The following is a 43,358-nucleotide window of genomic DNA, read 5'->3' on the forward strand; positions in this document are numbered from 1 at the left end:
GCGCAGGCCGTTCCAGGCGTCAAGCATCTGATCGCGGTCGCCTCCGGCAAGGGCGGCGTCGGCAAATCGACGACCGCTGTCAATCTCGCGCTCGGCCTCAAGGCCCTCGGCCTCAAGACCGGCGTGCTCGATGCCGACATCTTCGGCCCGTCTCAGCCGCGCCTGCTCGGTCTCAAAGGCAAGCCCGAGGTCACGACCGGCAACAAGCTGAAGCCGATGCTCGCTCATGGTCTCAAGGCCATGTCGATGGGTTTCATGGTCGACGAAGGCACGCCGGTCGTTTGGCGCGGACCGATGGTCGTGCAGGCCCTGGCGCAGATGTTGCGCGAGGTCGAGTGGGCGGATGCCTCGGGCGGGCTCGACGTGCTGGTGATCGACATGCCGCCCGGCACGGGCGATGTGCAGTTGACCATGGCCCAGCAGGCGCCGCTCGCGGGCGCGGTCATCGTCTCGACGCCGCAGGACCTCGCCCTGATCGACGCCCGCAAGGGCCTCGCCATGTTCCAGCGCGTGCAGGTGCCCGTGCTCGGCATCGTCGAGAACATGAGCTATTTCCAGTGCCCGCAGTGCGGCACGCGGTCGGATATTTTCGGTCATGGCGGGGCGCGTCATGAGGCGGAAAAGCTCGGGGTTCCCTTCCTCGGCGAGATTCCCCTGCACATGTCCATTCGAGCGACGTCCGATGCCGGCACGCCCGTGGTGGACAGCGAGCCCGACGGTCCGTACGCGGCGATCTACCGCGCCATCGGCGCCAAGGTCCGCGAGCAGCTTCAGGACGTTATCGCGGCCGCCTGAAGCCACCGTTCAACTTTGGTTTAATCAGTGCAGTCATGCCTTTGTCGCGTTTCCGCGCGTTTGACTTCCGTGTTAAAGCGCGCCCGCCAGAGCGCTCCCGGCCATGTGCAGTACCCCGCCGGTTCGCCCGCTCGAAGGAAATCCCGGGAATATCCCACCAAGGAGAGACTTGAATGAAGCGTCGTGATTTTTTGAAGGTTTCAGCGGCCGGTGCTGCTGCAACGGCCGTTGCCTCGCCGGCAATTGCGCAGTCGTCGCCTGAGATCAAATGGCGCCTGACTTCGAGCTTCCCGAAGTCGCTTGACACGATCTATGGCGGCGCCGAGCAGGTCGCCAAGTACGTCGCCGAAATGACCGATAACAAGTTCCAGATCCAGGTGTTCGGGGCGGGCGAGGTGGTTCCCGGCCTGCAGGCGCTGGATGCGACCACCAACGGCACCGTCGAGATGAGCCACACGGTGGCCTATTACTATGTCGGCAAGGATCCGACCTTTGCGATTTTCTCGGCGGTCCCGTTCGGACTCAATGCGCGCCAGCAGAACTCCTGGTGGTACCAGGGCGGCGGCCAGGAGCTCGGCAACGAGTTCTTCAAGAAGAGCGGTGTGATCGGCTTCGCCACGGGCAATACCGGCACGCAGATGGGCGGCTGGTTCCGCAAGGAGATCAAGACGGTCGCCGATCTCTCCGGCCTCAAGATGCGCATTGGCGGTATCGCCGGCCAGGTGTTGCAGAAGGTCGGCGTGGTGCCGCAGCAGATCGCCGGTGGCGACATCTATCCGGCGCTGGAAAAGGGCACCATCGACGCGGCCGAGTGGGTCGGTCCCTACGACGACGAGAAGCTCGGCTTCCAGAAGGTGGCCAAGTTCTACTATTACCCGGGCTTCTGGGAAGGCGGCCCGATGGTGCACACCTTCTGCAACCTCGAGAAGTGGAATTCGCTGCCGAAATCCTACCAGGCGGTCCTCACCAACGCGACGGCGAACGCCAACGCCTGGATGAACTCGCGCTACGACATGCTCAATCCGGCTGCGCTGAAGCGCCTGGTCGCCGGCGGCACGCAACTGCGGCCCTTCAGCAATGAAGTGCTCGAAGCCAGCCTGAAGGCCACCAACGAGCTGTGGGCGGAACTGTCGGGTAAGAACGCCGATTTCAAGAAGGTGATCGACGCGATGCAGGCCTACCGATCCGACCAGTATCTGTGGTGGCAGGTCGCCGAATATACCTTCGACAGCTTCATGATCCGCTCGCGCACCCGCGGGTAATCTTAACCTTTAGTCGAAATAGCGAGCCCGGTCCCATTGAGGGGCCGGGCTTTTTTGCGCTTCGCGCCCGTATCGGGATGGAAATCGGCGGCGGGATGTTCCATGGTCGGGGGGCAGGCCTCCCAAGAAGGCCGAAAGCGTTTCCCAAGGAAGGCCTTAGCGGCCCTCTTGGCGCGAACGCCTCAGTACAACGAATCAATCGCCAACAAACCCAAGGGTCAGAATTCATGAAGCGAAGAGACTTTCTCAAGGTCACCGGTATTGGCGCTGCTGGCGCTGCAACGCTGGCGGCCCCCGCAATCGCCCAATCGATGCCGGAACTGAAATGGCGCATGGCGGCAAGCTGGCCGAAATCGCTGGACACCCTGTGGGGTGGCGCCGAGCTGCTCACCAAATACATTGCAGAAGCCACCGACAACAAATTCCAGGTTCAGCCGTTCGCCGGCGGTGAAATCGTACCCGGGCTTCAGGTGCTCGACGCCGTGCAAACCGGCACCGTCGAGATGGGCCACACCGCCTCGTATTACTACTTCGGCAAGGATCCGACCTTCGCCTTAGCCACGGCGGTGCCGTTCGGCCCCAACCAGCGGCTGAACCAGGCCTGGTACATGTTGGGCGGCGGCCGAGAGCTCATGAACGACTTCATGAAGAGCTACAACGTCGTCTCGTTTCTCGGGGGAAATACCGGCGCCCAGATGGGCGGCTGGTTCCGCAAGGAGATCAAGACGGCCAACGACCTGAAGGGCCTCAAGATGCGGATCGGCGGCTTCGCCGGGAAAGTGATGCAGAGGCTCGGCGTTGTGCCGCAGCAGCTCGCCGGCGGCGACATCTATCCGGCGCTTGAAAAGGGCACCATCGACGCCGCCGAATGGGTCGGGCCATACGACGACGAAAAGCTCGGCTTCAACAAGGTCGCGCCGCATTACTATTATCCGGGATGGTGGGAAGGCGGGCCGATGCTGATGGGCCTCGTCAACCTGGAGAAGTGGAATGCGCTGCCCAAGGCTTACAAGAGCGTCATCGAGCAGGCCGGGCAGGCCGCCAACAGCTGGATGATGGCGAGGTACGACCAGGCCAATCCGTTGGCGCTGAAGAAGCTGCTCGTCGGCGGCACCAAGCTGCACGCGTTCTCACCCGAGATCATGCAGGCCTGCCTCAAGTCGACCAAGGAATTGTACGCCGAGACTTCGGCGGGCAACGCGAACTTCAAGAAGGTCCTGGATTCGATGAACTCGTTCACGGCCAACGGGTACCAGTGGCTGCAGGTCGCCGAACTCGGCTACGACAGCTTCATGGCGCGCAACCCGCAAGGCTGATCGCCGCAAGTACGGGCAGAAAAAAACAAGACCCCGGAGCCGAAGGCTCCGGGGTTTTTTGTTTTCGCTTGAGGCGGGCTGCCGGCCTGAAATCAGTTCTTGGGCTGCCCGAAATCCAGCGGCGGCAACTCGATCTGCGGCACTTCGATTTTCACCGTACTCGGATCGATCGTGGATGCCGTACCCTTGTAGTGCATCACCATGGAGGGGAACAGGATCACCAGCACCACCATGATGACCTGGATCACGACGAACGGTATCGCACCCCAATAGATCTGGCCCGTGGTGACGGGATCCATGCGCTTGCCGGTAACCCGGTCGAGATAGGACTCCTTCGGGGCCACCGAGCGCAGGTAGAACAGCGCGAAGCCGAACGGCGGATGCATGAAGGAGGTCTGCATGTTGACGCCGAGGATGACGCCGAACCAGATCAGGTCGATGCCGAGCTTTTCCGCGACAGGCCCGAGCAGCGGGATGATGATGAAGGCGAGCTCGAAGAAATCGAGGAAGAAGGCGAGGATGAAGACCAGCGCGTTGACGAAGAGCAGGAAGCCGAGCTGCCCGCCGGGCAGCGACGTCAGCAGATGCTCGACCCAGACGTGGCCGTTCACGCCGTAGAAGGTCAGCGAGAATACGCGGGCGCCGATCAGGATGAAGACGACGAACGCGGACAGCTTGGCCGTCGACTCGATCGCCTGACGGATAAGGTCGAAGCTCAACCGGCGCTTGAGGGCGCCGAGGATGAGCGCGCCGGACGCCCCCATCGCGCCGCCCTCGGTCGGCGTTGCGACGCCGATGAAGATGGTGCCCAGCACCAGGAAGATCAGGAACAGCGGCGGCACCATCACGAACGTGGTCTGCTGCGCCATCGCCGACAGAAAACGGTAACCCGTCAGTTTGTCGAGCACCCAGTTCACCACGGCAATGCAGAACGCGAACACGATACCGAACATCATGCTGATCACGACGAAGTCGGCGCCGCGCGTTTCCGAGTTTCGGGTCATGAACCAGGCGAAGGCTACGCTGGCAAGGCTCAGCACGCCGAGCGACCACAGGCCGCGGCTTCCGTCCTTCTCCCGAAAGCCGATGGCATCGAGCGGAAGCCCCGGGGCCGCCTTGGGAAAGACGAGCGTGACGAGGAACACGTATCCCGCATAGAGGCCTGCGAGCACGATTCCGGGTATGAACGCGCCTTCGTACATGTCGCCGACCGATTTACCGAGCTGGTCGGCCATCACGATGAGAACGAGCGAAGGCGGGATGATCTGGGCCAGCGTTCCGGAGGCGGCAATGACGCCGGTGGCCACGCGTCGGTCATAGCCATAGCGCAGCATGATCGGCAGCGAGATCAGGCCCATCGAGATGACCGACGCGGCGACCACGCCGGTGGTCGCGGCAAGCAAGGCGCCGACGAACACCACCGCATAGGCCAGACCGCCGCGGATGGTGCCGAACAGCTGGCCGATGGTGTCCAGCAGGTCCTCCGCCATGCCGGATCTTTCCAGCACGAGCCCCATGAATGTGAAGAATGGAATCGCCAGCAGCGTATCGTTGTTCATGACGCCGTAGACACGTTCGGGCAGCGCCTGCAGGAAGTCGGGCCTGAATTCTCCGAGCTCGATTCCTACGACGGCAAACAACAGCCCGACTGCGCCCAGCGAAAACGCTGCCGGATAGCCGAGCAGCAGCATGATCACCAACGACACGAACATGATCGGCGCCATGTTCTCGATGAGAAATGCGGTCATCTAATTCCCCTGGGATCGCGGCTTGGCCGGCGATCAGCGTTTTTCGATTGCCTCGACGATGTGCTCCACCTCGGCTTCGAGGGCGTGCATCTGGCTGGCGTGCGGATCCGGTATCAAGCCGCGCATGACGGCGATGCGCTTAATCAGCTCGGAGATTGCCTGGATAATCAGCAGGGTGAATCCAATGATGATAAGCGACTTGGCCGGCCACTGGGGAAGGCCGCCGGCGTTGCCCGATTGCTCGTTGAGCTCATAGGAGCGCCAGAAGAACGGGCCGCCGGTCACGATCATGACGATGCACAACGGAATCAGGAAGAAGACATGCCCGATGACATCGATCGTGTCCCGCGCCCGCTTGGACATCAGATTGCTGACGATGTCGATCCGGATGTGCTCGTTGTCGAGCAGGGTCCATGAGGAGCACAGCAGAAAGACGGTGCTGAAGAGAACCCACTGGAGCTCCAGCCAGGAATTGGAGGAGATGTCGAGCGTCTTGCGAACGATGGCGTTGACCGACGCGATCACCACCGCCAGCAGGATCAGCCACGCCAGCCGCTTCCCGATCCACCGGGTAAAGCTGTCGATCACACCACTCAAGTTCAGAAGCGCCTGCACCAAATACCTCCCTCGCGTGTCTCCGCCGTCTTGGATGCCCACCGGGCACAGGCTCATTGCGAGCCAAGGCAGCTTGAGACCGCCGCACCAAATCAGCGAGCAGGCGCTCCGTCAATCGGAAGTTTGTTGATAATCAAAAGGAATATCCGTCGGGGCCCGACGGCAACGCCGTCGCCTGCGGTCGCCGGCGTCGCCGCCCGCAACCGGCCGTAGCGCCACTGCGCCGGCGAGCATCGAGGCGCGATTCGAAGCCGGACTTACCACTGCGACGGAGGCGAGAAGTTTCTGCGCGGCCGGCGCGGCCGAGGCGTGTTCAGCCGCCGGTCACGCTCATGTGGCGGCTGACGCTCGGGCGATTGTGGCGGCGATCGATGATGAAATCGTGCCCCTTGGGCTTCAGCCCGATGGCGCGATCGATCGCGGCGGAAAGCAGTGCGTTCTCAGGCGAGGCGCGCAGCGGCTTGCGCAAATCGGAGGCATCCTCGTGTCCCAGGCAGGTGTGCAGCGTGCCGGTGCAGGTGATGCGCACCCGGTTGCAGGATTCGCAGAAGTTGTGCGTCATCGGCGTGATGAAGCCGAGCTTGCCGCCGGTCTCGGCGACGCGCACATAGCGGGCGGGGCCGCCGCTGGTCTCGTCGAGATCGGTCAGCGTGAACTGCTGGGCGAGCCGCGCCCGCAACAGCGACAGCGGCACGTACTGGTCGATGCGACCCTCGCCGACATCGCCCATCGGCATCACCTCGATCAGCGTCAGCGCCATGCCCTTGCCGTGCGCCCACTGCATCAGCGCGGGAATCTCGTCCTCGTTGAGGTTCTTCAGCGCCACCGCATTGATCTTCACCGCAAGACCCGCCGCGCGCGCCGCTTCGATCCCGGCGAGCACCTTTTCGATGTCACCCCAGCGGGTGATGGCGCGGAACTTGTCGGCATCCAGCGTGTCCAGCGACACGTTGATGCGGCGGACGCCGCAATCGGCGAGTTCGCTGGCGAAGCGCGCCAGTTGCGAGGCGTTGGTCGTCAGCGTCAGCTCATCGAGCGCGCCGGTGTTCAGGTGGCGCGACAGCGAGCGCACCAGCGACATCACGTTGCGCCGGACCAGGGGCTCGCCGCCGGTGAGGCGCAGCTTGCGCACGCCCTTGGCGATGAAGGCCGAGCAGAGCCGGTCGAGCTCTTCCAGAGTCAGCAGGTCGGCCTTCGGCAGGAAGGTCATGTCTTCCGACATGCAATAGAAGCAGCGCAGGTCGCAACGGTCGGTGACCGAAACGCGCAAATAGCGGATGGTCCGGCCGAACGGATCGACCATCGGTCCAAGCGATGCCTGTTCGCAACTAGCCAATCCGCTCATTCGATCCGTGCCGTTCTTCGCGTGTGCGAGGCGCTGCCTCGGGGACCGGCACAATGTAAGCAAGTTGCGGCGCACCCACAATCTCCGCTTGGTACCGTAGATCCCTCAGCGCGTCGGAGGCGGCGGATTGGGGAAGGGCGAGGGCGGAGGGGCCGCCGCGGCCGTCGCCGGCTTCGGTTTCGGCCGCTTGGGTTTGGCGCGGATCGGCTTGGGTGGCGGACCGGCGGGCTTCAGTTCCGCGATCACCGGATTGGGGTCGACAGTGGTGGAGGCCGGGGTGGTGAAATCGCCGGGATGGTAGATGACCTGCACCGGCACGGTGGCCGGCTCGAACTTGTTCAGGGCGAAGGTCACGGAGAAGCCCGGCTCACCGGCGGGGGCGTTGACCGTGCAGGGCGTCTTGCAGGTCTGCCCGTTCGAGGTGCGCGCCTCGGCGCCGGAGGGCACCGATTCCAGGGCCACCTGCACCGGGGGCGGTGTGGACTTGAAGGAGTCGAGCGAAAACGAGGAACAGCCGGCCAGGCCCATTCCCGCCACGGCAACCACCAGGACACGACGCATGACCGTCACTCTAGCTGCGGCGAGCTGCCGCAGTCCCCGGCGCCGACCATAGGAGTGACGGAAATGGGGCGCAACGGTGCACACGCCTATAGTTAATTGATGGTTAACGGCGGGTGTTCGGAAAGCGCGTGGATAAATCAATATATCACATTGATTTCATGAGACTTTCAACCGCTTCAGGCAGGTCGTTCATGTGCCCGATCAGCCGGTCCGGTTTCAGATCCGCCAGGGGCACGTCGGTATAGCCAAAGGATACGCCGACGACGGAAATGCCGGCCCGGCGCGCCGCGCCGATGTCGGTCCCGGAGTCCCCGACCATGACGGAGGCCGCCGACCGCCCGCCGGCCCGGGCGACGGTCTGGTGCAGGATAGCGGGATCGGGCTTGGCTACGCCAAAGGTGTCGGCACCGCAGATGGCGGCGAAGCGGCGGGTCAGGCCCAGCCGCTCGAGCAGGAGCTTGGACAGCCATTCGAGCTTGTTGGTGCAGACCGCAAAGCGGTATCCGCGGCCCTCGAGGTCGTCGAGCGCGGCCTCGAGACCTTCGAACGGGCGCGACTCGTCGGCGATGTGCTCGGCGTAATAGTCGATGAAATCGCGCATCATCCGGTCGAGCTCGCCGACCGTTACGGTGCCGCCTCCCGCCTCGAGACCGCGCTCGATCAGCTTGCGCGCGCCGGCGCCGATCAGGTTGCGGGCGGAAGCCAGCGGCAGCGGCGGCATCCCCTCGCGGTCGAGCACGAAGTTCAGCGCGTTGATCAGGTCCGGCGCGGTATCGACCAGCGTGCCGTCGAGATCGAATACGACGATGCGGGGAGGGGTCATTTGCCACCTTCGCTACCGGCAGCGGCGCGCCGGCGCAAGTGGAATGGCCGGAAATCGCGGTAAAACCCTGCCCGGACAGGCCAAAAATGCGCTTCCCGTGGCTGTTCCTGCACCGTAAACGACGCTAGATATCGCGGCGAACAGGGCGAGGGGAGTATCGTCACAGGTGGACATGGAAGCACTCAAGCGGCAGGCGGCCGCGCGCGCGCTGGAGCAGGTCGAAGGCGGCATGAAGCTCGGGCTCGGCACCGGCTCGACCGCGCGGCACTTCGTCGATCTCTTAGGGGAGAAGGTGCGCGGCGGCATGAACGTGATCGGCGTGCCGACGTCGGAAGCGACCCGCGCGCAAGCCGAGCAATGCGGCATTCCCTTGACGAGCCTCGACGAGGTCGACCGCCTCGACCTGACGGTAGACGGCGCCGACGAGGTCGATCCCGCGCTCGATCTGATCAAGGGCGGGGGCGGGGCGCTGCTGCGCGAGAAGATCGTCGCGGCCGCATCGGATCGCATGATCGTGATCGCGGACGAAACCAAATGGGTCGATGCGCTCGGCCGCTATCCCTTGCCCGTCGAGGTGGTCCCGTTCGGCCTCGGCGCAACGAGGCGGGCCATGGAAACGGCATTTGCGGCGGCCGGCGTTTCCGGGCAAATGGTGCTCCGGAAGGGCAAGGACGGCCACGTTTTTGTCACCGATGGCGGCCACTGGATCGTTGATGGCCATCTCGGCCGGATCGCGGACGCGCCGCGTCTGGCGGGCCTGTTGAATGCGATCCCGGGCGTGGTCGAGACCGGACTGTTCGTCGGCCTCGCCAGCACCGTGATCCTGGCGGGTGCAAGCGGAATTCGCGTTGTTGAACGGCGGTGACGCCGGAAATCGAGGAGAATTGGAATGAAGGGTTATTCGGCAATCTTGTCGGCGGCTGGTCTGGCGGCCATCCTCGCGCTGTCTGTCGTTCCGGCCATGGCACAGGCGCCGAAGCAGGCCGCGCCGGCCGCGCCTGCTGCAAAGAAGCCGCCGCCCTCGCCGGCGGCCATCTCGGCAGCCAGGGAGTTCCTCGTGTTGAAGAACGTCGGCGCCATGTTCGGAGGCGCCGTCCCCGGGGTCGTCGACCAGACCAGGAACGCGCTGACCCAGCAGCACCTCAATTACCAGAAGGACCTCAGCGAGGTCGCGGTCATCGTGGCCAGGAATTTCGCCGGCCGTGAGAACGAGATCGGCGAAGGCATGGCGCAGATATATGCGACCGAATTCTCCGAGCAGGAGCTGAGGGATCTCGTGACCTTCTACAAGACGCCGCTCGGCCAAAAGCTGCTGACCCACGAGCCGCGCGCCATCTCGGGGAGCATGGGCTGGATGAACCAGTGGGCGCAGGAGTTCGGCGTGAAGGTCAACGACGCCTTCAAGGACGAGATGAAGAAGCGCAACAAGCCGATCTGATCGCGCTGACGCGGAAGGGGCCGGACCGCCATGGCTGACTACGACGTCGATCTCTTCGTCATCGGAGGCGGCTCGGGCGGGGTTCGCGCCGCCCGTATCGCCGCCGGCCATGGCGCCAGGGTCATGGTCGCCGAAGAGTACCGGATGGGCGGCACCTGCGTGATCCGCGGCTGCGTGCCGAAGAAGCTCTTCGTGCTCGGCTCGCACGTGCATCAGGAGATCGAGGATGCCGCCGGCTTCGGCTGGACCATCCCGCAGGCGACCTTCGACTGGCCGACGCTGATCGCCAACAAGGACAAGGAGATCGCGCGGCTGGAGGCGGCCTACACCGCCAATGTCGAGAAATCCGGCGCGCAGGTCGTCAAGAGTCGCGCCGTGTTCGACGACCCGCACACCCTGCTGCTGGCCGACGCCAAGAAGGTCACCGCCAGATACGTGCTGATCGCCACCGGCGGCCGGCCCAATCACGGCGCGGAGATCCCCGGCATCGAGCACGTGATCTCCTCCGACGAGGCGTTCCATTTGCCGCAACTGCCGAAGCGCATCGTGGTGCAGGGCGGCGGCTATATCGCGCTCGAATTCGCCTGCATCTTCGCCGGCTACGGCAGCGACGTGACGCTGGTCTATCGCGGCGAAAACATCCTGCGCGGCTTCGACGACGACGTCCGCACCCATGTGCGCAAGGAAATCGAGAAGCGCGGCATCACCGTCCTCACCGGCTGCACCATCGACAGGGTGGAAAAGCACGGCGGCGAGTACACCTCGCATCTGTCCAGCGGTTCGAGCCTTGCCTCGGACCGCGTGATGTTCGCGATCGGCCGCCATCCCAACGTCGCCAATCTCGGGCTGGAGAAGGCGGGCGTCACCATCAATCCGAAGAACGGCGGCATCGCCACCGACGGCTGGTCGAAGACCTCGGTGCCGCACATCTACGCCATCGGCGACGTCACCCACAGAGTCAACCTGACGCCGGTCGCGATCCGCGAGGGCCATGCGTTTGCCGACACCGTGTTCGGCAAGCGCCCGGTCGAGGTCGACCACGGCAACATCCCGACCGCGGTGTTCTCGCAGCCGGAGGTCGGCACCGTCGGCCTCAGCGAGACGGACGCGCGCGCCAAGTACAGCCACGTCGATATCTACAAGGCCGACTTCAAGCCGATCAAGGCGACGATGTCGGGCCGCGACACCCGCGTGCTGATGAAGCTCGTGGTCGACGGCACCACCGACCGCGTGCTCGGTTGTCACATCGTTGGTGACAGTGCCGCCGAGATCATCCAGGCCGTGGCGATCGCCGTGAAGATGAAGGCGACCAAGGCCGACTTCGATGCGACGATGGCGCTGCATCCGACCGCGGCGGAAGAGCTCGTGACCATGCGCACGCCGACCGCGCGCCATGTGCGGCAGGCGGCGGAATAGGGACGCCTTCAAGCGGCCGGCCGGAACGGCGCGGGGATATTGATGGCCGAGGACGACGAGGACAACCCCAGCGACGATATTTCTGCGATCGAGGCCCGGCTCGAGCATCTTGCCGAGGTTTCCGAGCGCTGCAGGAAGATCATCCTGTTTTCCAAGGTGGCGATTGCAGGCGGCGCCGCATTGCTGCTCGTCATGATGCTGGGCCTCTTGGGATCCAATCAGGTCGTCGCGCTGGGGTCGATTGCCACGGTGCTTGGCGGCATCGTGTCGCTCGGATCGAACGTCAGCACCTTGCAACAGACGGCGGCCGCCATCGGTGCCGCGGAACAGCTGCGATCCGATCTCATCGGCAGGATGGAGCTGAGGGTGGTGGGCAACGGGAGACCCCACTGAATCGAGGGGGCATCGACCGCTCTCACGGGCTTTTGATGCTCGCGCCCGCCGCGTCGCGGGGTACGGCAGTGAACGGATGCTACGATCGGCCGTTCGATTTTTTTACCCTGGCTTGGCGATGCCCATGCTCTTACGTCGGTATAGCCGCATCCTGATCCCAGCACTGTGCGCGTCCGCGCTGGCGCTCACGACGGCGCGGGCGCAGGATACTGCCGACCTGGTCAGGGTCGAGCTGCTTGCCGAGCCTGCCGCGATCGTGCCGGGCCAACCCTTCACCGTCGGCATCAAGCTCTCGATGAAGGAGCATTGGCACACATACTGGCGCAATCCCGGAGATTCCGGCGAGCCGACGCAGGTGACGTGGAAACTGCCGCAGGGCTTTGCGGCCGGCGAGCTGCAATGGCCGGCACCGTCGCTGATCCGGGTCGGGCCGGTCGCGAGCTTCGGCTATGAGGACAGCACGATCCTGCTTTCACGCGTCACGCCGCCGCGCGACGCAAGACCGGGGACGACCGTCGATCTCGCCGCCGATGTCGCCTATCTCGTGTGCGAGAAAATCTGCATCCCCGGCGAAGCGTCGGTCGTTCTTTCGCTTCCCGTATCGGAGCAGGGCACGTCGTCGCCGGCCAATGCGACGTTCGATGCGGCGCGCAGCAAGCTGCCGCAGCCCTCGCCATGGAATGCCACCTTCAGCGCCGATGCCCGGGCGATCACGCTCTCCCTGCGTTCGGATGGTCTGCGCGGCGATGCCATCCGCTCGGCGACGTTCTTCCCACATGATAACGACCTGATCGACAACGCCGCACGGCAGTTGTTGCGGACCGGCGGTCAGGACGTCGACCTGACGATCGAGCGCAGCCAGATTGCGAAGTCGATTCCACGGCGCATCGACGGCGTGCTGGTGCTGGAGGAAGGTATCGGCGGCAAGACCGCCTCGCATGCCTTTGCGGTCGAAGCGACACCCGCTGTTGCCCCGGCGGCAGGAGAGGGTGGCATGACCCTGCTCTATGCCGTGGCTGCCGCGCTGGTCGCGGGCGTCATCCTGAACTTCATGCCCTGCGTATTCCCCGTGCTGTCGATCAAGATCCTGAATCTGACCGAACACAGGGCGGAAACTCCGGGCCGCGTTCGCCTGCACGGCGTGGCCTATGCGCTGGGGACACTGGTCAGCTTCGCCGTTCTGGCAGGCGTGCTGCAAGGGCTGCGCGCCGGCGGGGCCGAGATCGGCTGGGGATTTCAGCTGCAGTCGCCGCTCATGGTCGCGGCCCTGGCATTCATCCTGTTTGCGCTGGGACTTTCTCTTTCCGGCATCCTGACCATCGGCACGTCGTTCACGCGTGTCGGCGGCAGCCGGCTCTTGCAGCGCGGCGGACTGTCCGGGTCTTTTTTCGCCGGTGCGCTGGCCACGGTGGTGGCAACGCCCTGTACCGCGCCCTTCATGGGGGCATCGATCGGCTATGCGCTGGTGCAGCCGTTCGCCGTCGGGCTTCTCGTCTTTCTGGCGCTGGGACTCGGGCTCGCCCTGCCTTTCCTGGTGCTGGCGTTTGCGCCGGGCCTGCAACGGCTCTTGCCGCGGCCGGGACGCTGGATGGAAACGCTGAAGCAGCTCCTGGCGTTTCCCCTCTATGCGACCGTGGCCTGGCTGGTCTGGGTTCTCAGCTTCCAGGTCGGCGCGCCGGGCCTGCTCGCTGCGCTGGCAGGGCTCGTGCTGATCGCGTTCGGCGCATGGATTTGGCGGACGTCGCAGGAGCAGGGATATGCCTCGCGCCGCGTGCTTCGGGGCATGGCGGCCGCATCGGCCGCCGGCGTGATCGCGCTGGCAGCAGTGATCGGCCTCGATCGATCCGCCGGAACGAGCGTCGAGGTCGCCTCGTCGAAAGCCCCGTCGGAGGCGTTCAGCCAGCACAAGCTCGATGCGCTTCTTGCTTCCGGACAGCCGGTCTTCCTCAACATGACCGCCGCATGGTGCATCACCTGCCTCGTCAACGAACGGACCGCGCTCTCGACGGAAGCCGTGCGTGCGACGTTTGCCGGCAAGCGCATCGCCTACCTCAAGGGCGACTGGACCAGGAGGAACCCGGAAATCACACGCCTTCTTGAAAGGTTCGGCCGCAGCGGCGTGCCGCTTTACGTGCTATATCGCCGCGGGAGCGAGCACGTCGTGCTGCCGCAGATCCTCACGCAGTCGCTCGTGCTGGATGCACTGGGGAAAGTCTGAACCGTATTGCAATCGGAGACGGAAGATGAATAGACGCGCGTTCACGACGATGCTTGCCGCCGCTGCCGCCATCCTGCTCCTGCCCGCTGGCGCCTCGCATGCAGAGCCGAAGGTCGGTTCGCCCGCGCCCGCATTCTCCGCTGTCAACAGCGACGGCAAGACGGTCAATCTCGCCGACTATCGCGGCAAGACGGTCGTGCTCGAGTGGACGAATGACGGCTGCCCCTATGTCCGCAAGCATTACGGCACCGGCAACATGCAGGCGCTGCAGAAGAAGTGGACCGACCAGGGCATCGTCTGGCTGTCCGTGATCTCCTCGCCGCCGGGAGAACAGGGGTTTGCGGATGGTGCGCGCGCCAATGCCCTGACGGCGGAGCGCAAGGCCTCGCCGTCGGCGGTGTTGCTCGATCCCAGGCAACAGGTTGCGCGGGCCTACGGCGCGTCCGTCACGCCGCACATGTACATCATCAAGCCGGACGGCACGCTGGCCTATGCCGGCGGTATCGACGACAAGGCGACCACGCGACCGGCAGACGTCAAGGATGCCAGGAATTTCGTCGATGCCGCGCTGGCCGAATTGAAGGCGGGCAATCCGGCGACGCGCGCCTATGGCTGCACGGTGAAGTATTCGTCGTAACGCCAGCTGCTTCCGTCGCTTGCCTGCAGACGACCGAACGCGGAGTGTCGATAGCAGCGGTTGCCGCTGTGTAGACGAGCGCGGCGGGGCTATCGCCCCACACTCACCAGCCGGTATGCGGCACGTTCGAAGGCGTCGTAGACGGCCAGCGCCCTGACGTCCGCGAACGGCAGGTACTGCATCATGATGACGCCGCCGATGCCGCGCACGGGATCGATCCAGAAGTATGTGTTGTTGATGCCGCTCCAGCTCAGGCTGCCGGGGGAGCGTTTTCCTGCTACCTGGTCGACGGTGATCAGGAAGCCCAGCCCCCATTTGTCGCGGCCGTCGGCGATGAAGGCGAAATCGGCGCTGCGCGGCAGCGCGCTTCTCTGCGCCGGCACCGAGATCGCGCCGATGTGGTTCTGGCCCATCAGCGCCACCGTCTCCGCGCTTAGCACGCGCGTGCCCTCGAGCTCGCCGCCGCCCAGCCACATCCGCATGAAGCGTCCGTAGTCGTCGGCGGTCGAGGCGAGGCCGCCGCCACCGATGGGTGCAGCGATGGTCAATCCGAGCTGCGGATTCTGCAGCTCGACGGCGCCGTCCATTCGGCTGCCGGCGCGCTGCTGTTGCGCGGCGAGGCGAGCGCCCTTTGCCTCCGGAACGTTGTAGGAGGTGTCGTTCATCCCGAGCGGGGCGAAGATATGCGCTTGGAAATAATCTTCGAGCGCTTGGCCTGACAGCACTTCGACCAAGCGGCCGACCACGTCGGTGCTGGTGCTGTAATGCCAGCGCTCGCCGGGATCGAACAGCAGCGGACCGCCGAACGGATAGGCTTCGCCGGCGCGAGGCGTGAAGTCGCGCCAGACTTCGCTGGTGAAGGGATAGGCGAGGCCGGACGTGTGGGTCAGGAACTGCCGCACGGTCGGCGGCCGCGATGCCGGACGCAGCCGGCAGGCCCCGGTCGCCGCGTCGAAGGACTCGACGACCTTCAGCCCTGCGAGGTCCGGCAGGTATCTCGCCGCGGGGTCGTCGAGGCCGAGCCGGCCCTGCTCGACGAGCTGCATCAGGGCCAGCGACGTGATCGGCTTGGTCATCGAGGCGATGCGAAACAGCGCATCCGGCGTGAGCGGTCGCCCGGTCGCGACGTCGGCCACGCCGAAGGCGCCCCGATAGAGTACGCGCTCGCGATCCGTGACCAGCGCGACCGCGCCCGGCACATCCTTGCGCTCGATGGCGCCGCGCAGGCAGGCGTCGATGGCGGCGCCGTGGGGCGAGGTGGCGGCGCCGGCCGGCGCCGCGCCCGCGGTCTTGCTCATGAACGTCAACCCCTGCGCACCTTGCTGAGCAGATAGTTGTCGTAATAGTTCTCCGCGATCTGCGTATAGAACAGCGTTTCCTTCATGTAGCCGTCGTGGCTCTCCCTGGTCTTCTTGAACAGCGGGCTCTTCGCCGCGATCTCGTTCAGATGGTCCTGCGTCGCCTGATAGCAGGCATCCATGACCGGTTGCGGGAAGGCGCGCAGCTCGGTGCCGCTGGCGACCAGCCGCTTCAGCGCGGCCGGATTCACGCTGTCGTATTTTTCGGTCATCCAGGCGCCCGCGGCGGTGCCGGCCTGGGCGAGGATCGCCTGGTACGGCTTGGGCAACGCATTCCACTTCTCGTCGTTGACGACCATGTGCAGCATGGCGCCGCCTTCCCACCAGCCGGGGAAGTAGTAGTATTTCGCCACCTTGTAGAAGCCGAGCTTCTCGTCGACGTAGGGGCCGACGAATTCCGCGGCGTCGATCGTGCCTTTCTCGAGCGAAGGATAAACGTCGCCGCCCGCGATCTGCTGCGGAACGACGCCGAGCCTGGCCAGCACGTGGCCGCCGAGGCCGGCGATGCGGAATTTCAGGCCCTTCAGATCATCGACGGTCTTGATCTCCTTGCGAAACCAGCCGCCCATCTGCGTGCCGGAATTGCCGCACAGGATCGCATGCGCCTTGAACGGTTTCAGCGCCTCGTTGCAGAGGTCGGCGCCGCCGCCGAACGACCACCAGGAATGCTGGTGGCGATGGTTCATGCCGAAGGGCGCACCGGTGGCATAGGCCAGCGCCGGTTCCTTGCCGATGTAGAAATAAAGCGGGGTCTGCGCCACCTCGACGGTCGAGGTGCTGACGGCGTCCAGCGCTTGCAGGCCGGGCACGATCTCGCCGGCCGCAAAGGTCTGGATCTGAAACTTGTTGTCGGTGGCGTCGGCAACATATTTCGCAAAAGTCTGCGCCGTGCCGAAGATCGTGTCGAGCGACTTCGGAAAGCTCGACGTCAGCCGCCATTTGATTTCGGGCGAGGATTGCGCAATCGCGGGTGCCGCAACCAGCGTCGTCGCGCCGGCAAGGGCGCTGCCTTTGAGGAATGTTCGGCGTTTCATGGTCTCGTTACTCCCTTGCGGGTCCGTTGGCGCTGTGCCTTCCGGACCAATTGACTCATCATATCGAAGTTCGAGGCGTGCGCGCTAGCGCCGCCTCTACCTTGATCTCTCGCGTCAACGGCAAGGGCCTTGAGCTGTCTCAAGGCATCGCTGGCGGATTACTGCTGTGCTGCAACAGTAGCCGAACAAGCCTCCGGGTGGATTGTTGAGGTTACAGGCCCGGCCTCCTAGGCACGCCGGGCCTAACCTGTCGTCGGCGATTGCATCATCGGCGATTGCAGCGTGCGGCTTCGGAATGGGGGCCTAAGCTGCCTTGATGTTGGTCAAGAAGGACTCGACCTGAGCCCGCATTGTCTCCGACTGCTGCGACAACTCGTGCGAGGCTTGCAGCACCTGCTGCGCAGCCGCCCCCGTATCGCCGGCCGCCTGGCGGACGCCGGTGACGTTTGAGGAGATTTCGGTCGTTCCTGCCGCTGCTTGCTGGACGTTGCGGGCGATCTCCTGGGTGGCTGAACCTTGCTCCTCCACGGCGCCGGCAATTGCCGCCGCGATCTCGTTCATCTGATCGATGGTTGCCGTTATTCCCTTGATGGCAGCCACGGCCTCGGACGAGGAGGCCTGAATCGATGCGACCTGGACGCCGATCTGATCGGTCGCTTTCGCGGTCTGCTCGGCCAAACTCTTGACTTCGCTTGCGACGACGGCGAAGCCCTTGCCGGCTTCTCCGGCACGTGCTGCCTCGATGGTGGCATTAAGCGCCAGAAGGTTAGTCTGGTTTGCAATCTCGTTGATGAGCCTGACGACGTCGCCGATACCGGCGGCATCGCTTTGCAACCCGTGTACCTGCTTGTTCGCACGCTCGGCTTCGGTCACCGCGCGCTGCGCAATATTTGCGGACTGCGCAACTTGACGGCTGATCTCGGTGACCGAGCTCGCCAGTTCCTCCGCCGCAGACGCCACGGTCTGGACGTTGGCGGAAGCTTCTTCCGTGGCGGCGGATACCGCGGTGGCTTGAACGCTGGTTTCCTCGGCAGTCGAAGACATCGCGGATGCCGTGGCCTGCAGTTCGGTGGAGGCGGCTGCAACCGATCGCAGCAGCGAGGAGATTTCGGAATCGAAGCCGGCCGTGAGCTCATTGACCCGGGTCGCGCGGGCCATGCGCTGCTTGATCGCTTCGGCTTCCTTGGCAGCGAGTTCCTTGGCCTTGATCATGTTCTCCTTGAAGATCACGACGGCGCGAGCCATCAACCCGATCTCATCGTGCTTGTCTGTTGCGGGAATCGCAGCGGAGTGATCGCCGCCCGCCAGCTGCCCCATCGCGCCGACCATCTTCAGAATGGGCGGCACGATCGAGCGGCTGGTCAGGTAAACGACGGCCGCCGATGCGCCCAAGCCGACGCCGAGAAGAACCCAAAGCGTGGCCATGAGGAAGTCGGTTTCCGCGAGCGCGTTGGCCCCGTCGGCCCTCAGCGCCTCCTGCTGGCGCGCGACCATGCCGCCGGAGCGGGCTCCGTCGGTGCCCTTCGGTCCGGCAAATATGTCGAGCAGCTTGTTGGCGCGCGGTGCGGCTTCATTCGTCAGGAACCACTGTGCCATATTCCACCGGTCCGAGGCGCGGATTTCGAACATCCGTGGCGGCAGCGGCGAGAATTTGAGGCGGGCGTCCACGAGCGAAGCAAAGGCTTTCTGCTGCTCGGGCGTCATTTCCGCCTGGCGGCTGGACAAGGCCTCGAATTTCGTCTGATTGAGCGACCAAAGTTCTTCGTAATCCTTCTTGAAGGCGTTGTCGCCGGTCAGGAGGTAGCCCCGGATGGCGCCGACTGCCATTGCCAGGCTGCCGCGCATGTCGGCGAAATCGATCAGGAGGCTCTTGCGTGCGTCGGTCGAGGGAATCCGACTCTCCTCGTTGATGATCGCGGTGGCGTTCTGGAGCATCGTCTTGGCCAGCGGCGCGGCCTCGGCGACCAGGATCTTGTTGGCGGGCTGCTCTTCGGCAGTGTGAGCAATCGCTTCGGCCTTGTCCTGCGCGTTGCGCAGGCCGTCCAGTACCGGCTTGGCACCTTGCCAATCGACCCTGTTCTGCTGATTTGTCCACTCGGCGGAAAGGTGGTCTATTTCGGAACTTCGCTTCTTTATCTCTTGCCAGTACGCGGCTCGCTCCGCCTTGAAGCTTTCGTTGCCCGTGATCAGCCAGCCCCGCAGCGAGGCGAGCGAGGCATAGACTTCCGAGATCAAGTCGCTTGCTGCCAAGGCAGTTGGAACGCGGAGATTGACGTTGCGGGCCGTGGACTCGCTGACCGAGCGAACCTTGACCATGGTGATGCCGATGGCTCCCGCCAGAAGAAGGCACAGCGTGCCGCAACCGATGATCAGTCTGGTCCGGATACTCAAATGGAGCTGCATGGTGCGTTCCTTTGTTATTATGGGCTGCCGGGCGGACAGCGATTCATGCTCGCGAGAGTGAGCAGTGCGCCGAATTGCCGACGCGCTCAAACGCAATGACCGTCTGGCAAAATGGTTAATGATCGACCGGGCCGGCTTGATGCAGGTTAGTCGGGACGCGTGCCGTCGGTGCGGACGACGGGCTGCCTGCCTGAAATTCGGCGCGGGACAGCGTGATCGCGTTCGGGCGCGCGTCTGCTGCTTGCTGAATTCCACATGATCCAGGTTAAGTCCCGTAGGAGCAGGTTAGGATGTTCCTGAGTACCTTGCGTCCGCCGAGGGGGCGCTAGGAAAAATGAAATCGCATGAAAGGCGGCCGGCTGCCGCAGCCGGCGGTGCAGGCCGCAACTGGGCCGACTACGCCGTGCTGATCGGCCTGCTGCTCCCGGTCGGGCATTCGTTTGAGGTCACGCGGGAACGCCGGCGTCTCATCCTATCGCGCGTGCGAATAGCCGCGGCCGCGCTGTCGCTGATGACGTTGGCCTGGATACTGATCGACGCCTGGACGATGCGCTGGCCCTATTGGGGCATCGTGGCAGCCGAACGACTGGTCGCCGCTGCGGCGTTCGCGCTGCTGGCGTTTGGTCCGCGCGTGCTGGTCCCGGCAGGACAGTTCACGGCGGTAGGAATCCTGATCCTGATCCCGGTCGTTTTCCTGATAGCGGTTCGTTCCGCCGTGGACGGCTTCTCCGCCATCGGCGACTCGGTCTTCATATCGACGGCCTACTTGTACGCTCCGTTTCTGATCGCCGTCAGTTTCAGCCTGTTTCCGCTGACCGCGCTGGAAAGCGCGATCCTGAGCTGGCCCGTCCTCGCGCTGGCGATGGTGTCCGTGTCTTCGAGGCCCGAGCTCTTTGCTTCGCCGTCGGCAACGCTGCTTCGTCTTACCCTCATCATCGTCATCGCCGCATTGGCTTCGATGAGCCAGCTGCAGTTGTTGATAGCGCTTACGGAGCATTCGGTCCGGGACCGGCTCACCGGTACGTTGACGCGACGCGCGGGCGAGCAGAGGTTGCTGAGCGGGTTCCGGCGCGCGATGCGCAGGAGGCAGCCAATGGCCGTTGCGTTCGTAGATATCGACAACTTCAAGTCCATCAACGACAGGTTCGGGCACGCCGCCGGTGACGATGTGCTACGGATTGCCGCGCGATCCATCGGCGGCGTCCTCGATCAGCATGACTGCCTCATCCGCTGGGGCGGCGAGGAGTTCGTGCTCTGCTTGCCGGGCGTCGATCTGGCCGCAGCGCGCCGGCGGATCGAGGAGATCGGGACACTTGGGCTCGGCGAGCATCCGGACGGCGGGCAGATAACCGCCAGCGTCGGAATCGCGGAGTATTGCAGCGAGGGCATCGCCGATCCCGGCACCCTGGTCAGGACCGCCGATGAGCGCATGTACACGGCGAAGGCGGCCGGCAGGAACTGCTGGGTTGACGGTTCTGGTCAGTCCATCCGCTTCATCAGGGCGGCGCAAGCTTCCTCATCTATCCTCAAGAGCAGTGTCGAGCGGTCGGATGGTGATCTGCAACTGCTCAATGCGGAATGAGGATCGCGGTGCTGCGCGGTCGGCACGTAGCGCATAGACGCAAGAGACCGTCGTTGACTGGGTCGCAACCTTCTGCACATAAGTAGTAACAACGCACCGGCGCGTGGCTTGATGAAGGTTGTTAACCTGGATCAAGACTGGCGCTGGCGCCAAACGTGACGGTCAACAAGAACAATGAACAACCAGTCGCCGTGCGCCGCGTGTCCGCATCACGAGCGCGGATTCTGCGATGCGGTCTTGGGTACATCCGGGTACCCTCGATCGAATCCGCGCAAGGAATGGCAATATCATCGCGTCGTGCCCGCCGGCAAACAGATCGTCGCACGAAATCAGAGCTGTCCCGACGTGTTCGTGCTGTGCGTTGGCTGGGGATTTCGCTTCGTGCAGCTCGCGGACGGGCGCCGCCAGATTCTGCATTTCCTTTTGCCGGGAGATCTCTTCTCGGTATCGTCGGTGTTCGAAGAACGTCCGCATTTCTCCGTGAAGGCCCTGACCGAAGTTCAGGTCAGCGGAATGCACAGGCGCGAGGTCCAGGTGCGCCTCGCGCAAGATCCGGCGGTCGTTGCGGCGCTGGCCGAGACCTGTTCGACAGAGGCGGAATCTTCCGACGAAATGACCGTTGTCCTCGGGCAGTATTCCGCCGAGGAACGAATTGCTTTTCTGCTCTTGCACCTGATGCGGCGCCTTGCCGCGCGCAACGTCATTCGCGAGCGGCAATACCCGTTTCCGCTGCGGCAGCAGCACATTGCCGATGCAGTCGGTCTGACCGCGGTTCACGTCAGCAGGACCCTGGGCGCGTTCCGTGACAGAGGCATCGTCGAGGTCGCGAACGGTGTGCTCACCATTGTCGACCGGGGAGAGCTGGAGCGGATCGGCTCGCTGAACTGACCGAGCTGCTATTCAACCCAGATCGAAGTGTAGGAAGACACCGAGATCGCCATGTCGAGCGCGAGGTATTTGTCCAGCGTGACGACCAGGTGCGGCTTCGAATGGCTGGGCAAGAGGCTGTCGAGCAGCTCGGCCGCCACTTCGGCTCTCAGTCTCGAATAGCCGGCGACGTGCCATCGGCTGTCGAGCCCCATCTCGCAATGCCGGATTCCGATCAGAGATGCGTTGCTGATGTAGTCACGGTCGAACTGGCTGTCGAACAGCCTTGGCCAGCGCCTGGTGTGCTGAGCCTTGAGCTGCTCGATTTCCTGCATCGACGGCGAACGCGGGACCACGTTGCAGACCGTCCGGTAGAAGTGGTCGATCGCAGCTGTTGCCCGCCGTTCGGCTACGGGCCAGATCAGCCGAGCCAGCCGCTGCGATCGAGCGTCGATGTCCAGAAAGCTGATCAGTGTGTCGACCATGTTGGACCGATCCGGTAAGTCGTGAAGCCGCTTTGCCAAGCTAGGCGAGAGCGCTTAAGGCTCCTTTGCCCTCACTTGATGCAAGTTATCGGTTCCTGCCGGCGCCGCAGGCTACTTCAACCCCATGGCGCGCTCGAGCAAGGGAAGGACGAACAGGACCAGCAGCGTAATCGCGATCGCTGCGCCGACCAGCAGCCAGGCGCCGAGCGCGCAGGCAATGCCAAGCCCTGCCGCGATCCATACGGTCGCCGCGGTGGTGAGCCCATGCACCGTCTTGTCATCCCGGTCGCGCAGGATGACGCCGGCGCCGATGAAGCCGACGCCCGTGAGCACGCCGGTGATGACGCCCTGAACGACCCGGGAGAGGGCGTCCGGGAAATCCCGCAGGTTCTCAAACTCGATGGCCGCGATCGCGACCAGTGCGGCGCCAAGCGACACCAGCGAAAGGGTGCGCATTCCCACCGGCTTTCCGCTGACGTCGCGATCTATGCCGATCAGCAATCCCGTCGCTGCCGCAACGAGAAGCCTCAGCACGTCATCCAGCTCGGTCATGGAAGCAATCCGGTGCGCTGTCGAACGTTGGGATAGCGAGTGCCAGATCATCGAACTCGACCGAGGTCCCATAGTTCCACGCCGACGAGCTGCTCCGCACTTTTCTGACGTAACGGCATGAGCCAGGTCGCGTGAGGGGATGCGCTGCAGCATTCGGAATCCGCCTGATCTGCATCAAGAAGTGCGAACCGGAGAATCCTAGCCTTATCCAAATGGTGCGCGCCCGTGAGTGAGCAGACAGATCGTGGACATCTGGTGCGCTCGTCCCAAGGCCTGGCGCGAAGCGCTGGCCTCGACGTCTCGGCCGTTGAGCATGAGGAAACCATGACTGCAGTCGCCACAGATGGTAGTCGTGCACGCCGCCCGGATGTTCAATCGCAACAGCCAGCCCGGACCGAACGCCTGGAGCTTCGCATCGGCGGCATGACCTGTGCGCATTGTCCGCCCGCAATCGAGCAGGCGCTCGTCGCGATACCGGGCGTCGTTTCGGCGAGTGTCAACCCCAGCACGAAGATTGCAAGAGTTGACCGTGACCCCGCAAAGACCGGGATTGCAGACGTTCTGCGTGCCATCCGTTCGGTCGGCTACACAGTCGGAATCGCCACGATGCGTGTGCCCATCCAGAACATGCACTGCGGTTCATGCCTCATTCGGATCGAACTCGCACTGCAAACGGTCCCCGGCGTGGTCTCGGCGCGCGCGAGCCTCGGAACAAATGCTGCCGACATCGAGTACCAGCCTGAGAAGGTGGATTTTGCGGCGATTCGTAAAGCGATCGAATCCGCCGGCTACAAGGTGGCCGAGCCGAAGATCGATCCGGCTTCGGAAGTGCTGGATCCTGCCGAAGCCGCCAACGAGCAGGAATATCGCACGTTGATGCGCAAGTTCTGGTTTGCGGCCGCAGTCTCGATACCCGTCATGGCGCTCAGCTATCCCGACCTGGTGCCCGGCTTGCGCGACTGGATGCCGATGGGGAGCGACACGCGGCGGGTCGTCTGGGGCCTGCTGGGTCTGGTGAGCCTGCCGGTGATGATCTGGGCCGGTTCGCAGTTCTTCACCGGCATGTGGGATGCTCTGAAGCATCGCGCAGCGAACATGCACACGCTGATTGCGATCGGCATCAGCGCCGCTTTCGTCTATTCGGTGGTCACCGTGGCATGGCCGCAAATCTTTCCGGACACGGCGCTTGCCGAAGTGTTTTGGGACGTGACCGATGTGGTCGTTGCATTGGTGGTGCTCGGCCTGGCGCTTGAGATAAAGGCCAAGGGACGTACCTCACAGGCGATCAAGAAGCTGATCGGATTGCAGGCCAGGACCGCGCGAGTCATTCGCGAGGGCTCCGAGCGGGACATACCGGTAGAGGAAGTGCTGGTCGATGACACCGTGGTGGTCCGACCCGGCGAAAAGGTGGCGGTCGACGGCAGGGTTTTGGCTGGTTCAAGTGCGATCGACGAATCGATGATCACCGGCGAATCGATCCCCGTGGAGAAGCAGGTCGGCGACGAAGTCATAGGTGGCACGCTGAACAAGACCGGCAGTTTCAAGTTCAAGGCCACCAGGGTCGGCAAGGATACCGCGCTTGCCACCATCATTCGCATGGTCAAGGACGCGCAAGGATCGAAAGCCCCGATCCAGCGCGTCGTCGATGCGGTGTCGGCCTACTTTGTCCCAGCCGTCATGATCCTGGCGATACTGGCGTCCATCGCATGGTACGATTTCGGGCCGGAGCCGCGATCGGTTTATGCGACGATCGTGCTGGTGACGACCCTCATCATCGCCTGTCCGTGCGCGCTCGGTCTGGCGACCCCGACGTCGCTTACGGTGGGAATAGGCAAGGGCGCCGAGAACGGGATATTGATCCGCTCGGGGGATGCGCTCCAGGCGTCGGAGAAGCTCGATGCGATCATTCTGGACAAAACCGGCACGATAACCAGGGGTGAGCCGGCGTTGACCGATGTGGTCGTGACTGAGGGCCACCGCGAGGCCGACGTTCTCCGCCTCACGGCTTCATTGGAGCGGGGTTCCGAGCATCCGCTCGGCGAGGCGATCGTCAAGGGCGCGGATGCGCGCGGCCTCAAATTGTCCGAGACCGAAGCCTTTGCCGCCATCCCGGGTCACGGCGTGAGCGGGCGGATCGATGGACGCGAGGTGCTCTTTGGAAATGCCAAGTTGATGCGGGACCGCGGCATCGCCATCGATATGCTGCAACAGGATTGGGCGCGATTAGCCGAAGAGGGCAAGACACCGATGTACGTCGGTATCGATGGTACGGCTGCCGGACTGGTTGCGGTAGCGGACACCGTCAAGCCCGATTCGAAAGCCGCCATCGATGCGTTGAAAGCGCTCGGGATCGAAGTCGTCATGCTCACCGGCGACAACGAGCGCACGGGGCTGGCGATCGCGCGTCAGGTCGGCATCGAGCGGGTGCTCGCCGATGTCCTTCCAAACGAAAAGGCCCACGAAGTCCAAAAGCTCCAGCTCGAAGGCAAAGCCGTTGGGATGGTCGGTGACGGCGTCAACGACGCACCGGCATTGGCGCAGGCGGATGTCGGGTTTGCCATCGGCACCGGCACCGATGTCGCCATCGAGGCCAGCGACGTCACCCTCATCAAGGGAAGCCTGATGGGAGTGGTGACGGCAATCGAGATCAGCCGGGCGACGATGCGCAACGTGCGTCAAAACCTCGTCGGAGCTTTCGGCTACAACACGCTCGGCATTCCCGTTGCGATGGGCGTGCTGTACCCGTTCATCGGCCTCCTGCTGTCGCCCTTGATCGCCGCTGCCGCCATGGCGTTCAGCTCGGTCACCGTCGTAACCAACGCCAACCGGCTTCGCCTGTTCGAGCCTCGGAGGACCAGGTCATGACCCCCGATCGCTGGACGGTTACACTCGCTGGCTTGGCACTGATCGGCTTCATTGTCTGGTTCTTCTGGCTCAAGCGCTCTGCGGGGTTCCGCGCCAGCGAAACCACGGGCGGATATCAGGAAGCCATGATCCTGGTGAAGGGCGGCTACACGCCCGACACCATCATTGTTCGGAGCGGCCGGCCCGTTCGCTTGAATTTCCGGCGGGAGGAGACGGCGTCCTGCTCGGACAAGGTCGTCTTTGCGGAGTTCCAGAAAAGTGCCGAACTGCTGGCCGGCCAGACCGTGGCGGTCGAGTTCCTGCCCAAGGTGCCGGGCGAGTTCGGTTTCGCATGCCCGATGGGTATGTTTCGCGGCATTCGGTGATGCCTACACCCGATATGCGGCCGAAGTGCCCGGTTTTCTTCCGAGGCTCGGTCGGGATCGGTTCAGTCACCCTGCCGCCGCGAAACGCGGGTTCTGCCCTGCCTCCGCCGCGGTCGTGCGCAATCGGATCAACAAACTGGACCTCGTCGCGGTCCTCAAGACGAGAGACTAGCCATGCCCGCCAACTGGACCAAACGGATCATCGGCATTGCTCTTTTGAGCATCATCGCAGCGGGACTGGTTTGGTTCGCCTGGCCGCAGCCGATCCCCGTCGATATCGCCAACGTCACGAAGGGCCCGATCGAAGTCACGGTCGACGATGACGGCAAGACGCGCGTCCGCCACGTCTACACCGTATCTGCGCCGGTGGCCGGCAAGGTGCTGAGGATTTCCCATCCCATGGGCGAGCGGGGGCCTTCGCTCCACGTCGGCGACAAGGTGGTCGCCAACGAGACGGTCATCGCCCTGATGCAGCCTGTCCTCCCGGCCTTCATCGATGCACGCTCCCGCGACCAGCTCGAGGCGGAGGTGAAGGCCGCGGACGCGGCGATCGACCAGCAGGAAGCCGAGGTGAAACGGCTTGAAGCCGCGCTCGAGTTCTACCGAACGGAATTCCAGCGGGCGCAAAGGCTTGCTCAGACGCAGTCGATTTCCGCCCAGGCATTTGACAAGTCGCGATTTGAGGTGACGACCAACGAAGCGGCGCTGGCGAGCGCCAGGGCCCAGATCGAGGTACGGCGGGCCATGCGCGCCAGCGCGGCGGCGCGGCTGATCGATCCCGCCGGGGTAGCAGTTGCTCCGGAGCCGACATGCTGCGTTCGGGTGCTCGCGCCGGCGAACGGACGAGTGCTGAGGATCATCCAGGACAGCGAGGCGGCGGTCTTGCCCGGCGCGCCGCTTGTCGAAATCGGCAATCCCCTCGATCTCGAGATCGTGGCCGATCTGCTCTCGACCGATGCCGTGCAGATCAAGGTCGGCGCGGCCGTTAAGATCGACGGCTGGGGCGGTCCCGCCGTCAGGGGGAAGGTCGCTCGCGTCGATCCAGCCGGCTTCCTCAAGGTCTCCGCGCTCGGCATCGAGGAGCAGCGCGTCCGCGTCACCATCGACCTCGTCGATCCGCCCGAGACATGGTCGCAGCTCGGCCATGACTACCGGGTTATCGTCCATGTCACCACGTGGAGCGCCGCCGACGCGATGATCGTGCCGGTCAGCGCGCTGTTCCGCAGGGGCGACGATTGGGCGGTGTTCGCCGTCGAGGACGGGCGCGCGCGAACGACCGCAGTCAAGATCGGCCATCGCAACAACCGCGTCGCGGAGGTGCTTTCAGGACTTTCGGCGGAAGCGCCGGTGATCCTCCATCCCAGCGATCGCATCAACGATGGAACGAGGGTTATTCGAAGGGCCAGTGTAGAAGCCCCGGCAAGGCACTAGCCGGCGCCAGCTTTCGGGCGACGCCGGCCAAGCCTTTCTTCGTGATGCGTCGTGCGGTTGCAGCCGCGGGCGGCATCGACGGGAAAATTGCCGATGGTGATTTCGCGCGCGGGCAACGTCATCGCCGGCAGGTACTGATGTATGATGATAAGTCAGTGCGGTTGACTAGCCCGGCTGTTGCGGCGCCGCCATCAAGCTTCCGAATGTGCCGGGAAGCCAGAAGCCCAAACGGTACCGGGTACCGATGCGACCCGCCGAAAATGCAATCGCCGCAATGGTCATTGCTGCCCTCATGGTACGCCCCCGTCGCGCTCGATCTCTCTTCTTCGCCAAGGAAACTACAAAACCTAAGCGCGCCTCCGAGGCGCAGTTGATCTGCATCAAAGTTGCAGCCCGCGCGACCGCTACCTATGCTACCTTGCCGTTCGTTGCATCTTTTCACGGAGTGGTGGAAATGGTCACAATCAAGGTTGCCGCTATCGCTGCAGGATTTCTGATTGCCGGCTGCGCTTCCGGGCTGGCACAGGGTACCACCGGCACGCCGGGCTCGCCTGGTGCGACGGTCACCATTCCCGGCAACCAGCTTCCGCCGCCCGATCCGAAATTTGGCGGCGTGATCAAAGATGACGCCCTGCAATCGAAGCCCTGGTGGGCTCCGCGCGTCGTCCCGCCAAAGGGTGCGCCCAACGTGCTGCTGATCATCACGGACGATTCCGGCTTCGGCGTGCCGTCTACCTTTGGCGGCGTGATTCCGACGCCGAGCATGGATCGGATCGCCAATGAAGGCCTGCGCTACAATCGCATGTTCTCGACCGCGCTGTGCTCGCCGACGCGCGCCGCGCTGATCACCGGACGCAATCACCATTCGGCCGGCTTCGGCGTGATCTCGGAGCAATCCACCGGTTTCCCCGGCTACAACAGCATCATCGATGGGGACAAGGCCACCATCGGGCGCATCCTGAAGGACAATGGCTACGCTACCTCATGGTTCGGCAAGGACCACAACGTGCCGGCGTTCGCGGCCAGCCAGTCCGGGCCGTTCGACCAGTGGCCGACTGGCATGGGCTTCGAATATTTCTACGGCTTCGTCGGCGGCGACGCCAACCAGTGGCAGCCGAACCTGTTCCGCAACACCACCCAGATCTATCCGTTCCTGGGTAAGCCGCCCGGTACGTGGAACCTGGTCACCGGGATGGCTGACGATGCCATCGACTACATGACGCGGATGCGTCAGATCCAGCCGGACAAGCCGATCTTCATCAAGTACGCGCCGGGCGCCACGCACGCGCCGCATCACCCGACCAAGGAGTGGGTAGACAGGATCGGTGCGATGCACCTGTTCGACGACGGCTACGAGAAGCTGCGCGAGCGCATACTCGAAAACCAGAAGCGCCTCGGTGTGATTCCGAAAGACACCAAGCTGGCACCCTGGCCCGCCGACATTCTGAAACCATGGGACCAGTTGAGCGCCGACGAGAAGAAGCTGTTCATTCGCCAGGTCGAGGTGTTCGGCGCGTATTCGGCTTACAACGACCACGAGATCGGTCGCGTGATCCAGGCCTTCCAGGACCTGGGAAGACTCGAAAACACCCTCATCATCTATATCAACGGCGACAACGGCACGAGCGCCGAAGGTGGGCCGTTGGGCACGCCGAACGAGGTTGCGTTCTTCAACGGTCTCAACAAGTTGCCCGCCGAAGTGCAGCTGAAATGGTACGACGTGTGGGGAACGGAGCAGACCTACAACCACATGTCGGCCGGATGGTCCTGGGCCTTTGATACGCCGTTCGACTGGTTCAAGCAGAACGCCTCGCGGCTCGGCGGCATCAACCAGAACATGGTGGTGTCGTGGCCGGCGCGCATCAAGGACAAGGGCGGCCTGCGCGAACAGTTCGTGCATGTGATCGACGTTGTGCCGACCATTCTCGAGGCGGCCGGCATCAAGGCACCCGAAATCGTTGACGGCATCAGGCAAAAGCCGGTCGAAGGCACCAGCTTCCTGTACACCTTCGATGCGAAGAACGCCAAAGTGGCGTCGCGCCATTCGACCCAGTATTTCGAAATGTTTGGCCAGTGGGCGCTCTACAAGGACGGCTGGATGCTCAGCACCAAGGTCAACCGGGCGCCGTGGGAGGCGTTCGGCCCGGCCAACCCGGATCCGCTGAACAACCAGGCGTTCCAGCTCTACAACCTGAACACCGACTTCAGCCAATCCAATGACATTGCCGACAAGAACCCGGACAAGGTCAAGGAGATGAAGGCCCAGTTCCTTGCCGAGGCAAAGAAGTATCAGGTATTCCCGATGGATGCGTCGGTCGCGGCACGCATCGTGGCGCCCCGGCCAAACATTACGGCCGGGCGCACCGAGTTCGTGTACACCCGACCGATGGTCGGCCTGCCGCAGGGCGACTCTCCGCTGCTGCTCAACACGTCCTATGTCGTCACGGCCGATATCGAGGTGCCGCAGGGCGGCGCGGAAGGGATGATCCTTACCTCCGGCGGACGTTTCGCCGGCTACGGCTTCTACCTGCTCAACGGCAAGCCGGTCTGGCTGTGGAATCTGGTCGATCTCAAGCGCATCAAGTGGGAAGGCCCGGACGCACTTGCGCCCGGCAAGCACATCGTCGAGTTCGAGTTCAAATACGACGGCTTGGGCCCGGGCACGCTGGCGTTCAACAATTTCTCCGGGGTCGGCCGTCCCGGCACGGGCACCCTGAAGGTGGACGGCAAGGTGGTCGACACCAAGACGATGGAGAAAACCCTGCCCATGATCCTGCAATGGGACGAGAGTTTCGACATAGGCTCCGACACGCTGACGGGCGTGAACGACGCGGACTACAAGCCACCGTTCGCGCTGACCGCGAAGCTGAACAAGCTGACTCTCAAGCTCGATCGGCCGAAATTGTCGCCGGAGGATATCAAGAAGTTCGAGGGTGCCATGAAGGCCGCAGCCGACGGCCCGGTCTCGGAAGATCTGACCCTCGTTCAGAGATTGGAAGCGCGGTTCGACAAGAGAGAGGAATGCCGCAAGCAGGCCGATGCGAAGAAGCTGGGTCCGATCGAGCGGATTCAATTCGTGCGGACTTGCTTGCAGTGATGCATGGCAGGAAGAAACAGAAGGAGCTTTTCGGAGCCCCTTCTGACCGGTCGGCGAACAGCGAGCCGAAATCACATGATGCGTGACCGGAGAACTTTGATGATGGAGGGTCGCTCGCTCTGCGTCTCAACCCTTGCGCTGGCAGCCGCCTGGCGCGGAAAAAATCTCGGAATTGAACTACATTGTAAACAGTAAGCGTCGCTCAAGTCTTCAGTGTCATCCGGCTGTCTTGGATCGACACTTTACTTGGATCAACCGTCGATATGGGCGCCATCCAGGGTAGAGTAGAGGATATTTTGAGAGCTTGTCTCGGCTCCGCAATTGCTTTGCGGAAGCACGCTACAGGGAACAAGATCATGGCCAGCATTGCCGTTTCGTGCTAGAATTGTACTCGTGGAGGTAGCGGCTCCTCAAGTCGTCATTTTCGATAGGCTCTTTCGACCAGCGCATCTCTGTCTTGAATTCCTGCGGACGTCATGTGGCGTCTTTTGCAGGCGATGTTGTGCGACCTCTTGCACGCGAACTTGCGCGCGGAGCGACACCATTTACACGCGATCGGGTCGCGGACAAGCCCGTGACCTGGGACGAACGCAGAGTGCGAGAAAGCTGAAGCCGGAATCCAACTGGAGGCGCAGACATGACGGGCGTAAGAATAGTTCAGATCGCCGGGTTATTGGCAGCAACGATGGCGCTGGGCGGCTTGGAAGCAGCTGTTGCGCAAACCGCCCCGACACAACCATCCATGAAAACAATCGGCACGCCCACGACTGCGGCCAGGCCGGAGATCGTGCCTTCGCTGTTCGTGTTGAATTCCCGCGGCGCGACGCTGCAAGGCGATAGCCTGACGCTGGTCGGCGTAACGCCGAGCGCCATCATATTTGCCGATCGGCCGGTCCGGGCGGCGGGCCACCAGCCGACCGCCGACGTCGTCGCGGAATGGGGATCGGGTGACGACAGCTTCGCCAAGAATCCTCCGAACGCCACCGTGTCCGTGCTGGGCAAGGATGGTTCGGTGAAGGACGCGGTCGTGGTGCTGAAGAATCCGAAGCTCGAGGGCGATAAGCTGACCTTCAATGTGCAGACCCTCGAAGGAGATCTTGCCGGCGCCGACGGCGCGGCGGCCCTCTTCATCGACATCATCGGCAGGCCGTTCACGCCCCTGTCGTTTGCGGGCGTCGCGCGCCGTTCAGCATTCCGCGGCGCCATGTATGCCGGCGCGCTTGGAGCGGCTGCATACGCGGCGCCCCATGCGTACGGCTACGGTCGCCCGGCCTGCGGCTACTATCCCTATCCCCCTTGCTATTGAAAGCGAGCCGGCGGCGCCGGTGCCGCCTGCAGATGATCTGTCTCTTGCGGAGATGAATGCCGCCCGCATCACAACGTAAGTCATTAAGGAGTGTTGCCAATGATGAGCGTCTCGAGTCTGCATCACCGATTCACCTCCTGCGGTCTGCTCGCTGCTCTCGTGCTGCTGCCGCTGACAGCTTTCAATGCCCACGCCCAACAGACCACCGGTACTCCCGGTTCGCCGAACGCGACCACCACCATCGACGGCAGGTACCTGCCGAACCCGCCGCAGCCCTTCAGGGGCCAGATTGACCCCAACGCCGCACAGTCGAAGCCGTATTGGCCGGCACGCATCGTGCCGCCCAAGGGCGCGCCCAACGTGCTTCTGATCATGACCGACGACGTCGGATTCTCGGCACCGTCCACCTTTGGCGGCGTGATCCCCACGCCGACGTTGGACCGCATCGCCCAAACGGGCCTGCGCTACACGCGCTTCCACACCACGGCGCTCTGCTCGCCGACGCGGGCCGCGCTCCTCACCGGCCGCAACCACCACTCGGTGGGCACCGGTGTCGTTGTCGATCAGGCGACCGGCTACCCCGGCTACAACAGCGTCATCCCGCGCGACGCGGTCGCCATCGGCGAGATCCTGCGGCAGAACGGTTACGACACGTCGTGGTATGGCAAGGATCACAACATCCCGCAGTGGGAGGGGAGCCAGGCCGGCCCGTTCCACAACTGGCCGACCGGGCCTATCAAGGGCTTCGACTATTATTACGGTTTCGCCGGCGACGACACCAGCCAGTGGCAGCCGAACAACCTGTTCCGCAACACCACACCGATCCAGCCCTTCCTCGGCAATCCCGGCTGGAATCTTATCACCGCCATGGCCGACGAGGCGATCGGGCGCATCAAGATGTTGAACGAGGTCCAGCCCGACCGGCCCTTCATGATCTACTACGCGCCCGGCGCCACGCACTCGCCGCACCACCCGACGAAGGAGTGGGTGGACAAGATCAGCAAGATGAAGCTGTTCGACGAAGGCTGGAACAAGCTGCGTGAAACCATCTTCGCCAACCAGAAAAAGCTCGGCGTGATTCCGCAATCCGCGCAGCTTAACGCCTGGCCCAAGGACATCCCGCAATGGGACACGCTCTCCCCCGAGGCGAAGAAGCTCTACATCCGGCAGGCCGACGTCTATGCGGCGTTCCTGGCCTATACGGACAACGAGATCGGCCGCGTGATCCAGGCGATCGCGGACACCGGCAAGCTTGACAATACGCTGGTCGTTTACATCAGCGGCGACAACGGCGCGAGCCCCGAAGGCGGGCTGCACGGCCTGTTCAACGAGTTCGCCGCTGCGAACGCCGTGAGCCCGACGGTCGAAATGAACATGAAGTTCTACGACGCGTGGGGCTCCGACCAGAGCTACCCGCATTATGCGGTGGGTTGGGCGTGGGCTTGGGACACGCCGTATCAGTGGACCAAGCAGGTATCCTCTCACTTCGGCGGCACCCGCAACGGCATGGCCATGGCTTGGCCCGCGCGCATCAAGGACGCCGGCGGCATCCGCCACCAGTTCCACCATGTGATCGACGTCGTGCCGACGATCCTCGAGGCGGCCGGCCTTCCGCAGCCGGTGAGCGTCAATGGCGTCGCGCAGAAGCCGATCGAAGGCGTGAGCATGGCCTACACGTGGGACAAGGCCAGCGCGAACGCGCCGGGCCAGCGGACGACGCAGTATTTCGAAATGTTTGGTTCGCGCGCGATCTACCACGACGGATGGATGGCCTCGGCGCCTCCCATCCACGCGCCCTGGGTCATCACCTTGGACAAGCTGCCCGCAGATGTCATGAACGGCTTCCCATGGGAGCTCTACAACGTCGCGGAGGACTGGACGCAGTCCAACAACCTCGCCGCCAAGATGCCGGAGAAGCTTCGCGCCATGCAGCAATTGTTTGCGATGGAGGCGACCAAGTACCAGGTCTTCCCCCTCGACGACACGCGCCTTGAGAGGTTCATCTCGCACAAGCCAAGCTATGCGCCGGGGCGAAACCTCTTCACCTATTCGGGCGAAGTGAGCAACGTGCCGTTCCCTGATACCGGCAACGCACCGAGCCTGCTGAACCGGTCGTATACGATCACGGCCGAGGTCGAGATTCCCCAAGGCGGTGCCGAGGGCATGCTGATGACCGACGGCGGCCGCTTCGCCGGCTACGGCTTCTACCTGCTCAAGGGCAAGCCCGTGTTCACCTGGAACCTGCTTGGCTTGGAGCGCGTGAAGTGGCAGGGCAAGGACGCGCTAGCGCCCGGCAAACACACGTTGGAGTTCGACTGGAAGTACGACGGCCCGGGCCTCGGCAAAGGCGGCACTGGCACCTTGAAGGTGGATGGCAAGGTGGCGGACAGTCATCCCATGCCGCGCAGTCTGCCCATCACTCTGATGTGGGATGAGACTTTCAATATCGGGTTGGACACGGGCACATCTGTGGATGACCAGGACTACCAGGTGCCGTTCAAGTTCACCGGCAAGATCAACAAGCTGAATGTGAGACTTGAAACAGAAAAGTTGTCATCTGCGAAGTGACGGGAGTCACAGGGTGGGGCGGATCACACGCCCCACCTTCCTGTTCCATCTATTTTTGTCTGTCATGATGGGGGAGGCCTCGTGAAGTTTCGCAGTTTTGTCTTTGTCTCGGCTTGCGTGCCTCTTAGCATTCTGCTGGTCGGATTTTCCTCGTCCCTGGCGCAAACCGGCGGCGAAAGACCTCAGGATATGCTCGCCGCACAGATCCGCTTGCAGGGATTTGTCTGCGACAAGGCGCTCGGCGCGACGCGGGATACCAAGCGCTCAAGGCCCGACTACGCCGTCTGGGTGCTCAAATGCGGCAACGCGAATTACCGCGTCAGCCGCGCGCCAGATATGGCTGCAAAAGTCGAGCCGCTTCGGTAGGGTTGCTTCCCGCCGGCGCCCTCGAGAAACGGAATCGAACTTCACGGCAATGATCTGCGCGTGTAATCCAGGCTGGCAGAAGACGCTCGGATCGGAAAACGGACGTGGCAAAGGGCTCCGGAAACAAGCGCAAGCGCCGGAAATCGCGCGCCGATGAGCGGCCCGCACCGCCCATCGAGGCGCCGCAACAGCCGCAAGCCACCGTGCGGAAGAGTATCCCCCGATTGGTGATCGGTGCCGGTCTGTTGCTTCTCGGGGTCGCCGCAGCGCTCTACTGGTACACGGCACCGGACAACTCGGCCCAGCCGCCGCAGCAAGCAGCCGAGCTGAGCTTCGTCGGCAGCCAGGCCTGCAGCGGATGTCATCAGGCGGAGGCGAAGCTCTGGCAGACGTCGCAACACCGTCACGCCATGGACCACGCCACCGAGCAGTCGGTGCGCGGCGACTTCAACAACGCGACCTTCGAATATGCCGGCACGCGCTCGCGCTTCTTCCGGCAGGACAAGAAATTCCTGGTCGACACGGACGGAGCCGACGGCAAGCTCGCGACCTTCGAAGTCAAATACACTTTCGGGGTCGATCCGCTGCAGCAATATCTGATCGAATTCCCCGACGGCCGTATCCAGGCGCTCTCGATCGCCTGGGACGCGAGGCCGAGGGAGCAGGGCGGCCAGCGCTGGTTTCATCTCTATCCCGACGGCGCCGTCACCAGCAGCGATCCCCTGCACTGGACGAAGCTGCACCAGAACTGGAATTTCATGTGCGCCGAGTGCCATTCGACCGGGGTGCGCAAGAATTATGACGCGGCGAAGGACCGCTTCGCGACGACGTTTGCCGAAATCAGCGTCGGTTGCGAGGCCTGTCACGGTGCAGGCTCGCGCCACGTCGCCTGGGCTACGGGCAGGAACAAGGTATCCGCTTCGGACCACGGGCTGGTCATGAAGTTCGACGAGCGAACGGGCATCACATGGTCGGTCGACGGCGGCACCTTGACCCCCGTGCGCAGTGCGCCGGCACTGGCCTTGCGCAAGGAGGTCGAGACCTGTGGGCGCTGTCACGCGCGCCGCGGCCAGCTTTCGGAGGACTGGACTCCGGGACGGCCGCTTTCGGAAACCCACCGGGTGTCGCTGCTCGAACGGCAACTTTTCCATGCCGACGGCCAGATGCGCGACGAGGAGGAGACCTACACCTACGCACCGTTCAGGCAGAGCAAGATGTTCGCCAAGGGCGTCACCTGCAGCGACTGCCACGACCCGCACAGCGCCGCCCTGAAGGCCCCCGGAGATGGCGTCTGTGCGCAGTGCCATGCGCCGGCGAAATATGAATCGGCCGCGCATCGGCAGCATGCCGATGTCTCGCCGCCATTGAGCTGCGCGTCCTGCCACATGCCGGAGCGCCGCTACATGGTGGTGGACCGCCGCCACGACCACGGCTTTCGCATTCCGCGCCCCGACCTCACCATGCAGACCGGCGTGCCGAACGCGTGCAATGACTGCCATCGCGATAAGCCCGCAGTCTGGGCAGCCCAACAGATCGAGACCTGGTTCGGCCTGGTGCGGAAGGGTTTTCATACCCATGCACCGGCGTTTCATGCCGCCTGGAGCGAAGCAGTCGACGCCCAAGCCCTGCTTGCCGCGATCGCCGGCGCCGGCGATGCTCCCGGCATCATCCGCGCCAGCGCGCTGGCCACGCTTCCCGCGCCCGATCCGAATTTGATCCGTCGCGGGCTTTCCGATCCCGATCCGCTGGTGAGACTGGGCGCGCTCGATGGGCTGGAAGGGGTGCCGGCCGACCAGCTCTGGCTACTCGCTTCTGCGCACCTGACCGATCCCGTTCGCGGCGTGCGTATCCGCGCCGCCGAGGTTCTCGCATCCGTCCCGCCCGCCCGCCAGCCTGCGGCCGATCGCGACAGGTTCGCGCAGGCCGCGGCCGAATTCGTGGCTGCGCAAAGGCTGAACGCGGATCGGCCGGAAGCGCGCACCGCGCTCGGCAGCTTTTCTGCGCGTCAGGGCGATGTCGGCGGGGCGGAGAGTGAATTTCGGGCTGCACTCAGGCTCGACCCGTCGTTTGCACCGGCCTCGATCAACCTGTCGGACCTGTATCGGCAGCTCGGACGCGACAACGACGGCGAGCGCGTCTTGCGCGAGACCCTTTCCCGGTCGGCACGGGATGCCTCGCTCCACCATGCACTCGGTTTGACGCTGGTGCGTCAGAAGCGCAGCGAGGCGGGGCTCGACGAGCTGCGTCAGGCCGCCGTGCTTGATCCGGGTCAGGCGCGCTACGCCTATGTCTACGCCGTCGGGCTGAACTCTGCCGGCCGCCGCGACGATGCGCTTGCCGTGCTGAAAGAGAGCCTGCAAGCAAATCCAAACAATCGGGAGTTGCTCTCCGCCGCCATCAACTTCAGCCGGGAGAAAGGCGACATCGTCGCCGCACTCGACTATGCCGAACGAATGGCGCGTCTCGTGCCAAACGATCCGCGCCTGGCCGACCTGATCGGGGAACTGAAACGGCAATCGCGGTAGCCTTACCCCTCCGCCTGCAGCCACTCCGCCGCGCCCCGCCACAGCGTGTCGCGGTGCTCGGCGCGGAAGAAGCCCATGTGGTCGATCATCTTCGCCCTGGAGTGTCGCCTCTGCGGGCAGACGCCAATGGCATTCCTTTACCTTCGAGCTACCACGTTTCTGCGTATGGCCTGACCTCGACATTGAACGACCATGCCGAGCGGGGTTGACCTGCCAGGTGCCATGCTTCGTCGGCGATCGCGGCGGGCGAGATAAAGAAGTCATCGGGCTTCTGCTTGAAGCGCTCGCGGGCCCAGGGGACGTCGATCACGGCATCGATGACGACATAAGCAACGTGCACGCCTTTTGGCCCGAGATCCCGGGCCATGGCCTCTGCCAGGATACGTTGCGCCGCCTTGGTCGGCGCGAACCCGGCAAAGTTCGCCCGGCCGCGCTGCGCCGATGTATTGCCGGTGACGATGATTGCGCCCTGGCCGGCGGTTACCATGGCCGGTGCCACGCGGCGTGCGAGATAGAGTAAACCCATGGTGTTGACCTGGAAGTTACGATTGAGCATGGCCGGATCGATTTCCATGAACGTTCCCCAGCCGCCGCCCACGGCGTTGTGGATCAACACGCTTGGAGCTCCCATCTCGCGCTCGACCCGATCCATCGCAACATCTACCTGGGACTGGTCCGACACGTCGCAGACATAGGCCTTTGCCGACGGTACCTGTTTGGCGAGATCGGCCAACCGCCCGGCGTCTCGTGCCAGCATGGCAACACGATAGCCGCCTGCGGCGAAGCGGCGGACGAGCGCCGATCCAGTTCCGGGGCCAACCCCGCTTACGACACAAACCGGTTCTGCCATCTGAATTCTCCCTAAATCGCGGAACGAAGGGCCTCTGCAACGAAGTCAAGGCGGTCGTTGCCGAAGAACATCTGATTGCCAACGAACACGGTCGGCGCGCCGAACACGCCGCGCTCGGCCGCCGCTTTCGTCTCGGCGTCAAGCCTTGCGACGATGGCCTCGGTGTTCGCGCGCTCCACGAGCGCGGAGGCATCGAGGCCTGCTCTTTCCAGAATGTCGATCAGCACCGAACGCTGGGAAAGATCGGCCGGCCGGCCCCATATCGCGGCGAACACTGTTGTCACGTATTCTGCGCCCCGGCCGTCCTCGATGGCGACGAGTGCGCCCCGGTCCAGCGCGGCGAAATCCAGGGATCTCGAGTGCGGGTTTCTGGAAAACTCGACATTGTAGCGCCTGGTCCAGCGCTGCAGGTCCGCGCCAGCGTACTTGCCCTTGTTCTTGCATTCGATCGTGGTCGGCCGGTTGCCGACGATCGTCATGAGCTCGAGTACGCGAAATGGACGATAGACGAGCGTTGCACCGTGCTCGGCCGCGATCTTCGGAAGCTGGGTGTGCGCGAGATAGGAGTAGGGACTCGGGAAGTCGAAATAGAACTCGACTGTGCGCGTCATGATCGTCGTCCTCTCTGGGTCTGAACCGGGGGTCTGACTGCGGTGGGCGATCAGGCGTCCAGCCTGTTCCTGGTCGCGCGAAGAATGTCTTCCGACAGCCCGGGATCGCTCACGGCGCGTGCGAGCACGAGCGCCCCGACCAAGGAGGCGACGGTTGCAAGCGCCTCCTCGTCCCGCCGGCCTTGCCTGATCCTGGAATCGATTCGGCCACTCACCCAACCGGTCATGGCCTTCACTCCGGCGGTGAATCTCTCTCGCACTGCCTTGCTTTGGCGCGGCATCTCGCAACACAAGGCTGCCAGGGGGCAGCCGCTGCCCACCCGGTCCCGGTGCGCCGCCGAAAGATATTCCGAAACGTAGTCGCTCAGGGCAAACGCGTCAGGCACTTCTTGGCCTTTGGCGGCTATCATATAGGCCACGGCTTCTTCGACGAGCCGCTCCCTGGAGCCAAACTGACTGTAAAGGCTGCCGTGGGTCATCCCGGCCGCTTCTGTCAGCGCGTCAACGCTTACGCCGGCGATGCCGCGCTCGCGCACGAGGCGCGAGGCAGCCTTGAGGATTCGCTCGCGATTGCTGGCAGCTTGTTCCTTTGAAACGCGCATGTCGGTGTCCCAGGGTCTTGACAAATAGAATGACGATCGTCATCTATATTTATAATTACGATCGTCACCAAAGTCAATGGCATCGCGGCGTCAGGAGTGGGGTCATGACCAGGATCAACACAAGGATCGCGCTCGTTACGGGCGCCTCGTCAGGCATCGGCGAGGCCACGGCGGAGCGGCTCGCGAGAGCCGGCTACAAGGTCTACGGCACCAGCAGGCGGGGAGCCCAGGCTGGCCGGCGATCGTTCGAGATGCTGGCCCTCGATGTCACCAGCGACGAATCCGTGGAAGCCGCCGTCGGCGATGTGATGCGGCACGACGGCCGCATCGATCTGCTCGTGAACAATGCCGGCTTCGGCGTCGCGCCCGCCGGAGCGGAAGAGAGCTCGATCGATCAGGCCCGATCGATCTTCGAGACGAATTTTTTCGGGCTGGTCCGGATGACGCGCGCCGTCCTGCCTCACATGCGGCGCCAGGGCAGCGGTCGCATCGTCAACATCGGCTCCGTGCTCGGCTTTCTGCCGATGCCGTATGGCGCGCTCTACTCCAAGCATGCGGTGGCGGGATATTCGGAATCGCTCGACCATGAACTGCGCACCAGGGGAGTTCGAGTCTCGGTCATCGAGCCCGCCTATACGAATACGGCATTCGACGCGAACTTCCTGGAGCCGGATGCCAAGCTCGACGAGTATCGCGAGGCCCGGGCCGGCGTGAGCAAGAGGGTCAAGGAAGTGATGCCGGTTGCCGAGCAGCCGGGCGTTGTGGCCGACACCGTGCTGAGGGCGGCCAACGCGGCGCACCCGAAGGTGCGATACACGGCCGGCAGGCTGGCGAAGCGCCTGCGCCTTCTCCGCAGATTTGCGCCTGCTGGCCTGGTGGATGCCGGGATTCGAAAGGACCTGCGGCTCGATGCGCCGGTGACATCACCGGCCGGCCCGGCGCGAGCGTCCGTCTGAGCGGGGGGACAGCCGGCGCAAGCGCTGCTTCATCACCGCCAGGATCCGAAATCTTCGACACAGGCCAAAACATGCGCGCACTTGTCTTCAAGCGTTACGGCAAGCCGGATCAGATCACGTTTGCCGATATTTCCCGGCCGGCGCCCGGGCCGGATGAGATCCTCGTTCAGGTACACGCCGCCGGCTTGAATCCGATCGACAACATGATACCGAAAGGAACGTTCAAGCCCATCCTCCGGTTTCAGCTTCCGGCCACGCTGGGCAGCGATCTGGCGGGCGTCGTGGTGGAGGTCGGAAGCCGTGTAACCCGTTTCAAGCCTGGCGATGCCGTCTTTGCCAGTATCTTCGACCTGGGCACGGGCGCTCTGGCTGAATTCGCGCTCGTGCCCGAGAATGCCGCCGCGCTCAAACCGGCAAATCTGGACTTCGTGCAGGCGGCCTCGATCCCGATGGTCGGACTGACGTCGTGGCAGGGGCTCAAGGAGCGTGCGCACCTCAAGGCCGGCCAAAAATTGTTCGTCCCCGCTGGTGCCGGCGGCATCGGGACGTTCGCGATCCAGCTCGCGAAATACCTCGGAGCAAAGGTGGGGACGACGACGAGTACGGGAAACAGGGACCTGGTGCGGAGCCTCGGAGCCGATGAGGTGATCGACTACAAGAAGCAGCAGTTTGAGGACGTGCTGCGGGACTACGATGCCGTGCTTGGCACCGTCAGGGGCGATGCGATCGAGAAGTCCCTTCGGATCTTGAAGCCTGGGAGTACCGTTGTCTCGCTCATCGGACCTCCGGACGCCGCATTCGCTCGTGCCCGGGGCATGAGCTTTTTCATGGCGTTCCTGTTCGGCCTGCTGAGCCGCAAGATAATTCGTCAGGCCAGGCAACGCGGCGCCGCGTATTCGTTCCTGTTCGTGCGCCCGGATGGTGGCCAACTCGCAGAGATCGGTGAGCTTCTCGAGGCGGGGCGCGTCCGGCCGGTGATCGACAAGGTGTTTCCATTCGAACAGGCGAAGGAGGCGCTTGCGTATCTGGAAAAGGGGCGGGCCAGGGGGAAGGTCGTTGTCCGGATGAAGTAAGGGTGACGCCATAGCAGAACCAATGCCACCATCGAGCCCTCCACAATCAGGCGAGCAAGCAACATGACTCAATCCGGCAGAAGCGGTACCCAATCTTCCTTCCAGGACGTTGCGCTCGTTGTCGGGGGCGGCCCCGGCATCAGCTCGAGCTGCGCCAGGTTGTTTGCGAAAAGCGGTATGCGGGTCGCTATCGCTGCCAGGAATCCCGACAAGCCGGTCCTCGAGGCTCTCGAGAAGGGGCATGGCGTAGGCCGATACGCCTGCGATGCAAGCGAACCGGCAGCCGTGGCGCACTTGTTCGAGAATGTTGTCCGCGAGATCGGGACGCCGAGGCTCGTGGTGCATAACATCGACGGCCGGGTTCCCGGCATTTTCCGCAAGAGCGTCGTCGAAGCCGATCCGGTCATGGCGTTCGCAACGGTTCGCAACGCGGCGTTCAGCGCGTTTCTGGTCGGTCAACAGGCCGCGCGACTCATGCTCGGAAACGAACCCGACGCCAACGGGGCGAGAGGAACCATCATCTTCACGAACGCCAGCGCGGCGCTGAGGGGCTTCCCGTCGAGCGGCGCCTTTGCCATGGCATGTCATGCAAAGTCCGGACTTGCGCAGAGTATGGCGCGAGAGCTGATGCCGCAGGGCATTCATGTTGCGAACGTGCCGATCGATGCTGCGATCGGCTGGACCCAGGAAGACGGGACCCGCGCGCACCGGTTGGCCGGAACGGCTGTCGACGACAACATGGCCGACCCCGATCGTATCGCTGAAACCTATCTGCATCTGCACCGTCAGCATCGCTCGACATGGGCGTTCGAAGTCGTGCTGCGGCCGTGGGTGGAGAAGTGGTGATTTACTCCGCCTGCAGCCATTCCGCCCCGCCGCGCCACAGCGTGTCGCGGTGCTCGGCGCGGAAGAAGCGGAAATGGCCGGTTTTCGACGGCAGTACGCCAGTGGCGTCTTTTCTTCTGGAATGATGGGCGCCATTGGCGTATATAAGCCGAGTGGCACGCCGACTCATCACTGTCGTGGAGACGCCTCTATTCAGCCGTCAGGCCCTCGACGTCTGGAATGATGCGGAGCGGGAAGCCTTCATAGACCACATCGCCCGCAATCCTGAAGACGGAGATCTGATTCCGGAAACCGGTGGGGTGCGGAAAATTCGATGGGTGCGGCCAGGGAGCGGCAAGCGCGGCGGCGCACGCGTGATCTACTTCTATCACAGCGGCGACCGTCCGCTCTATTTGCTGATGGTTTACGCGAAGGGGCGCCAGGAAAATCTGACGGCAGAAGAAAAGAAGATCGTTCGAAAGCTGGCAGCGATCTTGAAGAGCTGAGTGATGGGCGACGCAAGGAGCGAGCCATGGGAAAATTTGGCAAGGAACTGATCGAGAGCATGCAACAAGCGGCAAGACATGCCGCCGGCAAGCGAGTGCGTGGGGTGCGCGTATCCAAGGTCGAGTTGCCGGACGTGAAATCCATCCGCCTTTCGCTGCGAATGTCGCAACATCACTTCGCTGCAGCCTATCGGATTCCGCTTCCAACCTTGAAAAACTGGGAGCAGGGGCGGCGCATGCCGGACGCCCCTGCGGCTGCCTATCTGCTGGCGATCAAGCGGCGTCCCAAGGAAGTCATGGAAGCAGTGGCGCGGCCATAAGTCGAGGGGACCGCGATTGCGAGCAGAGCGAAGCAACCCATCTCGCCACATTTGACGAAGATGGATTGCGTCGTCGCATACTCGCAATGACGGATCACTCCGCCTGCAGCCACTCCGCCGCCCCGCGCCACAGCGTGTCGCGGTGCTCGACGCGGAAGAAACCCATGTGGCCGATCTTCTTCACGCCGATGTCGTTCGGCGAGATGCTGACGATGTCGGGCTTGGTGGCGGTGAAGCCGGAGCA

At 63.6% G+C, this 43,358-nt stretch carries 37 protein-coding genes and 1 pseudogene; 24 read left to right on the forward strand and 14 right to left on the reverse strand.

The window, feature by feature from the left end:
• From ACT4OC_RS07250 to ACT4OC_RS07260, 3 genes are all read left to right on the forward strand, one after another.
• On the forward strand, positions 1-795 hold a 795-nt coding region (locus tag ACT4OC_RS07250; protein ID WP_444838291.1), incomplete at its 5' end, for an Mrp/NBP35 family ATP-binding protein.
• Between the two features lie 173 nt (positions 796-968).
• Positions 969-2,057, forward strand: a complete 1,089-nt coding sequence (locus ACT4OC_RS07255; protein WP_444838292.1) for a TRAP transporter substrate-binding protein — start codon at positions 969-971, stop codon at positions 2,055-2,057.
• 227 nt (positions 2,058-2,284) lie between these two features.
• Positions 2,285-3,373: a TRAP transporter substrate-binding protein gene (locus ACT4OC_RS07260; protein WP_444838293.1), complete on the forward strand. Its 1,089-nt coding sequence runs from the start codon at positions 2,285-2,287 to the stop codon at positions 3,371-3,373.
• A 92-nt stretch (positions 3,374-3,465) separates the two neighbouring features.
• On the opposite strand, the gene ACT4OC_RS07265 is transcribed toward ACT4OC_RS07260, so the two are convergent.
• The 5 genes from ACT4OC_RS07265 to gph all read right to left on the reverse strand — a co-directional run bounded on the left by ACT4OC_RS07265 (position 3,466) and on the right by gph (position 8,465).
• On the reverse strand, positions 3,466-5,121 hold the full coding sequence (locus ACT4OC_RS07265; protein WP_444838294.1) for a TRAP transporter large permease: 1,656 nt from the start codon (positions 5,119-5,121) through the stop codon (positions 3,466-3,468).
• 33 nt (positions 5,122-5,154) lie between these two features.
• Entirely contained in the window at positions 5,155-5,736 is a 582-nt protein-coding gene (locus ACT4OC_RS07270; protein WP_444838295.1) for a TRAP transporter small permease subunit, read from the reverse strand.
• A gap of 313 nt (positions 5,737-6,049) precedes the next feature.
• The gene (moaA, locus tag ACT4OC_RS07275; RefSeq protein ID WP_444838296.1) at positions 6,050-7,081 is read right to left on the reverse strand and encodes a GTP 3',8-cyclase MoaA; all 1,032 of its coding nucleotides are present in this window, start codon (positions 7,079-7,081) and stop codon (positions 6,050-6,052) included.
• Between the two features lie 105 nt (positions 7,082-7,186).
• The gene (locus ACT4OC_RS07280; protein ID WP_444838297.1) at positions 7,187-7,642 is read right to left on the reverse strand and encodes a hypothetical protein; all 456 of its coding nucleotides are present in this window, start codon (positions 7,640-7,642) and stop codon (positions 7,187-7,189) included.
• A 145-nt stretch (positions 7,643-7,787) separates the two neighbouring features.
• The gene (gph, locus tag ACT4OC_RS07285) at positions 7,788-8,465 is read right to left on the reverse strand and encodes a phosphoglycolate phosphatase (protein WP_444838298.1); all 678 of its coding nucleotides are present in this window, start codon (positions 8,463-8,465) and stop codon (positions 7,788-7,790) included.
• A gap of 172 nt (positions 8,466-8,637) precedes the next feature.
• Between gph and rpiA the strand changes: the two genes are divergently transcribed.
• From rpiA to ACT4OC_RS07315, 6 genes are all read left to right on the forward strand, one after another.
• Entirely contained in the window at positions 8,638-9,330 is a 693-nt protein-coding gene (gene rpiA, locus ACT4OC_RS07290) for a ribose-5-phosphate isomerase RpiA (RefSeq protein ID WP_444838326.1), read from the forward strand.
• A gap of 24 nt (positions 9,331-9,354) precedes the next feature.
• Complete coding sequence (locus ACT4OC_RS07295) at positions 9,355-9,903, forward strand: DUF2059 domain-containing protein (RefSeq protein ID WP_444838299.1); 549 nt, start codon at positions 9,355-9,357, stop codon at positions 9,901-9,903.
• 30 nt (positions 9,904-9,933) lie between these two features.
• A complete protein-coding gene (gene gor / locus ACT4OC_RS07300) occupies positions 9,934-11,319 on the forward strand; it encodes a glutathione-disulfide reductase (RefSeq protein ID WP_444838300.1) in 1,386 nt (461 codons plus the stop codon).
• A gap of 42 nt (positions 11,320-11,361) precedes the next feature.
• Complete coding sequence (locus ACT4OC_RS07305; RefSeq protein WP_444838301.1) at positions 11,362-11,712, forward strand: hypothetical protein; 351 nt, start codon at positions 11,362-11,364, stop codon at positions 11,710-11,712.
• Positions 11,713-11,836: 124 nt separating this feature from the next.
• Positions 11,837-13,930, forward strand: a complete 2,094-nt coding sequence (locus ACT4OC_RS07310; protein ID WP_444838302.1) for a protein-disulfide reductase DsbD family protein — start codon at positions 11,837-11,839, stop codon at positions 13,928-13,930.
• 25 nt (positions 13,931-13,955) lie between these two features.
• The gene (locus tag ACT4OC_RS07315) at positions 13,956-14,567 is read left to right on the forward strand and encodes a thioredoxin family protein (RefSeq protein WP_444838303.1); all 612 of its coding nucleotides are present in this window, start codon (positions 13,956-13,958) and stop codon (positions 14,565-14,567) included.
• Between the two features lie 89 nt (positions 14,568-14,656).
• Here ACT4OC_RS07315 and ACT4OC_RS07320 read toward each other — a convergent pair whose 3' ends face one another.
• The 3 genes from ACT4OC_RS07320 to ACT4OC_RS07330 all read right to left on the reverse strand — a co-directional run bounded on the left by ACT4OC_RS07320 (position 14,657) and on the right by ACT4OC_RS07330 (position 19,452).
• Positions 14,657-15,865, reverse strand: a complete 1,209-nt coding sequence (locus ACT4OC_RS07320; protein ID WP_444838304.1) for a serine hydrolase domain-containing protein — start codon at positions 15,863-15,865, stop codon at positions 14,657-14,659.
• A gap of 5 nt (positions 15,866-15,870) precedes the next feature.
• Positions 15,871-16,959, reverse strand: coding sequence for a TRAP transporter substrate-binding protein (locus tag ACT4OC_RS07325; protein WP_444838305.1), 1,089 nt, complete (start codon positions 16,957-16,959; stop codon positions 15,871-15,873).
• Positions 16,960-17,262: 303 nt separating this feature from the next.
• Positions 17,263-19,452, reverse strand: coding sequence for a HAMP domain-containing methyl-accepting chemotaxis protein (locus tag ACT4OC_RS07330; RefSeq protein ID WP_444838306.1), 2,190 nt, complete (start codon positions 19,450-19,452; stop codon positions 17,263-17,265).
• A 313-nt stretch (positions 19,453-19,765) separates the two neighbouring features.
• Between ACT4OC_RS07330 and ACT4OC_RS07335 the strand changes: the two genes are divergently transcribed.
• Together ACT4OC_RS07335 and ACT4OC_RS07340 are read left to right on the forward strand one after the other, a co-directional pair.
• Positions 19,766-20,944, forward strand: coding sequence for a GGDEF domain-containing protein (locus tag ACT4OC_RS07335; RefSeq protein ID WP_444838307.1), 1,179 nt, complete (start codon positions 19,766-19,768; stop codon positions 20,942-20,944).
• A gap of 174 nt (positions 20,945-21,118) precedes the next feature.
• The gene (locus ACT4OC_RS07340; protein ID WP_444838308.1) at positions 21,119-21,832 is read left to right on the forward strand and encodes a Crp/Fnr family transcriptional regulator; all 714 of its coding nucleotides are present in this window, start codon (positions 21,119-21,121) and stop codon (positions 21,830-21,832) included.
• Between the two features lie 8 nt (positions 21,833-21,840).
• Here ACT4OC_RS07340 and ACT4OC_RS07345 read toward each other — a convergent pair whose 3' ends face one another.
• Positions 21,841-22,296, reverse strand: coding sequence for a protoglobin domain-containing protein (locus tag ACT4OC_RS07345; protein WP_444838309.1), 456 nt, complete (start codon positions 22,294-22,296; stop codon positions 21,841-21,843).
• 111 nt (positions 22,297-22,407) lie between these two features.
• Positions 22,408-22,848 (reverse strand): MgtC/SapB family protein, encoded by a 441-nt coding sequence (locus ACT4OC_RS07350; protein ID WP_444838310.1) that lies wholly within the window; start codon positions 22,846-22,848, stop codon positions 22,408-22,410.
• 423 nt (positions 22,849-23,271) lie between these two features.
• On the opposite strand from ACT4OC_RS07350, the gene ACT4OC_RS07355 reads away from it, so the two are divergent.
• From ACT4OC_RS07355 to ACT4OC_RS07390, 8 genes are all read left to right on the forward strand, one after another.
• A complete protein-coding gene (locus ACT4OC_RS07355) occupies positions 23,272-25,713 on the forward strand; it encodes a heavy metal translocating P-type ATPase (RefSeq protein ID WP_444838327.1) in 2,442 nt (813 codons plus the stop codon).
• The gene (locus ACT4OC_RS07360; RefSeq protein ID WP_444838311.1) at positions 25,710-26,078 is read left to right on the forward strand and encodes a cupredoxin domain-containing protein; all 369 of its coding nucleotides are present in this window, start codon (positions 25,710-25,712) and stop codon (positions 26,076-26,078) included. The genes ACT4OC_RS07355 and ACT4OC_RS07360 overlap by 4 nt, the downstream gene beginning before the upstream one ends.
• A gap of 174 nt (positions 26,079-26,252) precedes the next feature.
• Positions 26,253-27,509, forward strand: a complete 1,257-nt coding sequence (locus tag ACT4OC_RS07365; RefSeq protein ID WP_444838312.1) for an efflux RND transporter periplasmic adaptor subunit — start codon at positions 26,253-26,255, stop codon at positions 27,507-27,509.
• Positions 27,510-27,963: 454 nt separating this feature from the next.
• On the forward strand, positions 27,964-30,606 hold the full coding sequence (locus tag ACT4OC_RS07370) for an arylsulfatase (RefSeq protein WP_444838313.1): 2,643 nt from the start codon (positions 27,964-27,966) through the stop codon (positions 30,604-30,606).
• A gap of 685 nt (positions 30,607-31,291) precedes the next feature.
• Positions 31,292-31,912, forward strand: a complete 621-nt coding sequence (locus ACT4OC_RS07375; RefSeq protein ID WP_444838314.1) for a hypothetical protein — start codon at positions 31,292-31,294, stop codon at positions 31,910-31,912.
• Between the two features lie 99 nt (positions 31,913-32,011).
• Positions 32,012-34,480, forward strand: a complete 2,469-nt coding sequence (locus tag ACT4OC_RS07380) for an arylsulfatase (RefSeq protein ID WP_444838315.1) — start codon at positions 32,012-32,014, stop codon at positions 34,478-34,480.
• An 81-nt stretch (positions 34,481-34,561) separates the two neighbouring features.
• Entirely contained in the window at positions 34,562-34,846 is a 285-nt protein-coding gene (locus tag ACT4OC_RS07385; protein ID WP_444838316.1) for a hypothetical protein, read from the forward strand.
• A gap of 104 nt (positions 34,847-34,950) precedes the next feature.
• On the forward strand, positions 34,951-37,371 hold the full coding sequence (locus ACT4OC_RS07390) for a tetratricopeptide repeat protein (protein ID WP_444838317.1): 2,421 nt from the start codon (positions 34,951-34,953) through the stop codon (positions 37,369-37,371).
• A 148-nt stretch (positions 37,372-37,519) separates the two neighbouring features.
• Here ACT4OC_RS07390 and ACT4OC_RS07395 read toward each other — a convergent pair whose 3' ends face one another.
• The 3 genes from ACT4OC_RS07395 to ACT4OC_RS07405 are packed head-to-tail and all read right to left on the reverse strand — an operon-like array spanning position 37,520 to position 39,434.
• The gene (locus tag ACT4OC_RS07395; RefSeq protein ID WP_444838318.1) at positions 37,520-38,221 is read right to left on the reverse strand and encodes an SDR family NAD(P)-dependent oxidoreductase; all 702 of its coding nucleotides are present in this window, start codon (positions 38,219-38,221) and stop codon (positions 37,520-37,522) included.
• An 11-nt stretch (positions 38,222-38,232) separates the two neighbouring features.
• Positions 38,233-38,832, reverse strand: coding sequence for a 2-hydroxychromene-2-carboxylate isomerase (locus tag ACT4OC_RS07400; RefSeq protein WP_444838319.1), 600 nt, complete (start codon positions 38,830-38,832; stop codon positions 38,233-38,235).
• Between the two features lie 50 nt (positions 38,833-38,882).
• Complete coding sequence (locus ACT4OC_RS07405; RefSeq protein ID WP_444838320.1) at positions 38,883-39,434, reverse strand: TetR/AcrR family transcriptional regulator; 552 nt, start codon at positions 39,432-39,434, stop codon at positions 38,883-38,885.
• 104 nt (positions 39,435-39,538) lie between these two features.
• On the opposite strand from ACT4OC_RS07405, the gene ACT4OC_RS07410 reads away from it, so the two are divergent.
• The 5 genes from ACT4OC_RS07410 to ACT4OC_RS07430 all read left to right on the forward strand — a co-directional run bounded on the left by ACT4OC_RS07410 (position 39,539) and on the right by ACT4OC_RS07430 (position 43,114).
• Positions 39,539-40,390: an oxidoreductase gene (locus ACT4OC_RS07410; protein WP_444838321.1), complete on the forward strand. Its 852-nt coding sequence runs from the start codon at positions 39,539-39,541 to the stop codon at positions 40,388-40,390.
• 71 nt (positions 40,391-40,461) lie between these two features.
• Positions 40,462-41,463, forward strand: a complete 1,002-nt coding sequence (locus tag ACT4OC_RS07415; RefSeq protein WP_444838322.1) for an NADP-dependent oxidoreductase — start codon at positions 40,462-40,464, stop codon at positions 41,461-41,463.
• Positions 41,464-41,526: 63 nt separating this feature from the next.
• Complete coding sequence (locus ACT4OC_RS07420) at positions 41,527-42,309, forward strand: SDR family oxidoreductase (protein WP_444838323.1); 783 nt, start codon at positions 41,527-41,529, stop codon at positions 42,307-42,309.
• Between the two features lie 152 nt (positions 42,310-42,461).
• Entirely contained in the window at positions 42,462-42,794 is a 333-nt protein-coding gene (locus ACT4OC_RS07425; RefSeq protein ID WP_444838324.1) for a type II toxin-antitoxin system RelE/ParE family toxin, read from the forward strand.
• Between the two features lie 26 nt (positions 42,795-42,820).
• Positions 42,821-43,114, forward strand: a complete 294-nt coding sequence (locus tag ACT4OC_RS07430; protein WP_444838325.1) for a helix-turn-helix domain-containing protein — start codon at positions 42,821-42,823, stop codon at positions 43,112-43,114.
• Between the two features lie 94 nt (positions 43,115-43,208).
• Here ACT4OC_RS07430 and ACT4OC_RS07435 read toward each other — a convergent pair.
• Positions 43,209-43,358 (reverse strand): annotated as a pseudogene (locus tag ACT4OC_RS07435) (alpha/beta fold hydrolase); the annotation flags it as partial.

Origin of the sequence: Bradyrhizobium sp., from assembly GCF_052389815.1 — a bacterium.
Lineage (GTDB): Bacteria > Pseudomonadota > Alphaproteobacteria > Rhizobiales > Xanthobacteraceae > Bradyrhizobium.

Bases quoted from the DNA above. Each gene is read 5' to 3' on its own strand.
- ACT4OC_RS07255 (WP_444838292.1), top strand. From the start codon at position 969: ATGAAGCGTCGTGATTTTTTGAAGGTTTCAGCGGCCGGTGCTGCTGCA.
- ACT4OC_RS07260 (WP_444838293.1), top strand. From the start codon at position 2,285: ATGAAGCGAAGAGACTTTCTCAAGGTCACCGGTATTGGCGCTGCTGGC.
- ACT4OC_RS07265 (WP_444838294.1), bottom strand. From the start codon at position 5,121: ATGACCGCATTTCTCATCGAGAACATGGCGCCGATCATGTTCGTGTCG.
- moaA (WP_444838296.1), bottom strand. From the start codon at position 7,081: ATGAGCGGATTGGCTAGTTGCGAACAGGCATCGCTTGGACCGATGGTC.
- ACT4OC_RS07280 (WP_444838297.1), bottom strand. From the start codon at position 7,642: ATGCGTCGTGTCCTGGTGGTTGCCGTGGCGGGAATGGGCCTGGCCGGC.
- gph (WP_444838298.1), bottom strand. From the start codon at position 8,465: ATGACCCCTCCCCGCATCGTCGTATTCGATCTCGACGGCACGCTGGTC.
- rpiA (WP_444838326.1), top strand. From the start codon at position 8,638: ATGGAAGCACTCAAGCGGCAGGCGGCCGCGCGCGCGCTGGAGCAGGTC.
- ACT4OC_RS07295 (WP_444838299.1), top strand. From the start codon at position 9,355: ATGAAGGGTTATTCGGCAATCTTGTCGGCGGCTGGTCTGGCGGCCATC.
- gor (WP_444838300.1), top strand. From the start codon at position 9,934: ATGGCTGACTACGACGTCGATCTCTTCGTCATCGGAGGCGGCTCGGGC.
- ACT4OC_RS07305 (WP_444838301.1), top strand. From the start codon at position 11,362: ATGGCCGAGGACGACGAGGACAACCCCAGCGACGATATTTCTGCGATC.
- ACT4OC_RS07310 (WP_444838302.1), top strand. From the start codon at position 11,837: ATGCTCTTACGTCGGTATAGCCGCATCCTGATCCCAGCACTGTGCGCG.
- ACT4OC_RS07315 (WP_444838303.1), top strand. From the start codon at position 13,956: ATGAATAGACGCGCGTTCACGACGATGCTTGCCGCCGCTGCCGCCATC.
- ACT4OC_RS07320 (WP_444838304.1), bottom strand. From the start codon at position 15,865: ATGAGCAAGACCGCGGGCGCGGCGCCGGCCGGCGCCGCCACCTCGCCC.
- ACT4OC_RS07325 (WP_444838305.1), bottom strand. From the start codon at position 16,959: ATGAAACGCCGAACATTCCTCAAAGGCAGCGCCCTTGCCGGCGCGACG.
- ACT4OC_RS07340 (WP_444838308.1), top strand. From the start codon at position 21,119: ATGAACAACCAGTCGCCGTGCGCCGCGTGTCCGCATCACGAGCGCGGA.
- ACT4OC_RS07345 (WP_444838309.1), bottom strand. From the start codon at position 22,296: ATGGTCGACACACTGATCAGCTTTCTGGACATCGACGCTCGATCGCAG.
- ACT4OC_RS07350 (WP_444838310.1), bottom strand. From the start codon at position 22,848: ATGACCGAGCTGGATGACGTGCTGAGGCTTCTCGTTGCGGCAGCGACG.
- ACT4OC_RS07355 (WP_444838327.1), top strand. From the start codon at position 23,272: ATGACCTGTGCGCATTGTCCGCCCGCAATCGAGCAGGCGCTCGTCGCG.
- ACT4OC_RS07360 (WP_444838311.1), top strand. From the start codon at position 25,710: ATGACCCCCGATCGCTGGACGGTTACACTCGCTGGCTTGGCACTGATC.
- ACT4OC_RS07365 (WP_444838312.1), top strand. From the start codon at position 26,253: ATGCCCGCCAACTGGACCAAACGGATCATCGGCATTGCTCTTTTGAGC.
- ACT4OC_RS07370 (WP_444838313.1), top strand. From the start codon at position 27,964: ATGGTCACAATCAAGGTTGCCGCTATCGCTGCAGGATTTCTGATTGCC.
- ACT4OC_RS07375 (WP_444838314.1), top strand. From the start codon at position 31,292: ATGGCGCTGGGCGGCTTGGAAGCAGCTGTTGCGCAAACCGCCCCGACA.
- ACT4OC_RS07380 (WP_444838315.1), top strand. From the start codon at position 32,012: ATGATGAGCGTCTCGAGTCTGCATCACCGATTCACCTCCTGCGGTCTG.
- ACT4OC_RS07395 (WP_444838318.1), bottom strand. From the start codon at position 38,221: ATGGCAGAACCGGTTTGTGTCGTAAGCGGGGTTGGCCCCGGAACTGGA.
- ACT4OC_RS07400 (WP_444838319.1), bottom strand. From the start codon at position 38,832: ATGACGCGCACAGTCGAGTTCTATTTCGACTTCCCGAGTCCCTACTCC.
- ACT4OC_RS07405 (WP_444838320.1), bottom strand. From the start codon at position 39,434: ATGCGCGTTTCAAAGGAACAAGCTGCCAGCAATCGCGAGCGAATCCTC.
- ACT4OC_RS07410 (WP_444838321.1), top strand. From the start codon at position 39,539: ATGACCAGGATCAACACAAGGATCGCGCTCGTTACGGGCGCCTCGTCA.
- ACT4OC_RS07415 (WP_444838322.1), top strand. From the start codon at position 40,462: ATGCGCGCACTTGTCTTCAAGCGTTACGGCAAGCCGGATCAGATCACG.
- ACT4OC_RS07420 (WP_444838323.1), top strand. From the start codon at position 41,527: ATGACTCAATCCGGCAGAAGCGGTACCCAATCTTCCTTCCAGGACGTT.
- ACT4OC_RS07430 (WP_444838325.1), top strand. From the start codon at position 42,821: ATGGGAAAATTTGGCAAGGAACTGATCGAGAGCATGCAACAAGCGGCA.